Annotated in this window: 53 protein-coding genes and 1 pseudogene (1 of these 54 running past the window's edge); 30 read left to right on the top strand and 24 right to left on the bottom strand. The window is 57.3% G+C overall.

The features are described from left to right. Window positions 1–124 precede the first annotated feature (124 nt). Together QWE_RS00800 and QWE_RS00795 are read right to left on the bottom strand one after the other, a co-directional pair. Window positions 125–886, bottom strand: a complete 762-nt coding sequence (locus tag QWE_RS00800) for an SDR family oxidoreductase (protein ID WP_006724150.1) — start codon at window positions 884–886, stop codon at window positions 125–127. Between the two features lie 83 nt (window positions 887–969). Then, on the bottom strand, window positions 970–1,905 hold the full coding sequence (locus QWE_RS00795) for an alpha/beta hydrolase family protein (protein ID WP_006724149.1): 936 nt from the start codon (window positions 1,903–1,905) through the stop codon (window positions 970–972). 197 nt (window positions 1,906–2,102) lie between these two features. Between QWE_RS00795 and QWE_RS00790 the strand changes: the two genes are divergently transcribed. Next, entirely contained in the window at window positions 2,103–2,624 is a 522-nt protein-coding gene (locus QWE_RS00790) for a TetR/AcrR family transcriptional regulator (protein WP_006724148.1), read from the top strand. Between the two features lie 319 nt (window positions 2,625–2,943). Here the strand turns inward: QWE_RS00790 and QWE_RS00785 are convergent, their stop codons facing one another. From QWE_RS00785 to QWE_RS00765, 5 genes and pseudogenes are all read right to left on the bottom strand, one after another. Next, window positions 2,944–3,690 carry an amino acid ABC transporter ATP-binding protein gene (locus QWE_RS00785; protein ID WP_006724147.1) on the bottom strand — a complete coding sequence of 249 codons (747 nt, stop codon included), beginning with the start codon at window positions 3,688–3,690 and terminating at the stop codon, window positions 2,944–2,946. Then, the gene (locus QWE_RS00780) at window positions 3,687–4,787 is read right to left on the bottom strand and encodes an amino acid ABC transporter permease (protein WP_006724146.1); all 1,101 of its coding nucleotides are present in this window, start codon (window positions 4,785–4,787) and stop codon (window positions 3,687–3,689) included. The genes QWE_RS00785 and QWE_RS00780 overlap by 4 nt, the downstream gene beginning before the upstream one ends. After that, on the bottom strand, window positions 4,784–5,935 hold the full coding sequence (locus QWE_RS00775) for an amino acid ABC transporter permease (RefSeq protein ID WP_006724145.1): 1,152 nt from the start codon (window positions 5,933–5,935) through the stop codon (window positions 4,784–4,786). The genes QWE_RS00780 and QWE_RS00775 overlap by 4 nt, the downstream gene beginning before the upstream one ends. 16 nt (window positions 5,936–5,951) lie before the next feature. Beyond that, a pseudogene (locus QWE_RS00770) lies at window positions 5,952–6,968 on the bottom strand (amino acid ABC transporter substrate-binding protein). 40 nt (window positions 6,969–7,008) lie between these two features. Further along, window positions 7,009–8,190: a PLP-dependent transferase gene (locus QWE_RS00765; RefSeq protein WP_006724143.1), complete on the bottom strand. Its 1,182-nt coding sequence runs from the start codon at window positions 8,188–8,190 to the stop codon at window positions 7,009–7,011. 102 nt (window positions 8,191–8,292) lie between these two features. On the opposite strand from QWE_RS00765, the gene QWE_RS00760 reads away from it, so the two are divergent. The 5 genes from QWE_RS00760 (at window position 8,293) to QWE_RS00740 (ending at window position 13,598) form a co-directional block, all read left to right on the top strand. Continuing rightward, a complete protein-coding gene (locus tag QWE_RS00760; protein WP_006724142.1) occupies window positions 8,293–9,177 on the top strand; it encodes a LysR substrate-binding domain-containing protein in 885 nt (294 codons plus the stop codon). 459 nt (window positions 9,178–9,636) lie between these two features. Continuing rightward, window positions 9,637–10,464: a zinc ABC transporter ATP-binding protein AztA gene (gene aztA, locus QWE_RS00755; RefSeq protein ID WP_006724141.1), complete on the top strand. Its 828-nt coding sequence runs from the start codon at window positions 9,637–9,639 to the stop codon at window positions 10,462–10,464. Beyond that, window positions 10,461–11,336: a zinc ABC transporter permease AztB gene (aztB, locus tag QWE_RS00750; protein ID WP_006724140.1), complete on the top strand. Its 876-nt coding sequence runs from the start codon at window positions 10,461–10,463 to the stop codon at window positions 11,334–11,336. The genes aztA and aztB overlap by 4 nt, the downstream gene beginning before the upstream one ends. A 21-nt stretch (window positions 11,337–11,357) precedes the next feature. Next, window positions 11,358–12,296, top strand: a complete 939-nt coding sequence (aztC, locus tag QWE_RS00745) for a zinc ABC transporter substrate-binding protein AztC (protein WP_006724139.1) — start codon at window positions 11,358–11,360, stop codon at window positions 12,294–12,296. A 66-nt stretch (window positions 12,297–12,362) separates the two neighbouring features. Then, the gene (locus tag QWE_RS00740) at window positions 12,363–13,598 is read left to right on the top strand and encodes a metallochaperone AztD (RefSeq protein WP_006724138.1); all 1,236 of its coding nucleotides are present in this window, start codon (window positions 12,363–12,365) and stop codon (window positions 13,596–13,598) included. Between the two features lie 95 nt (window positions 13,599–13,693). Here the strand turns inward: QWE_RS00740 and QWE_RS00735 are convergent, their stop codons facing one another. Continuing rightward, a complete protein-coding gene (locus QWE_RS00735) occupies window positions 13,694–14,359 on the bottom strand; it encodes a TetR/AcrR family transcriptional regulator (protein ID WP_052018027.1) in 666 nt (221 codons plus the stop codon). Between the two features lie 82 nt (window positions 14,360–14,441). On the opposite strand from QWE_RS00735, the gene QWE_RS00730 reads away from it, so the two are divergent. Further along, on the top strand, window positions 14,442–15,407 hold the full coding sequence (locus QWE_RS00730) for an alpha/beta fold hydrolase (RefSeq protein ID WP_240532480.1): 966 nt from the start codon (window positions 14,442–14,444) through the stop codon (window positions 15,405–15,407). Between the two features lie 84 nt (window positions 15,408–15,491). Here QWE_RS00730 and QWE_RS00725 read toward each other — a convergent pair whose 3' ends face one another. Continuing rightward, the gene (locus QWE_RS00725) at window positions 15,492–16,400 is read right to left on the bottom strand and encodes a LysR family transcriptional regulator (RefSeq protein WP_006724135.1); all 909 of its coding nucleotides are present in this window, start codon (window positions 16,398–16,400) and stop codon (window positions 15,492–15,494) included. A 118-nt stretch (window positions 16,401–16,518) separates the two neighbouring features. On the opposite strand from QWE_RS00725, the gene QWE_RS00720 reads away from it, so the two are divergent. Both QWE_RS00720 and QWE_RS00715 read left to right on the top strand, forming a co-directional pair. Beyond that, window positions 16,519–17,130 (top strand): glutathione S-transferase family protein, encoded by a 612-nt coding sequence (locus QWE_RS00720; RefSeq protein ID WP_006724134.1) that lies wholly within the window; start codon window positions 16,519–16,521, stop codon window positions 17,128–17,130. Window positions 17,131–17,173: 43 nt separating this feature from the next. Then, entirely contained in the window at window positions 17,174–19,228 is a 2,055-nt protein-coding gene (locus tag QWE_RS00715; protein ID WP_040299169.1) for a 2Fe-2S iron-sulfur cluster-binding protein, read from the top strand. 120 nt (window positions 19,229–19,348) lie between these two features. On the opposite strand, the gene QWE_RS00710 is transcribed toward QWE_RS00715, so the two are convergent. From QWE_RS00710 to QWE_RS00700, 3 genes are all read right to left on the bottom strand, one after another. Continuing rightward, window positions 19,349–19,921, bottom strand: a complete 573-nt coding sequence (locus QWE_RS00710; RefSeq protein WP_240532479.1) for a DUF4269 domain-containing protein — start codon at window positions 19,919–19,921, stop codon at window positions 19,349–19,351. 245 nt (window positions 19,922–20,166) lie between these two features. Continuing rightward, a complete protein-coding gene (locus QWE_RS00705; protein ID WP_006724130.1) occupies window positions 20,167–21,030 on the bottom strand; it encodes an ergot alkaloid biosynthesis protein in 864 nt (287 codons plus the stop codon). A 12-nt stretch (window positions 21,031–21,042) separates the two neighbouring features. After that, window positions 21,043–21,483: a nuclear transport factor 2 family protein gene (locus QWE_RS00700; protein WP_006724129.1), complete on the bottom strand. Its 441-nt coding sequence runs from the start codon at window positions 21,481–21,483 to the stop codon at window positions 21,043–21,045. Window positions 21,484–21,541: 58 nt separating this feature from the next. On the opposite strand from QWE_RS00700, the gene QWE_RS00695 reads away from it, so the two are divergent. The 5 genes from QWE_RS00695 (at window position 21,542) to QWE_RS00675 (ending at window position 28,754) form a co-directional block, all read left to right on the top strand. Continuing rightward, window positions 21,542–22,153 carry a TetR-like C-terminal domain-containing protein gene (locus tag QWE_RS00695; RefSeq protein ID WP_006724128.1) on the top strand — a complete coding sequence of 204 codons (612 nt, stop codon included), beginning with the start codon at window positions 21,542–21,544 and terminating at the stop codon, window positions 22,151–22,153. A gap of 544 nt (window positions 22,154–22,697) precedes the next feature. Then, window positions 22,698–23,261: a hypothetical protein gene (locus QWE_RS00690; protein ID WP_006724127.1), complete on the top strand. Its 564-nt coding sequence runs from the start codon at window positions 22,698–22,700 to the stop codon at window positions 23,259–23,261. A gap of 703 nt (window positions 23,262–23,964) precedes the next feature. Continuing rightward, on the top strand, window positions 23,965–26,019 hold the full coding sequence (locus QWE_RS00685) for a prolyl oligopeptidase family serine peptidase (protein WP_006724126.1): 2,055 nt from the start codon (window positions 23,965–23,967) through the stop codon (window positions 26,017–26,019). Window positions 26,020–26,255: 236 nt separating this feature from the next. Beyond that, window positions 26,256–27,398, top strand: a complete 1,143-nt coding sequence (ampC, locus tag QWE_RS00680; protein ID WP_006724125.1) for a class C beta-lactamase — start codon at window positions 26,256–26,258, stop codon at window positions 27,396–27,398. Between the two features lie 675 nt (window positions 27,399–28,073). Then, the gene (locus QWE_RS00675; protein ID WP_006724124.1) at window positions 28,074–28,754 is read left to right on the top strand and encodes a CPBP family intramembrane glutamic endopeptidase; all 681 of its coding nucleotides are present in this window, start codon (window positions 28,074–28,076) and stop codon (window positions 28,752–28,754) included. A gap of 62 nt (window positions 28,755–28,816) precedes the next feature. Here the strand turns inward: QWE_RS00675 and QWE_RS00670 are convergent, their stop codons facing one another. From QWE_RS00670 to QWE_RS24565, 4 genes are all read right to left on the bottom strand, one after another. Further along, entirely contained in the window at window positions 28,817–30,130 is a 1,314-nt protein-coding gene (locus tag QWE_RS00670) for a sensor histidine kinase (RefSeq protein WP_006724123.1), read from the bottom strand. Then, a complete protein-coding gene (locus QWE_RS00665) occupies window positions 30,130–30,804 on the bottom strand; it encodes a response regulator transcription factor (protein ID WP_006724122.1) in 675 nt (224 codons plus the stop codon). The genes QWE_RS00670 and QWE_RS00665 overlap by 1 nt, the downstream gene beginning before the upstream one ends. 155 nt (window positions 30,805–30,959) lie before the next feature. Further along, the gene (locus QWE_RS00660) at window positions 30,960–31,964 is read right to left on the bottom strand and encodes an alpha/beta hydrolase (RefSeq protein WP_040299218.1); all 1,005 of its coding nucleotides are present in this window, start codon (window positions 31,962–31,964) and stop codon (window positions 30,960–30,962) included. Window positions 31,965–32,267: 303 nt separating this feature from the next. Next, window positions 32,268–33,161, bottom strand: coding sequence for a LysR family transcriptional regulator (locus QWE_RS24565; protein WP_006724120.1), 894 nt, complete (start codon window positions 33,159–33,161; stop codon window positions 32,268–32,270). Between the two features lie 91 nt (window positions 33,162–33,252). Between QWE_RS24565 and QWE_RS00650 the strand changes: the two genes are divergently transcribed. From QWE_RS00650 to QWE_RS00640, 3 genes are all read left to right on the top strand, one after another. Continuing rightward, window positions 33,253–33,834 (top strand): NAD(P)H-dependent oxidoreductase, encoded by a 582-nt coding sequence (locus tag QWE_RS00650; protein ID WP_006724119.1) that lies wholly within the window; start codon window positions 33,253–33,255, stop codon window positions 33,832–33,834. Further along, window positions 33,831–34,277, top strand: a complete 447-nt coding sequence (locus tag QWE_RS00645) for a DUF6220 domain-containing protein (protein WP_006724118.1) — start codon at window positions 33,831–33,833, stop codon at window positions 34,275–34,277. The genes QWE_RS00650 and QWE_RS00645 overlap by 4 nt, the downstream gene beginning before the upstream one ends. 182 nt (window positions 34,278–34,459) lie before the next feature. Next, window positions 34,460–35,089 (top strand): SDR family NAD(P)-dependent oxidoreductase, encoded by a 630-nt coding sequence (locus QWE_RS00640; protein ID WP_083872795.1) that lies wholly within the window; start codon window positions 34,460–34,462, stop codon window positions 35,087–35,089. A gap of 503 nt (window positions 35,090–35,592) precedes the next feature. On the opposite strand, the gene QWE_RS00635 is transcribed toward QWE_RS00640, so the two are convergent. The 4 genes from QWE_RS00635 to QWE_RS00620 form a co-directional block, all read right to left on the bottom strand. Further along, entirely contained in the window at window positions 35,593–36,534 is a 942-nt protein-coding gene (locus QWE_RS00635; RefSeq protein ID WP_040299164.1) for an alpha/beta hydrolase, read from the bottom strand. Between the two features lie 306 nt (window positions 36,535–36,840). After that, complete coding sequence (locus QWE_RS00630; protein ID WP_006724115.1) at window positions 36,841–37,344, bottom strand: carboxymuconolactone decarboxylase family protein; 504 nt, start codon at window positions 37,342–37,344, stop codon at window positions 36,841–36,843. 108 nt (window positions 37,345–37,452) lie between these two features. Then, complete coding sequence (locus tag QWE_RS25045) at window positions 37,453–37,812, bottom strand: Atu4866 domain-containing protein (protein ID WP_100220820.1); 360 nt, start codon at window positions 37,810–37,812, stop codon at window positions 37,453–37,455. A 45-nt stretch (window positions 37,813–37,857) separates the two neighbouring features. Then, window positions 37,858–38,580, bottom strand: a complete 723-nt coding sequence (locus tag QWE_RS00620; protein WP_006724113.1) for an SDR family oxidoreductase — start codon at window positions 38,578–38,580, stop codon at window positions 37,858–37,860. A gap of 100 nt (window positions 38,581–38,680) precedes the next feature. Here QWE_RS00620 and QWE_RS00615 point away from each other — a divergent pair, with 100 nt between their 5' ends. Then, window positions 38,681–39,571: a LysR family transcriptional regulator gene (locus QWE_RS00615; protein WP_006724112.1), complete on the top strand. Its 891-nt coding sequence runs from the start codon at window positions 38,681–38,683 to the stop codon at window positions 39,569–39,571. A gap of 204 nt (window positions 39,572–39,775) precedes the next feature. Here the strand turns inward: QWE_RS00615 and QWE_RS25435 are convergent, their stop codons facing one another. The 3 genes from QWE_RS25435 to QWE_RS25175 all read right to left on the bottom strand — a co-directional run bounded on the left by QWE_RS25435 (window position 39,776) and on the right by QWE_RS25175 (window position 42,562). Beyond that, window positions 39,776–40,279 (bottom strand): hypothetical protein, encoded by a 504-nt coding sequence (locus QWE_RS25435; protein ID WP_006724111.1) that lies wholly within the window; start codon window positions 40,277–40,279, stop codon window positions 39,776–39,778. A 290-nt stretch (window positions 40,280–40,569) separates the two neighbouring features. After that, window positions 40,570–41,505 carry a CPBP family intramembrane glutamic endopeptidase gene (locus tag QWE_RS00600; protein ID WP_006724110.1) on the bottom strand — a complete coding sequence of 312 codons (936 nt, stop codon included), beginning with the start codon at window positions 41,503–41,505 and terminating at the stop codon, window positions 40,570–40,572. An 883-nt stretch (window positions 41,506–42,388) separates the two neighbouring features. Next, on the bottom strand, window positions 42,389–42,562 hold the full coding sequence (locus tag QWE_RS25175; RefSeq protein WP_157790664.1) for a hypothetical protein: 174 nt from the start codon (window positions 42,560–42,562) through the stop codon (window positions 42,389–42,391). 427 nt (window positions 42,563–42,989) lie between these two features. Between QWE_RS25175 and QWE_RS00595 the strand changes: the two genes are divergently transcribed. The 4 genes from QWE_RS00595 (at window position 42,990) to QWE_RS00580 (ending at window position 46,726) form a co-directional block, all read left to right on the top strand. After that, complete coding sequence (locus QWE_RS00595; protein WP_006724109.1) at window positions 42,990–43,367, top strand: VOC family protein; 378 nt, start codon at window positions 42,990–42,992, stop codon at window positions 43,365–43,367. Between the two features lie 414 nt (window positions 43,368–43,781). Next, entirely contained in the window at window positions 43,782–44,195 is a 414-nt protein-coding gene (locus tag QWE_RS25170) for a hypothetical protein (protein WP_006724108.1), read from the top strand. A gap of 367 nt (window positions 44,196–44,562) precedes the next feature. After that, window positions 44,563–45,969, top strand: coding sequence for an ATP-binding protein (locus QWE_RS00585; RefSeq protein ID WP_006724107.1), 1,407 nt, complete (start codon window positions 44,563–44,565; stop codon window positions 45,967–45,969). Window positions 45,970–46,456: 487 nt separating this feature from the next. After that, complete coding sequence (locus QWE_RS00580; protein WP_040299156.1) at window positions 46,457–46,726, top strand: hypothetical protein; 270 nt, start codon at window positions 46,457–46,459, stop codon at window positions 46,724–46,726. Window positions 46,727–47,113: 387 nt separating this feature from the next. Here the strand turns inward: QWE_RS00580 and otnI are convergent, their stop codons facing one another. Next, entirely contained in the window at window positions 47,114–47,920 is an 807-nt protein-coding gene (gene otnI / locus QWE_RS00575; protein WP_006724105.1) for a 2-oxo-tetronate isomerase, read from the bottom strand. Between the two features lie 169 nt (window positions 47,921–48,089). Here otnI and QWE_RS24315 point away from each other — a divergent pair, with 169 nt between their 5' ends. From QWE_RS24315 to QWE_RS00535, 8 genes are all read left to right on the top strand, one after another. Next, window positions 48,090–49,061, top strand: coding sequence for an AraC family transcriptional regulator (locus tag QWE_RS24315; RefSeq protein ID WP_006724104.1), 972 nt, complete (start codon window positions 48,090–48,092; stop codon window positions 49,059–49,061). A gap of 228 nt (window positions 49,062–49,289) precedes the next feature. Next, complete coding sequence (locus QWE_RS00565) at window positions 49,290–50,390, top strand: HD-GYP domain-containing protein (RefSeq protein ID WP_006724103.1); 1,101 nt, start codon at window positions 49,290–49,292, stop codon at window positions 50,388–50,390. Beyond that, window positions 50,387–50,713 (top strand): hypothetical protein, encoded by a 327-nt coding sequence (locus QWE_RS00560; protein ID WP_006724102.1) that lies wholly within the window; start codon window positions 50,387–50,389, stop codon window positions 50,711–50,713. Before QWE_RS00565 ends, QWE_RS00560 begins: the two co-directional genes overlap by 4 nt. Then, on the top strand, window positions 50,710–51,078 hold the full coding sequence (locus tag QWE_RS00555) for a response regulator (protein ID WP_006724101.1): 369 nt from the start codon (window positions 50,710–50,712) through the stop codon (window positions 51,076–51,078). The genes QWE_RS00560 and QWE_RS00555 overlap by 4 nt, the downstream gene beginning before the upstream one ends. Continuing rightward, entirely contained in the window at window positions 51,075–53,078 is a 2,004-nt protein-coding gene (locus QWE_RS00550; RefSeq protein WP_006724100.1) for a chemotaxis protein CheA, read from the top strand. The genes QWE_RS00555 and QWE_RS00550 overlap by 4 nt, the downstream gene beginning before the upstream one ends. Then, a complete protein-coding gene (locus QWE_RS00545; RefSeq protein ID WP_006724099.1) occupies window positions 53,075–53,587 on the top strand; it encodes a chemotaxis protein CheW in 513 nt (170 codons plus the stop codon). The genes QWE_RS00550 and QWE_RS00545 overlap by 4 nt, the downstream gene beginning before the upstream one ends. A gap of 18 nt (window positions 53,588–53,605) precedes the next feature. Further along, complete coding sequence (locus tag QWE_RS00540) at window positions 53,606–55,285, top strand: methyl-accepting chemotaxis protein (protein WP_006724098.1); 1,680 nt, start codon at window positions 53,606–53,608, stop codon at window positions 55,283–55,285. A 233-nt stretch (window positions 55,286–55,518) separates the two neighbouring features. Continuing rightward, a protein-coding gene (locus tag QWE_RS00535; protein WP_006724097.1) for a methyl-accepting chemotaxis protein crosses the window boundary here: on the top strand, window positions 55,519–56,755 show its 5' portion. 566 nt of this gene lie beyond the right edge of the window; 1,237 of the gene's 1,803 nt are visible here — the first part of the coding sequence; its start codon is at window positions 55,519–55,521; its stop codon lies off the right edge, out of view.

The raw sequence follows: 56,755 nt of genomic DNA, 5'->3' as shown, positions 1-56,755 counted from the left end.
TGTGCTTCAGGATCCGAACAGGCGATTTGCGCTGATTTTTTGTGATTTGCATCCACGATGATCGGCCCGATCATCGGCCTTTGGAGCAATGGGCACAAAAAGCCTTTCGCATGCGAATGCAGCGTCAGCCTGTGTTCAACGCTTCTTTCGCGAAGAGCGATACAGCGTCCGAACCCGCAGCTATGCGCACAGGCGAAGACCCATCGGTCACTGCTCGCCAAACGGCCTCAGCCACGTCACTTGCGCTGGTGACTTCACCCGGCTCCTGCGACGCTTTGGAAAACACTTGCTTCGCAAAGTCGGCATAGGCCTCCGGTATACCGTTTTGCGAGCGCGCACGGGCGGTCGCACTGAAGGAGGTCTGCGGGGCTCGTCCTGGGATGACAATTCGCACCCGTACACCGAAGGGCTCCACCTCAAGCGCAAGATTCTCGCTGAATGCTTCAATGGCCGCTTTGCTGGCGGTGTAGGCAGACAGCATGGGAAACGGTTTGAGCGTCACGGCCGATGAAACATTGACGACCACACCCGAGTTTCGTCGGCGAAAGCCCGGCAATACGGCTTGTGTCATTGCCATGGTCCCGAATGTATTGAGCTCGAATATCTGGCGCGTATCGTCAAGCGACACGCCTTCAAGGGCGCCCATCAGACCAGCGCCCGCATTGTTGACCAAAGCATCGATAGGTCCAGCGTCCCGGACAGCGCGGGCTATGCTTTGGGCGTCAGTCACATCGAGAGCGATGATATGGAGCCGTTCGGATTTTGGCAGCAGGTCGGCACGCGGAGTGCGCATTGTGGCGATAACATTCCAGTTGCGATCGAGAAAATAGCGAGCAGTCTCTAACCCGAAGCCGGAGGAACTGCCGGTGATGAGGATCGTATTCATGTCAGACTCCTGGTGTGCTGATATGGGGCGTGCGCCGTGGCCTGACGCGTCATGTGCAAGTGCAAGGGGGTGTCTCAGTCGGCCTACTTTGTTTCTAATTGTCCTTCCGGCGCCGTTTCTGCCGCCAGCTTGGCAGCCGCTTGGGCGAATGCGGGATTGCCGGGATAGAGCGCAGTCCGCAAAAACGCGGTTGAAAGGCGCTGGATTTCGGCGACACGCTCAGGACGCTCGTCCGTCGTCTCTCGTGCCTCGTAGCCCGGTATGCCACCCAGCGAATGCTCGCCGCCAAAAGCGGTGAAGAGCGCCTTCGGCGAGGGGCTGAGATCGTAAGCGTCACGCCACCAGTCTGGTCCACGAACGCTCAGCCGGCCTTGGTCATGATCGCCCATGACGATGAGGGTAGGGGCCGTCATGCCTGAATAGTCGGGATACAGGAACGGAAATGTGCGCGCTGCATGCTGGGTTAGGTCTCGGCCGCTGCCCGGCACTGCCAGCAAGACGCCTGCCTTCACTCTGTCATCCTTGCGGTTGACGATTGAGCCGTTGCCAGGGTCAGGATGGCGCGCGCCGAGAAATGCACTGGCAGTCTGCCCACCCCAAGAATGTCCGGCGATTGCGATCCGCGAGCGATCCAGCCGGCCGCGGATGATGGGTGTTTCTCGTTCGATACGGTCGAGTCCATCCAGAATATCTGCGATGTCTTGCTCCCGAAAGCGCCAGAGATTTGGACGACGGGAATCGTCAGCAGAAAGGCCAAGCACGCGCGAGTCCAGATGCGTCGGCTGGATCACGACGAAACCGTGAGCGGCCCAGTAATCGATGAGGGGCCCATAGGCATGAAGCGACTGACCGTTGCCATGGGAGAAAAGAATGGTGGGTAGGCTCTCGCCGATGACTGGTGCAGAAACCTTCAGATGCAGATCACTACCCCGGTTCGGCGAAGGCAGTATGATCGGTGCGATCGAGATAACGGGGGATAGCTGGGCATCTCCGTCGACTTCATGGAGCGGGCTGGTCATGGTACACTTCCTTCAGGACAAAACGGATCAATGATCCGATTTCGTCTATACGGAACAATGATCCGAATAGCAAGTGGGTGTGGCTGACTGTGTCTCAATCTGACGAAGTGATCGATCCGGTCTCCGCCGGGAGCGGTAAATCCGTCTCCCCGGCACCGCGAATGCGCGCCGACGCTCGTAAAAATGAGGAGGCAGTCTTGGAGGCGGCCAAGATCGTTTTCGCCCGTTCGGGTGTTGATGCACCCATCCGAGAGATTGCCACCCAAGCAGGCGTCGGACTTGGGACACTATATCGCCGTTTTCCAACCCGAGCCGATCTGGTCGCTGCGGTCTTTCGCCGCGAAGTCGATGCGTGCGCCGATGCGGCGACAACACTTGCCTCGGAGCATTCGCCTGCTGATGCATTGGGTGCCTGGCTGATGCTCTATACGCGCTTCCTCGCGACCAAGCAGGGGTTGGCCGCCGCCCTCCATTCCGGTGATGCAGCTTTTGCCAGCTTGCCTGACTATTTCCGAAGTCGTTTTGAGCCGGCACTATCCATGTTGCTGGATTCTGCGGCCGAGGCGGGTGAAGTTCGCGCCGACGTCGCGCCTTATGACCTCCTGCGCGGGATTGGCAATCTCGCTGTAGCATCGGGGGAGGATGGAGCCGCGCATATTGAACGCATGCTCATGCTGCTGCTTGATGGTCTGAAGTCAGTGAAGACCTCGAGGACATGACAAGGCCTGTGCTATGACGGTGTTTCAGAGTTCGTCTCTCAGTTCCGGGGCAATTCTTGATCACACCGAGATATCCTGCACGGCAGCTGACGCGGACGCTCGTCTCAGGGCGCCCGCGATCTGCGCGGCCCCCGATTATAGCCCGGACAAAATGCGGACCAATCAGGGATGTGCCTTGCCAATCGATCAACGGGTATCAGCGCCTGCCAATGTTCATGTTTAGCGGCGGCTGGCTCCGAGCGGCCGGATCCAGGTCAATGGCTTGGTAGCCAGCACTCGACGATGGTGACGAGCCCTGCTTCCTCCCAGACTTGAGGCTTTAGTGCATGATGTTTGCCAAAAAGCGTCGGGTACTTGGCTGCTCCGGGGCGTCAAAGAAGATGGAAGGCTCATTGATTTCGACCACCTGACCTGCTTCCATAAAGACGACCCTGTCAGCGACCCTGCGAGCAAATCCCATTTCATGGGTCACAACGATCATGGTCATTCCCTCTTCAGCGAGCTCTACCATCGTATCGAGAACCTCCTTGACCATCTCCGGGTCCAGCGCTGAAGTGGGTTCGTCGAACAGCATGATCTTCGGTGTCATGCAAAGGGCCCGGGCGATAGCGACCCGCTGTTGCTGCCCACCTGATAACTGCCCTGGATATTTGTCAGCCTGCTCTGGAATGCGTACTTTCTCCAGGAAATGCATGGCCATATCCTCCGCATCCTTTCGCTTTTTCCCGCGTGAGAGGATCTGAGGCAGGGCGCAATTCTCCTTGACCGTCAAATGGGGGAACAGGTTGAAATGCTGAAACACCATCCCAACTTCGCGTCGAATGGCATCCAGATTCTTGACGCTATCGTCCAGCGGAATGCCGTTTACGCGAATTCTGCCGCGCTGGTGTTCTTCAAGCCGGTTGATGCAGCGGATGAGCGTCGACTTACCGGATCCCGAGGGGCCGCATACGACGATGCGTTCTCCCGGCGCCACCGCCAAGTTGATGTTCTTCAACACGTGGAAGCTGCCATACCATTTATCCAAGGCTGCAACTTGGATGGCGTTAAGGTCATCTGCTTTCATCGGTAGCTCCGGGTTTGTACGCGGGTCTCAAGCCAGCGGCTGTAGTTGGATATGCCAAAGCAGATCAGGAAGTAGATCAAAGCGACAAAGATGTAGCTTTCGACATAGGGCGCCGGCCAAACGGGGTCGGTGGCGGCAACGCGGGCGGCGCTCAACATGTCGAATACGCCGACGATCAACACGAGACTGGTATTCTTGACCATCACGATCGCCGTGTTGGTCAATGGCGGGATGACTTTCTGGAGCGCTTGAGGCAGCACGATATGCCAAACGGCCTTCCAGCCCGGTATGCCAAGGGCCCTTGCGGCCTCTAGCTGGCCGCTTGGAACGCCCTGAAGCCCGCCACGAATGACTTCCGCGAGATAGGCGGCGGCAAAGACCGTGAGCGCTGCGAGCGTTCGGCCGAGCTTGTCGATTGACCACCCCGCTGGCAGAAGGAGCGGCAACAGGATGGAGGCGACAAAGAGAAGCCCGACCAGCGGCAGGCCGCGAACCAGTTCGATTGTCAACAGCGACATCAATCGCGGTATCGGCAGGGACGAACGCCTTCCAAGGGCGAGGAGTACTGCAAAGGGGAAACCCAGGCCCAGTGATAGCAAGGCAAGCAGGAGTGTCACCGGCAACCCGCCCCAGCTCGAAGTCGGTACCGGCGTCAAGCCGAATACGCCACCCCACATCAATCCCAGCATGATCGCAACGGATGTGATCCAGACTGCAATCAGCCTCCGGCCCCAGAGCCTGGGTGAGAGGGAGGCGAGGATCATGACCAGGAGCAAGCTCATGACCAAGATGGGTCGCCACTGCTCGTCTGGTGGGTAGACGCCGAAGATGATGAAGCGGAATTTCGCGCCAATGAACGCCCAGCACGCACCGCCTTCGCGGCAGTTGGCGGGATCGTCTGTCGACCACACAGCGTCGAAGGTGGCCCAGTTCAATGCCGGCATCATCAGGATCAGCAGGAAGCCGGTCGTGACAGTCAGAACTGTTGCGACAAGATCGCCAAAGAAGAGATGCAGGATCGGCTTGCGCTTTGGTCTCGGCGGCGTCGACGGTTCCAAAGGCCCCACCCGAGTAGAGCTGACATCGATTGCTGTCATCTTGCCTCCACCAATGCGACGCGCGCATTGTACCAATTCATGAAAAGCGAAACGGCGATGCTGATGGTCAGGAAGATGCCGAGCAGGAGAGCGATGCTCTCGATCGCCTGTCCTGTCTGGTTGATCACCGTCCCCACGACGAGCCCCAGTTCCGGGTAGCCGACGGCGAGCGCAAGCGTGGTGTTCTTGACCGTTGACAGATACTGCGACGTCAGCGGCGGAATGATGATCCGCAGCGCCTGCGGGATGATGATCCTGGTCAATGTGTGTCGTTCGGACAACCCGATCGCCCGTCCAGCCTCCCACTGTCCAGATGAGACAGCGTCAATGCCGCCGCGAATGATCTCGCCGATAAAGGCAGAGGTGTAGATCACCAGGCCCAGCATAAGGGCAGCAAATTCCGGTGATAGCCTGAACCCGCCGGTGAAGTTGAAACCACTCATCTCGGGGAAGCTGACCGTTGCGCTAGGTTGGAGAACAATTCCGGCCCCGAGCGCCGCAAATGCCATCACCCCGATGAGTGCCAGGAGGGGTCTGCTGTCATGCCACCAGCCGAGCCTGATCATGCGGCCACGCATGTGCCACGCACCAAGGGTTGCAACAATGAGGACGAAGGCGAATGTCAGGGAAGTCCCGCTGAACTCTACCGAGGGAACGTAAAAGCCTCTCAGCGACAGGAAAACCCCGGGCAGGGGATTGTAAGCCTCACGCGGCGCTGGCAACGCGGTCGTTGCAAGCGCGTACCAGAACAGGAGGTGGACGATCAGCGGCATATTCCGCATCGTTGTCACGAAAACCCCGGCGACGCCGGATGTCAGGGGATGCTTTGAACGTCGCGCCAATCCAACGAGCAAGCCAAGCGCAGTCGACAGAAGGATGGCGAGGATCGAAATTGCAACGGTATTGCCCAGGCCCGTGACATAGGCCCAGAGGAATGTGTCCGAGGGGTCGTAGGGCAGGACGCTTTCGGAAATCGGGAAGTTGGCGGGCCGCGAAAGGAAGCCAAAGCCAACCTTGATACCCCGGGCGTCGAGATTTGCGACGGTGTTGCTCACAAGCCAGAAGAGGAGGGCGGCAAAGCCGCCCAGCAAAAGGATTTGCCCAGTCCAGTTTCTGACCCGTCTGTTATCGTAAACAGCGGAAATCATGGTTGGCATCCTTGCCTTACTGGAAAGCCATCGGGAACATTAGTCCGCCGTCCGAAAAGAGCCTGTTGGGACCTCGCTCGATCTTGAGCGCACTGCCGGCACCCAGGTTGCGCTCGAACATCTCTCCATAATTGCCCAGCTGCTTGACGATATTTTAGGCAAACTTGTCATCGAGACCGAGCGCCTTGCCGTTGCCAGGCTCCATCCCCAGGAATCGTTTCACTCGCGGGTCGTCAGACCCCATCATCTCGTCAACATTGGCCTGGGTAATGCCGTAGAGTTCCGCGTTGAGCAGTGCCTGGATCGACCAGTTGACAATATCCAGCCAATTGTCGTCTCCATGGCGCACGGCAGGGGTCAGCGCATCCATGTATTTGGTGGCGGGGAAGATAACGTAGTCGTCTGGGTTGTCGGACTGTGTTGCGCGAACGGAAGCAAGGGCGGCCGCATCAGTGATCAGCGCATCACATCGACCAGAGAAGAATGCCTGACGCGTGGCTGCAACATTGTCGAACACGACCGGGTTCAGCTTCAGGTTCTGCTTGGTCGACACATCGTTGACGACGACTTCCGTAGTCGAACCTGTCTGAACGCAAACGGATGCTCCCGTCATCTCTTCCACTTTGGTGACACCGGAGGACTTGGCAACCATGAATCCCGTAAACTCGTAGTAAGTCGGGGTTGTGAAGTTGATGCCGTTCGCGTCGCGCTGAAGGGTCCATGTCAGGGTGCGCGGTAAAATGTCGATCTCGCCGGTCTGCAGTGCGGGGATACGCTGTTGCCCGCTCAAAGGGACGAATTCGACTTTCTCCTTGTCGCCGAAAATGGCGACGGCCACGGCGCGGCATGTTTCGACGTCAAGGCCGGTCCAATAGCCTTTGTCGTCTGGTGAGCCAAATCCGACCGTCCCTTGGCTTGCACCGCAGACGATGCGGCCTCGCTCCTTCACTTTATCCAACGTAGGACCTGCATGAGCAGTCGTCGCCGATAGGGTTGCGGCAAGGGCCGCGATGCCGATATTCCAGTTTTTCATGTTATCGTTCCCTTTGTTTTTATGGATCTGGCTATGTCGTTTAAGCCGATTTCGCCGCGGCAGGCGCTTTTGCGACCGCGTCAACAATCGGTTCAAGGTCCGCCCAAAGATCGCTTTCGTCTTCAAGGCCGACATTGATTCTGAGGATCGTGCCCGTATGGGCCGCCAGGTCTGTTGCGCGCGTGATTGTCATTGGTGCAAGCAGGCTGTGCGTGCCGCCCCAGGAGGCACCAATTGAGAAGGTTTGTGCTGCCGTTAAAAGGGCAGGCAAGGCAGCCTCGGCATGAGGCGGGATGACAAGGCTGAACACTCCGCTGGCACCGGCGAAGTCCCGTTCAAACTCCGCGTGACCCGCAGCCCCAGGAAGGGCGGGGTGCAGCACCAGTTCGGCAGGCACGCGCTCCGCCATTCGCTTCGCAAAATTCAAAGCAACGCGACCGGAATGGGCGAGGCGGACACCCATCGTTTCCATGCCGCGAAGTGCCAGCGCGCAGTCGTCGGGTGACACCCCCATGCCGATCATGCGCATGGTGTCCTTCAGTTTCTTGTGCAGGGCGATGTCTTTGACAGCGATGGATCCCATCAAGAGGTCTGAATGGCCACCGACATACTTTGTCAGCGCCATCGAAGAGAAGTCCATGTCGTGAGCGAGAGGCTTGAAATAAAGGGGCGTCGCCCAGGTGTTGTCGCAACCGGTGAGGATCCCGCGTGCCTTCGCCGCCGCGACGATCGCAGGAATGTCCTGGACCTCCATCGTTGTGGAACCGGGCGATTCCGTCCAGATAAGCTTGACGGTATCGTCGATCAGGTCCGCGATGCCGGCACCGATCATCGGGTCGTAAACGCTAAAGGCGATGCCTCGCGGCTTAAGGTAGTTCTCGCAAAATCCGGCGACCGGCGGATAGGCGCTGTCCGGGATGAGAACTGTGTCGCCAGGCATCAGGACAGAAAGAAACACGACCGTGATGGCGGCCTGTCCCGAAGGAACCAGAACTGTCCGAAGGCCTTGCTCAAGCGCCGTGATCGACGCTTCCAACGTCCGCGACGTCGGAGTGCCGTGCAGGCCGTAGGTATAGCCGTCAGGGCCACGCTTTGACCGGTTTGCGTAAGCCTCGGCGCTTTCGAAGACAATTGTGGAGGCACGGTAGGTGGGCGTCGCGAGGCTGGCAAAGCCGTCGTGCGAAACTTCGGGTCGTTTAACGCAGAGCGTCAGGTCGTGCATGGTGTGTCCTCATTCGATTTCGGAAGAAAAGGTGCCACGCCTGTGGTAGAAGGACAATTGACGATGGCGTCTAGGTCTATGCTCAAAGCTTATAGGTAAGGGATGAACTTCAGGCAGGTTGAGGCATTTCGCGCCGTCATCATCAGTGGCACGGTCTCAAGAGCGGCAGAGCTGATGGGCGTGACGCAGCCGAATGTCAGCCGTCTGGTCGCCGAACTCGAAGAGAGTGTTGGCTTTGCATTGTTCGATCGCGTCAAGGGGAGGCTGATCCCGACACCTGAAGGTCAAGCATTCTACCGCGACGTCGACCAAAGCTTCAGGGGGCTCGATCTTTTGCGTTCCTCTGCGGCTCGCATCCGGGACTTCGGCTCGGGGCAGATCCGCGTGGCCAGCCTGGCAGCGGCTGGATCAACGATTGTGCCGCGCGCTGTGAAGCGGTTCAGAGAAACCTATCCGGCCGCCGTTGTGACGCTGAATATCATGTCGTCTGCCGCTGTGCGCAATCACGTGGTTGATGGAGATTTCGACCTTGGTCTTGCAGCCGACGAAGTTGATTTGTCAGGGGTTGAACATCAGGTGTTCGGGAGCTTCCCAGCTCTCTGCGCGATCCCACCCGCACATCCATTGGCAAAACGAGATGTCATAAGGCCTGAGGATTTTGAAGGCGTTGATTACATAGCGCTGTCTGCGGAGGATCGCGCCCGTCTCCAGTTCGAGCACCACTGCGCCGCAGCAGGCTCCAGACCCAATCTGGTAATCGAGACTCCTTTCGCAATTACGGCCTGTGCACTGGCTCTCGAAGGTGTTGGTCTGGCTATCGTCAATCCACTTGCTATCGATGGATTTGCCCAACGCGGCCTGGTTTTTCGACCATTCGAGCCCTCAGTATATTTCAAGAGCTACCTCTTGTTTCGGCCCGATATGCAAAAGGCGAGCCTTGTTCGTGCTTTCGTCACGGCGCTGATGGAGGTTCGCAACGCGAGGTAATTTAGCGTCTCATTCACAAGATGCTCTCTCCGAGGGTTTCTGCTTCAGACGCGAGCGAAAGCGGCAGTCGCGATCTTCGGGCAGCCGGACATAAGAGTTTCGATCAAAACAGGACCAGTGCCTTGAAGTCGAATAGGACGAGATTGCCGCACTCGAAACCGCGCGACATGAGCTAACTCCAGCCGTCAGCGCCTATCCTATCCCGACGCAACAGATTCCCGGTGATGTCGTCATGCCCATCGCTTCCTGCAGTACTGTGGGAGCTCGGATCGTCTTGCAAAGCAGGTGTCGCCGGGCGGGCCTGATTGCGTCCAAGAGCGCTGACGTCTGGTCTGAGCGCCGAGAACAGGCATGCAATATCGCGCCATAAACTTTTCTGGTTGACGTATGTAATAACATTACATTAAGGCTCGCATCGAAACCTGACGCACCTCGGTGGCGTCTTTCGTGAGAAACAAGATGCATGATGCCTGCCTCAAATTCAGCGATTTTACGCTTGGTTACGACAGGCATCCCGCGGTGCATCACCTCAACGGCGTTGTGCGCCAAGGGAGCCTTACCGCCGTTGTTGGTGGCAATGGATCAGGCAAGTCGACCTTGATGAAGGGCATCGTGGGACTGCTACGACCCATGAGCGGCTCCTGCTCCATGGCTTCGGGCACCCGCCTTGCCTATCTTCCGCAACAATCGGAGCTGGATCGCTCCTTTCCCGCCCGCGTCATTGATCTGGTGTCGCTGGGCCTGTGGCCGCGTCGTGGCCTCCTGGGGCGACATGGCACCAAGGATCGCCAGGACGTTGCCGATGCGCTGATGGCAGTCGGGTTGGAAGGTTTTGAGAGGCGTCCGATTGACACCTTGTCGGGTGGTCAGATGCAACGGGCACTGTTTGCACGGGTGCTTGTGCAGGACGCCGATCTCATTCTTCTCGACGAGCCGTTCAATGCCGTTGATGCGCGTACGATCGTCGATCTCGTCGCGCTGATCAAGGGCTGGCATGGCGAGAACCGCACTGTGATGGTGGTCGTGCACGATCTTGATCTGGTGCGTGAGCATTTTCCCGAAGCCTTGTTGCTGGCGCGGCAGCCTGTCGCCTGGGGCGACGTGCACCGGACCCTGTCTCCTGAAAATTTGCTGCGAGCACGGCACTTTCATGAAGCCTGGGACGCGCGCGCCCCATGGTGCGGTCCGGCGGGGCATGTTCACGATCAACACCATCACCACGAAGATGAGTATCCCGCGGTTTCCTCGATCGCCGTCCAGCGCGTGGCGGGCAGGGCCAAATCATGACCATGCTCTACGACGCCCTGATCCTTCCCTTCACCGAATTCGCCTTCATGCAACGAGCGCTTGGTGGTGCGCTCATGTTGTCACTCAGCGCTTGCCCTGTCGGCGTATTTCTTATGCTGCGGCGAATGAGCCTCACTGGTGATGCGATGGCTCATGCCATACTGCCTGGGGCCGCCGCCGGCTTTCTTATGTATGGGCTGGAAATCGTGCCGATGACAATCGGTGGGCTGATTGCCGGAATTGTCGTGGCTCTGGGAGCCGGGGCGGTCGCACGTCTGACGGTCCAGAAAGAGGACGCCTCTTTGGCCGCGTTCTACCTGATCTCTTTGTCGCTCGGCGTGCTGATGGTGTCGTTACGCGGCTCGAGTATCGATCTGATGCATGTCCTGTTCGGGACCGTCCTGGCATTGAACAACGACGCGCTCAGCTTGATTGCACTTGTGTGTGCCGTCACCCTCGTCCTGCTTGTGTTGTTCTGGCGTGCACTGGTGGCGGAGTGCATGGACCCGTTGTTTTTGCGCTCGGTGTCTCGCCTCGGTTCGCCGGTTCATTTCATTTTTCTGGGCCTTGTTGTCATCAACCTTGTCGCTGGATTCCAGGCGCTAGGAACCTTGCTGTCGGTTGGCCTCATGGTTTTGCCGGCAGCCTCCGCGCGGTTCTGGTCGCAGCATGTTTCGATGATATGTCTGCTGGCGATCGCGATCGGCTTTGCGTCGTCTATCGCTGGCCTGCTTCTATCCTATCACGCCTCGCTACCCTCTGGGCCAGCGATCATCCTGTCTGCAGGGGCGGTCTATTTCGTGTCCGTGATCGCAAGTCCGCGCGGCTTGCTTTTCTCGCGGCTACCGCGGTCCGCTCATCGGACCGCCTAGTTACAGTTACTGGAGACACCCATGAAGAAACGGACGCTCCTTCTCTCCGGCCTCGCAACGGCCTTGCTCAGTGGCTTCGCTGCGCCAGCCTCTGCACAGGATGGAAAACTGTCGGTCGTGGCGAGCTTCTCCATCATCGGAGATCTGGCAAAACAGGTCGGTGGAGATCGTATCGAGCTTAGAACGCTTGTCGGTCCGGATAGCGACGCGCATGTTTATGAGCCCCGTCCCGCTGATGCCATGGCTCTGGCGCGCGCTGACGTCATCCTCGTCAACGGACTGCTGCTCGAAGGGTTCATGGCGCGCCTGATCGAGGCAAGCCAGGCTGACGCTCCGATCACCACCGTCAGTGACGGCGCCGACATCCTCAACGATCCGACCGGTGGTCACTATCACTTCGTGGGTGGCAAGGCGATATTCCATGCCACACCGAATGATCCGCATGCATGGCAGTCAGTCGGCAACGTCAAAACCTATGTTCAAAACATCGAGAAGGCTTTTTGCGCAGCCGATGCCAACGGATGTGAGGCCTACAAGGTCAATGCAAGTGCCTACATTGAAGAACTCACAGTGCTCGATGCCGAGATCAAGGCGCAGATTGGTGCGATCCCTAGAGATCACCGCGTGGCTGTGGTCGCACACAACGCCTTCCGCTACTTCGAGCGGGATTACGGCATGTCCTTTTTGTCGCCGCAGGGTGTTTCGACGGAATCCGAGGCTTCTGCAGCAGATGTCGCCTCCCTGATCCGTGAGATCCGCGAGAAACGCGCGGGCGCCGTTTTCTCCGAGAACATTTCCGATAGCCGCCTCGTCGAGCAGATTGCTTCCGAGGCCGGTTTGAAGCTTGGCGGCACCCTCTATTCAGACGCCTTGTCCCCGCCCGGTGGTCCCGCGCCGACGTATATCGAGATGATGCGCTACAACGTCAAAATGCTCACGTCAGGTATCAACAAGAGCTGACCTGTCCCGTAAACGCGGCAAAAACCGCGCTGCAATTGTTATGTAATATCATAAAGGAGAAAGATCATGAAACGACTGATTTGGGGCGTCTCCGTCCTTGCACTGTCCGCGGGGCTTGTTGGCCCGATGGCATTCGCCGACGAGGATGTCGAAGACATTACGCTTTATCGCGTGTTCGTCGGTGATCACGAAGCGGGGAAGGTGACCGCGTTTGATCTCGACAAGCCGGAGAACCTGTGGACGTTTGAGACAACGGGGCAAAACAAGCTCTATAGCGTGAACAACGGTTCGGCCATCGTGGCCGTGCAATCCGATGACGATGCCGTCAACTTCATCCAGAGCGGTATTTCGCTTCACTCGCACGGTGACCATTCAGACATTGAGATTAAAGACCCGCACGCTGTCCAGCAGACTCTGACCGGACCTCGGCCTTTCCATGTCATCGATCACGATGGCAAGGTGGTCATCAACTTCGACAAGGGCGGTTACGCTGAGATCGTCGAAGCGCATGAGCTGTTGCATGGTGAAATCGAGTCCAGTCGTCTGAATCAGACACGGGCGCATCACGGCTTTGTCGCGCCTGTTGGCAATGCCTGGGTCACGACCGTCGCATCCGACGCTCCCGTTGAAGGCGATGCCGCGCCCACGCGCGTTGGCTTGCGTGCCGTCAAGGAAGACGGCACTCCGGCGGGGGATGTTGCAACCTGCACCGGAATCCATGGTGAAGCCTTCTCAGGCGCATTTTTGGCGGCGGGCTGCAAGGAAGGCATTTTGACGGTGACGGCGGGCGAGGGTGGCCCTGTCACGAACATGCTGACCTATCCTGCGGATTTGCCGAGCGGCGAGGCAACCGGCACATTGCTCGGTGCCAAGAGCATGCAGGTCTTCGTCGGTAACTACGGCGCCAAGGGGCTGGTCGTGGTCGACCCCGCCGATGAGCCTCACTTCCGCTACATCGAACTGCCGTTCCGTCGGGTCGATTTCGCACTGGACCCGGCCAATGCCCGCTTCGGCTATGTTCTGACCGAAGACGGCTCGTTGCATCAGATTGACGTCCTGGATGGCAAACTGTCCAAGAGCGCCAAGGTGACCGAGCCCTATTCCATGGACGGCCACTGGAACGACCCGCGCCCGCGTATTGCCATGGCAGGTGACGAGATTGTCATGAGCGATCCGAACGCTGGTTTGATCCGTCGTATCGCCAAGGATGATCTCAAGGAAGTCGGCACGATTGCGGTCGAGGGCAAGCCCTACAACATCGCGGTGGCCGGCGGCAGCGGCAAGGTTCACGAAGGCGAATAATGTGACATATCACCCATCACGTTCCTATTGGAGAAAGCCCGCTGCTTAGTAAAGGATAGCGAAGGCCAAGAGGACGATGCAGGGGCTGGCGATTTTCATGTGGTAGCTTTTGGCGTCACTGCGAAATCGCCAGACTTGACATACCACGCTGGAGCGATGCCGCATCCCCCTGGCTCCCTTGCTTTGAAGACCAGCAGTGCTTCGTTTGCAATGTCCTGCAGCTCTTCAGGGCTTGCACCGTCGCGGGCTTGGATGGACAGCCCCAGCAGGAGTGTCATCAGATAGCGAGCAGACGATGCAGCGCTTTCGGGGGTCAGCCACGCTTGAAGCGTGAGCGCTATCTTGTCACGCAAGAGTTTTCGGCGTTCTGCCAGTTCAAGGGCGAGCTCTACGTGATCCTCGCCACACTGAAGCATCCCACTTGATATCATGCAACCGCCCTCCCCAGCAGGGTCAGTGATGGCGTTTACCGCATGCTTGAGAAAGTTCTCGATTGCCTCGGAGAGACTGGTCGTCGGATCCAGATCTCCGAACGCATTTGGCATCCGGGCATATCGATCGAGCGCTTCACGGTAGAGACCCGCTTTGCTGCCAAATGCAGCATACAGACTGGGAGGAGCAATACCGATTGCTGACGTCAGGTCCGTGAGAGAGACGCCTTCGAAACCATGCCGCCAAAACAGGTGCATGGCGACATCCACCGCATGATCCCGGTCAAATGTGCGAGGCCCGCTCCGGCGCTTGTTTTTTTGCTTATCCATAGTGATCACTAAAAACATGTTGACGGCGAATGGCAAGTGTCTAGTTTGTAGTGATCACTACAAGCAAAGAGGATCTGGTGAAATGTCGTTCAGGAATACAGCGTCCGAGGCGTGCCAAAATGAGCGTGAAAGACGTGAGGGTAGGCGCCGTCGCTTTGCGACCTTGATGTCCGGATGTCTGGTCGTCGTCTCGGTGATGTTTGCCTCGGTGGCTGCCAAGGCTGCTGAAAACAATTACAGCCTGGTATCTCCGGATGGCGTTGAAATCGCCGTACAGGAATTCGGAAATCCGGCCGGTCCGCCTATCATCTTCATTCACGGGCTGCTCGGCAGTCATGGAAACTGGGAAAGCCAAGTCAAAAGCGCTGAGCTCTCGCGCTTCAGGCTGATCACCTTCGATCTCCGCGGCCACGGTTTATCGGGCAAGCCGGACGAGGGTGCTGCCTATGGAAACGCACGCCGCTGGGCTGATGATCTGCATACGGTCGTGAAAGCGACACAGGTGAAAAGCCCCGTTCTCGTTGGATGGTCGCTAGGCGGCGCAGTCATGACCAATTATGTTGCGACCTATGGCGACGATCACCTTGGTGGTCTGCTTTATGTCGCAGGGGTCGTTGAACTGTCGCCACAGTTGATGACAGCGCATCCTGACGTATACGGCGGCCTGGCTTCTGAAGACGCGGTGGTTCGCCTTGAAGCGACACGCAAATTTCTGGCGCTGTGCTTTGCCAGGCAACCGGATGAGGCGACTTTCGATCGACTTCTTTCGAATGCCGCACTGTCTTCGTCGACAATGGTTCGGCACACGCCATCGATGCCGGTCCTGGCAGCCGGTGCGTTACCCAGGGTAAAGGTCCCGGTGGTCATGCTCTATGGTGAAAAGGACGCACTGGTGATGGCCAATGCGAGCATCGAACGTGCCACTACTCTCAATCCAGCGATAGACACGATGATTTACACCGACTCGGGGCACGCGCCGTTCCTGGAAGAAGCAGAACGTTTCAACCTCGATCTGGTTGAGTTCCGCGACAGTATTCCGGTGCGCTAAGCCCTCGTCTCAACAAGAGACCTTGGCAATGCCATGCATGACAGACGAATGCTTGCAAGCCAGCCAGGAACTGGCGGTGACGGTCTACTCGCTTCGATTTGATTGCAGTGCCGAGCGCAGCCGTGGCGTGGCGAAATCGAGGAAGGCACGAAGCTTGAGTGGCATTATCGCGCTTGGTAGATAAATCAGATGTACTGGCGATGCCGGAAGCTCGTATTGTTCGAGGACCGGCTTGAGCAGTCCCTGCTCAACCAGATTGCTGGCCTGATATGACATCACCCGCGTCAAGCCGAGACCAGAAGCCGCCGCATCGACGGCGGCTTCTGCGGTGTTGACAGACAGTCGAGGCCGAATATCGACGGAGAATGTCTGTTGGCCATCGCTGAACTGCCAAGACCGAGAGGATTGGACGCCCTCAAAAGCGATGCATTGCTGGTCACTCAGATCATGGGGTGTCAGTGGCTCGTTATGTTGCTGCAGATACTTCGGGCTCCCGTAGACACGGCTCCTGATCGCTCCGAACCGCAGCGCCATTAAGCTCGAATCCGCCAGATCACCGATGCGCAACGCGAGGTCGATCTGGTCCTCCACCAGATTGTTGTTCCGATCGCTGAGCGTCAGTCTCATATTGATCTCGGGAAACGCCCTGAGAAAATCTGTCACCACAGGCAGGACGTGCAGGCGGCCGAACACGATCGGTGCAGTCATCGTGAGATCGCCTTTCGGGGTCAGGTATTCTCCTGACACTCGCCGCTCAGCCTCATCTATACGTTCCAGAATGTCTTTTGCAGCGCTTAAATACAGCCGACCTGCATCGGTAAGTGCGACATTGCGGTTTGTTCTGATGATCAATTTCGCGCCGAGGAGCCTTTCCATCTCCGCTATCTTTCGACTGACAGTCGGCAAGGGTGAGTGAAGCGCTCTGGCCGCGGCCGAAAGGCTGCCGGTCTCGACCACTTTGAGAAAGAGGCGCATCGCGTCAACTCGATCCATTTTTTCCTTCCAGAAAATGAGAGGGTGATTATCGATTGTTATAGCTACTGCAGATAATTGGAAGGAGGTAGGTTGGTATCAATGTTGTAGCTGACTATTGAAACCTCGGAGTGTTGCTATGAAACTCTACCATCTTCCGCTTTCGGGACATGCTCATCGCGCAGTTCTCTTCCTCTCTTTGATTGATCAGAAGGCTGAACTCATCGAAGTGGACCTCGCCAACGGCGAGCACCGCACCGCAGAATATCTGAAGCTGAACGCGTTCGGTCAGGTGCCCGTGCTGGATGATGGCGGGTTTGTGGTAAACGATTCCAACGCCATCCTTGTGTATCTCGCGACGAAACTTGGCCGGAAAGACTGGTTGCCGGACGACCTGCAAACAATGGCCAGGATCCAGAAATGGCTTTCGGTCGCCGCCGGAGAGATTGCCTATGGACCTTGCGCGGCACGGTTGATCACCGTGTTCGGTGCCGATTTCCGGGCCGAAGAGGTCATTGCGCGCGCGCATCGAATTCTCAGTCTGATCGAGCTGGAGCTTGAACACCATTTGTTCATCGTTGGCGACAAGCCGACGATCGCTGACGTGGCACTCTACAGCTATATCGCGGGAGCGCCCGAAGGGAACGTGGACCTGATGCCCTATGCGAATGTTCGTCAGTGGTTGGCTCAGATCGAGGCGCTTCCCGGCTTTGTTGAATTTCCCGAGACCATCGCAGGCCTCAGAACCTGAGCTTTGCGTTCTGGGCAAGGCCGCCATCATCATGGAGGTGACAATGTCAAAAGGTGCAGGATTCGTTGCTTCGCCTTGGCATGAAGGCGAACTCGAATTGCAGCGGAGCATCGGTGTGGTCGATCAGATGGACGTCGTCGGTCGCAACGTCCTTCGGCCCTTCCTGCTGGAACAGCATCGGCAGTTCTTTCCCCTTTTGCCTTTCATCGCGATAGGGGCGGTGGATCCGGATGGGCTGCCTTGGGCAACTATTCGCGCCGGGAAGCCAGGATTCCTGCATTCTCCTGATCCTTTGTTGCTTGCAATCGAGGCCCGTCGCGACTGGACTGATCCGGCCGAAAGGGGGATGGAGAACGGCGACCCTATTGGTCTGGTCGGTGTCGATCTCGTCACCCGACGCCGGAACCGCTTGAACGGAACGGTTCAACGTCAGAGCGATGGACGCTTCGAGGTCGCAGTCGCCCAAAGTTTCGGCAACTGTCCGCGCTATATCCAGAGCCGTCATTTCGAGTTTGTTGGAGATCCGGAAGTAAGCACGTCTAGGCAGGCAATCATCTCAGATGCGCTGAATGACGAGGCCCGTCGACTGATCGCAACCGCGGACACATTCTTCGTTGCATCCTACGCAGATCAGGGTGAGCAAGGACGCCATGTTGATGTTTCGCATCGAGGTGGTCGGCCCGGTTTTGTGCGCATTGATGCAGATGGAGCGCTGACCGTACCTGACTTCAACGGCAACCTGTTTTTCAACACACTGGGCAACTTTGTCGTCAACCCACGTGCTGGGCTCTTGTTCGTTGATCACCACACAGGTGCCATGCTGCAAGTCAGCGGCAAGGTCGAGATCATCCTCGAATCCCCTGAAATTGCGGCGTTTGAAGGTGCTGAGCGGCTGTGGCGCGTATTCCCCGAAAAGGTCGTTTTGCGGCCCGGCGCGCTGGCCTTGCGCTGGACATTTGCAGAAAACGGATTCTCCGCTGACAGCCTGTCTACGGGCACCTGGACGGAAGCGGAGCAGCGCATGGAAGCTGGAGCTAGGGCCAGAGCTTGGCGACGTCTGCACGTCGACAAGGTCGTGGTCGAAAGTGAGACGATCAGGTCGATCCATCTGAGCCCTGCTGACGGTAACGCACTGGTCCCGCACAAGGCCGGCCAGCATCTTCCAATCCGGATTGCAGACCAGGATAACCTGGTCCAGCGCAGCTACACGATATCAAGTGCACCCTCTGAAGAATTCTATCGGCTGAGCGTCAAACGGGATGGCAGGGGCTCGCAGCTCTTGCATGACCTGCAGCCCGGAGAGGAGATTGAGGCACTGGTGCCCGGAGGTGGGTTCTTCATCGATCCGATGGAGCGCCATCGTCCGGCTGTCCTCCTTGCCGCTGGCATCGGTATTACCCCGATGCTGTCAATGTTGCACCATGTCGTGAATGTGGCTGCCCGCACGGGCTACCACAGACCGATATGGCTTTTCCGGTCTTCTCGCACGGCCTCCGAGCGCGCCTTCGACCAAGAGATCGCCGACTTGGTTGATCGCAGTGAAGGCAGTGTTCGGCAAGTCCGCGTCTTGAGCGCGCCGGATGTGCAAGATGAGGGGACGTATGATGCTGTCGGACGGATCGATATCGATCTGCTCAAGGCTCATCTGCCGTTCGGCGACTACGATTTCTTCCTCTGTGGTCCGCCAGCGTTCATGCAGTCCTTGCATGCCGGGCTACGTGCATTGAACATCAGCGACGAGCGCATCCATGCGGAAGCATTCGGACCATCGGCACTGAGGCGCGATCAGGCAAACAGCGAACCCGCAACGCTTTCGGGTCGGGCTCCCGCGACTAAGGTCACAAAGGTCGTCTTTACGCACTCCGAGAAGGAAGCGTCTTGGACGCCGGAAAGTGGAACTCTGCTGGAACTGGCAGAACAAAGCGGCCTTTCGCCATCTTACAGTTGCCGCGCCGGCAACTGCGGCGAGTGTAGAGCCAAAGTCGTTCGTGGTGAGGTGAGCTATCTGTTCGAGCCGAGCTATCCGGTAGAGGAGGGTGACGCCTTGATCTGCTGCTCAGTACCTTCAGGAGGGTGGAACCTGCAAATCGATGTCTAGGTTCGGTGACGCTTGTTCTGGAATCCCATTTGACGCGGTTTCGACCTAGAAGGCCGGTCGCTGTCATTGGCCAGCGCCCCGAACGGTATCGGAATTTTTGAAGACTAGATAGCTGCTATGTTATCCAGAAAATTCTTGATCAAAGCCAGCAGAGGCAAGCCGGGCGCGAAGCTCATCGTCTGTTGCTTGCTCCAGGGAAAGTAGACCAAGATACGCGTCACCCTCAAGCTTTAGTGCTGACCAAAAGGCTGGTTCCGTCTTCAATCCATCCTGACGTCGGGTTAGGACGGCCTTTTTGAAGCCACGACCTCCTAGCGAAAGCAACCGGTGTTCAATAGTGAAATGACGCCATCCAAACTGTTCTGCGACGGGCAGTGAGCTAGCGAACAGTTCGAAATCCCAGCCATACGCGCGAAATGTCGCAACTATGGGCCGGTCTTTCGACGTCCATTGCCAAATGCGAAATCCGCTCATATGGGCGTAGAGCCGCCACACGTCGGCGACGAAGGTATCAGGGTCCTGCGTGCTGAAGAGAATGTCTATGTCACTGGCCTCGGTATGGATGCCGAGAGGCGGTGTTCCCGCTATGTGCGGGTCATAAGCCGCCAGTGCATCCATGATGCCAAGTTGCTGCACAGCGATTTCATAGTCAGTTCGTGTGATTTCCTGGCTCCCGGAAGATTCTGTTCTCATGATTATCGCCACTCGCCCCGCCGATCTAGGCTCGTCACTATCTGCTTTCTCCAAATTCGAAACCCTGAACCGGGAGTGCCTTCACTCTTTCTTCAAGGCAGTCCCGTGTCACGCGGGGCCAGATCAGGTCGCGGCTCGTTACAATGCCGAAGCCTGTTCAGAATGCGAAGTTCTCACCCACCAGGTGTCTGCCTGCCTGACTCTCCAGGCAGGTTTCGTCTCTTGGCGGGTCACTGGAAAAAGACCTATGGCTGAAGCTGCGGATCGTGGGCTGGGTGAGCCCAGGCATCCTTATGTGCCTTCGCGAAATCAGCTGCGGCGGTAGGTGACCGGCCGGTCAGAGCGAACACGCCGTCACTCAGTCGGTCCTCACTGCCTTCGCTAATTCTCTCGTCCATCTTTGCCAGGATACTGGCATATGCTTCGTCCAATCCGGCCCTTGCGTAGCGCTCAGCCAGTTCGGCCGTGGTCAGATTGACGTGTTTGATGGTTCGGCCAATCACGTCACTGATCTTTTTGGCAAAATCCGCGTAAGAAAGTGCTTCTGGTCCTGTCAATATGAAGTCGCGGTTCCACGATGTTTCCGCCAGCAAGGCGCTTGCAGCCGCCTTGGCAATATCAGCCGCGTCGATGAAACCAACGCGACCTCCACCTGTTGCTGAGTAGATGGCGTTCTCGTTCCGAATGGTCTCGAGATGTTGCTGTTCGGAGAAATTCTGCATGAACCACGTGGGTCGCAAGACTGTCCATTCCGGAGCTTCTTTTTGCAGATAGGAGTGGATCTGTCCCATCATCGGCCCGCCCGCTTCAAGGGATGACGCACTGAGCAGTACAAAACGCCGGACGCCACGCTTTCGCGCAACCTCGAGCACGGGAGGAACGATCGTCCCATGATCGCTGTTGTTGGTCGGTGCAACGATATAGACAGCATCGACGCCGTCGAATGCTGCGTCAGCTGTACGAGGGTCTTGCCAGTCAAAGGCGACATCATCATCCCTCGAGGGTGACCGAGTCGTGATTTTTGCTTTTACGCCTCTGCTTGCAAGCTCTCGAGTGACAAGTCTTCCTGTTTTTCCCTTGCCGCCGATGACCAGGATCTGAGTTGACATGGTGGACCCCTTTCAGTGCTTGACTGCAGATGGCGCGCTCTCAAGCGCAGAGAGAACAACAAGTGGGTTCCAGTAGTCGCGGTAGCGACTAATTCGACCGTTCTTGAGCTCTATGATCGATATATAGTCCTGATCGTAACGGGCACCGGTGTCTGGCGAATGACCCTTGCAACTGAACTCGATGGCCGCAGTGTCGCCTTCTCCAGAAATGAATGCGTGTTTGAGCGTCATAGACTCGATCGAAATGAGCTTCGACACCGTGGGAAGATAGGTCTCAAGTGCTGCCCGCCCTTCCAGTCGCTCAGTGAAACCGGGTGGGTGATACGGGAATTCGAACACCACGTCCTCGGCGCACATCTCAAGAAGAGTGTCTGCATCCGGCGCCAGTGCTTCTCCCAGAGCTTGCCGCAACAAAGTCGACAGGCTGGGAAACTGATCGGTCGATTTGGACATTTCGCTTTACTCCCTTTCGTTGGAACGTTACCGTTCCGACCAATATGGAGCATCTTGAATGGAACGCAACCGTCTCGACGAAAAAAGTAAGCGGCGTCCGAGCGGAGCGGCGGTAATGCGTGACGAGGTCACCAATTCTCTGCTGCGCGCATTTCTGGAGGAGTGGGCTGTTCACGGCTATGCCGCACTCAGCTTGGAGCGGGTAGCCGCACGTGCGGGTGCAGGCAAAGCTGCCATATATCGGCGCTGGCCTTCAAAGCTGGCCCTCGCAGCCGACGCGGTTCAAAAGTTTGGCATGGTTCTCACGGATGTTGCCGACAAAGGGAGCCTGAGGGACGATCTGAGAGCGTATCTGCTGATGCTAAGGCGCGCGCTTCGTCATCGCCTCGTGCGCAAGATACTGCCTGACCTATATGCTGAAGCGTCTCGTGGCTCCGAGCTTCTGTCCGTGTTGCAGGATTTATCCGCATCGCGTCGGCGCGGCGGAGCAAGCTTGATCGAGCGGGCGATTGGCCGCGGTGAACTGCCGGTCGGGATCGACCGAGAACTCGCAATGGATATGATACCCGCCTCCCTATATTGGGGGATGATCGTTACCAGACGTCGCATCACCCGAGTACAGCTCGAACGGCAGGTCGAAGCGCTGGTTGCCGGCCTTCGAGCGATCTAGACCTCTCTGCTTTGGCCTTCGTGCTTTTGCCTCAGCACGTTGAGTGTTGGAGCAGACATGTAAGCTGAACCAAGCCGCTGTTCGGACAGGGGATCCAGCTTTGGTAGTATTCGAAAAGCTGTCTCATGAACGTTGCGGCTCTTAAACGTCAGCGGTGATAGGCGTCGGATGTGAAGCAGTTATCGGACGATAGGCGCGACGAAGCAGGCGCCTTGTGACCTAGGGTCGGGTTTAACGATCCCGAGGCGCCGACCGATAATCTCTCAGTCAACTGGCCTGGGATCGCGAGTTGCCTGACCGTTGTCGATGTCGACAAGCCGATCTGTCTGCTGTGAATTTGCAAGGCCAACGCACCAAGATCGCATTAGGGGTGCGGCGAAGTGTGCAAGCCAGAAGCGCGAATGGAGATGCGCTCTCCCCGGAAGTTCCATCCAATGGCATTGTCCAGTGCCGCTTAACAGCGCGCGCAGGAATAGGTGTCTAGTGCCCATCAATGCCTCGACGTAACGTCTTCCCGGCAATCGAGGCATGAAAGGATACCTCAATGAAAAACAGATTTGCGATGCTCGCGATCATCATCGCTCAAACCCTTGCGACCCATGTGTCTGCTCAAGATTCCACCGGCTGCCCTCAGGAGGGACCAGCTTCGCCGTTGGCGCTTCATGAAGAGTGGATCATGAAGGGGTGGGAACGTCGTGAAGGCGATCCGCAGTTCAACTTCGTGGAGAAAATGGGCAAGTATTATGACCTGGAAGAGCCGGGTGGCGTCTTTTGGGACAATTTTGCGCCTGGAGACAAGCAACTCTTCAGCGACGCGAGCGTCTACGGGCCCAACTGGGAAGATCTTCAAAACGCGGCGAGGTCTGTCCTTCATGGTATGACCGACGGCCATCATGCGGTTGTGGGAGAAAAGGTCGCGAGCTCGGCCGTCGGTTTTGTCGGGCGGCTCGAACGCCTCGACGGAACTGTGATCGCGTTCGATGCGCGCTCTCAGCTCGGTTGGGCTTGCGTCAATGGGATCTGGAAGATCAAGCAGGAACTGAACTATGCTTGGGTGGTCGAGCCGGACGAGATTGAAAACACGTTGGGCAAGATGATCGGCCATTGAGGCATCGGCTTTTGGCCCAGGTTTTGGTCTCACGCAGCATTCGGCAAAGACTGCCGGATGCTGCGCATCGGGCGACGAGAATGCCTTCCCTTTCAAAACGGCGTATGCGCCCAAACCGTCTGTTTTCAATGGAGCGGCGGCGAGGAATAGACAGTGGGGTCATGCGATCTGGACACGCCATTGGCGGTGAAATGCCGCTGATTTTCCTTCGTAAGGTCTGCAGTCAGTTGTCTTCGGGCCCGGTTCAAGGTCCGATCGCGATGGTGCAAACCCGACGGATTGGATCAAAACGTAGGCTGATGCTCGAAGAACTCCATGTTCCCGCAATCTTCGGCCCTAGTCTGCAAAGCATGAACAATCGGCTCTGTCGCTTCAAGCTGTATCTGCGGCGAACATCGCGTGGATGTCTCGCGCCCGGTTAAGGATTGCTCTTCAGTGCGTCAGCGGCTCAATCAACCCGCGGGTCTAATTGGCAGGATATCGTATGGCATATCAGCATGGGCCGGCGACGGTGCGGGCCTCAGCTCAACGATTGATACAAAAGAGCTTTGAGCGAGGGGCGCCTCTAGGCTTCAGCAGGGTTAGAAATCCAGGCGCTCTTCATGAAGGTCTCTACCTGCGTTGTGCGGCAATGTGCTTAGCCGCGGCGATTGTTTATCTCCTGCTCGGGGCTGGGCATGTCCGTTCGAATGAGGAGACGCCGATGACCTATCCGGAAACCAGAAAAGACGAAGTCATCGATGACTACTTCGGTACCGCTATTGCGGATCCCTATCGTTGGTTGGAAAGTGATCTCAAAGCGGATCCAGCCGTCGCCCAGTGGGTTGACGCACAGAACAGCGTAACAAGCCGTTATCTGGCAAACCTTCCTGGTCGGGACGCATTCCGCGACCGTCTGACGGCGTTGTTTAAAAATGAGCAATCGACCACACCGCTCAAACGGGGAGGAGACTACTTCTTCACCCGGAATACGGGACTCGATATGCAACCTGTCCTGGTCGTTCGAGACGGAGAGACCGGTGCGGAGCGGACGATCCTGGATCCCAACCAGTGGTCCGAAGATGGGACAAAAGCTCTGGCTGTCTGGGCTCCCTCCGAAGACGGAAAGCTTGTGGCCTATGCAATTCAGGAGAATGGTTCGGATTGGCGAAGCATTCGTGTCCTTGATGTGCAAAGCGGCACGGTTCTCGCTGATCAGATTGCCTGGGCCCGCTTTACCCTGATTGCCTGGGCGGCGGATGGTTCCGGCTTCTTTTACTCTGGCAGCCGGCAGCCAGATGAGAGTGGTCGATCTGACGCGCAAGTTGACAATCACGCCGTCTATTTCCATCGGCTTGGCACACAGCAATCCGAAGATCGCCTCGTCTATTCTGCTGCCGCCGAGCATCCGCTTCTACATACTGTCGATGTCACTGCGGATGGACGATATCTGGCCATCTATTCGACCGCCCTCATGGGAGGAAGTGCTCTCTCGCTGGTAGACCTCACTCTTCCCGAGTGGCAGGTGCGGCCCGTGATTGAGCGCTTCGACCATTTGTCCGCACTTGTTGGCAATGTCGGTACGAAACTTTTTATTCTGACGACTGATGGAGCCGAACGAGGAAAGATTGTCACCCTAGATTTAGCCGCGCCGAACTTGGTCTTCACCGATCTCATTGAGGAGAAACCTGGTGCGTATCTGCGCCTTGCCTCTCTGATCGGCGACAAACTTCTCTTGTCATACATGGTCGACGCAAGAATTGAGGTCGAGCGTTATGAGCTGGATGGAAAGGCGGCCGGCGCTGTACGCTTGCCAGGAGCCGGCAGTGCGGGAACGTTTAGCGGCCGTCCGGGTGACAACGAAGCGTTCTTTACGTTTACCAATTACGCCACTCCCAAGACCGTTTACCGATATGATGTGAACGCCAACGAAGCCACCTTGTGGGCCGGGTCGGATGGTTTGACGGATGCCGACCGGTCGCCGGGCGAGATCGAAGTAGAGCAACGCTTCTTCAGTGCCAGGGATGGAACTCTCATCCCGATCTCCATTATTCGACGCGCCGGAGCCGAAGCTGCCGCACCAACGATGCTGACCGCCTATGGAGGCTTTGGTATTCCGCTGCTGCCGGCTTACTCGCCACAGGCAGTCGCTTGGGTTCAAGAAGGCGGTGTCTATGCGGTGGCTAACATTCGTGGTGGGGGCGAATACGGAAAGGCCTGGCACGAAGCAGGCAAAGGTCAGGCGAAGAAGACTGTTTTCGATGATTTCATCGCAGCTGCCGAATTCTTGAAGCGCGAGGGCATAAGCCGCGAGGGCGGGCTTGCCATTCACGGCGAGTCGCACGGGGGCATGCTTGTCGGCGCAGTCGTCAACCAGCGTCCAGACTTGTTCGATGTCGCGCTCCCTGGCGTCGGCGTTTTGGATATGGTGCGCTTTGATCGCTTCACTGCAGGCAACCTGTGGGTCTCTGAATTCGGGAGCCCCTCGGCAGAGGACAGCTTCAACGACCTCCGGTCTTACTCTCCGCTTCACAACATCAAGAGGGGAGAGAATTATCCGGCCATACTCGTCACCACGGCAGACACCGACGACCGAGTGGTTCCTGCCCATTCGTTGAAATACGTGGCGGCTATTCAAGCTGCAGAGGTCGGACCGCGACCACAGCTGCTGAGGGTGGAACGAAACGCGGGCCATGGTGATGGCACGCCAACTCAGAAGATCATCGATGAATATGCCGATAGGTGGTCCTTTGCCGCGCATTGGACCGGCCTCCGGTGAACGTGGATGAAGAAGTGTCACTCTTCTGAGGTTCTTTCGTTCTCAACCCTCCTGGACCAATCCAGGGGGGCTTGCGCAACTGACATAGTTGCGGCTCTGCGTGAGCCCACGCAAATCCATCGGCGAAAGGCTGCTCTTCGATCCGAAAACTGGATCCGCAGCCGTTACCGCCTAAAACGCTGCGGATCTTGATCCGTTGCGAAATTTTAGCATTTCACAACTAGAAGGACTGTTTCATGAGACGAGCTTCGTGCCTGGTTTCATTCGCTTTTGCTGTCTGCTCTCAGGCAACCAGCGCTCTTGCTGACGATATCAGCAGGATCGCCGAGTCTTCGTTTGGCCCGATCATCAGAGAATATGCCATCCCGGGACTTGTGGTGGGGGTGACCCGCAACGGCGAGCACAGTTTTTACACGTTTGGGCTCGCCTCCCAGGCCGATGGTGTCGAAGTCACCCCGGACACGCTGTTCGAGCTTGGTTCACTCAGCAAGATCTTCAACGTCACCTTGGCTGCGCTCGCTGAAGAACGTGGTAGTCTCAGCCTAGACGATACAGTGGCGCAACACCTTTGCACGTCGCCTTGCTCGATTGCCGGCGACTTGACGCTTATGGATCTGGCAACCCATCGTACCGGCGGCATGCCTCTGCAAATCCCGGATAGCGTCTCGAGTGAAGATGAGCTTGTCGATTGGCTCGAGAACTGGCGTCCGTCACAGCCAGAGGCACGTAGCTACTCAAACATCAGTATTGGGCTTCTGGGATATATCACCGGTCAAGCGTTCGAAGGAGGATACAAGAGGGCGGTTCAAGACGTTCTCTTCCCCACAATCGGCCTAACGAACACCTGGATCGATGTGCCAAGGGTCAAGATGTCGCAATATGCTTTCGGCTACGATCGCAAAACGAACGCTGCCATCAGGGTCAATCCGGGCCTGCTCGATGCGGAAGCGTACGGGGTGAAGTCCAGTGCCCGAGACATGCTGAAGGTGCTCGACGCAGAACTGGGTGTCGGAAACATCGCGGACGAACTCAAGAATGCCATCGCCCGTACTCAGCAACCCGAATATCGAACGGCGTACTTCGAGCAAGCAATGATTTGGGAAAGGTATTCATGGCCGGTTGACCTTAAGACGATGCTTGCTGGGAATGGAGTTGATTTCATCTTGAGCTCTCAAGCTACCGAGAATCTCAAACCTGGTCCGATTATCGAGGAAAAGGTCATCCTCAGCAAAACCGGCTCGACAAACGGATTTGGCGGGTACATCGCAGTGGTGCCGAGCGAGAAGGTCGGGGTTGTCGTACTCGCTAACAGGAACTACCCCAATGAAGCCCGCGTGAAGGCGACCGTGGCTGTCATCGAGACCATGTTGGCCGAGTGACGTTAATCGTTCGAAGGCTGGCAGATCCGAATGTCAGCCTGGCCTGACCTTTTCAGAACAGAGCCATCAATCATCTAAGCTAGCGACCTTCATACAGTGAAGACGATCTCAGCGGTACGCATGGCGCATCCCGTTGAAATCCTGATCACTCCATGTTGTCGCAATGTTCAACCGTATTTTTCGGCTTTGGCGTCCGGCATTCAAGTCCGAGAGCGTGAGACGTCGAACAATTGAGGTAATGAAATGGTCTCTCAACCACTGAAACGAGGCGCATCCGCACTGAGGAGCGCCGCACTCGTAACGTTGCTGGCTATGGCAACGGCAGGATGCGTATCCGATAGCGGATCGATGGAAAACGCCTATCGCGCCAATCTTGCTAGCGAAACAGCACTCAACGCCCAAATCATAAGCGACCGCGCTCGCGATCAGCGCTGCCAGCGTGACCCGAGCCGGCGTGAGTGCGGTCCTCGATATCCCCGCTACTAGCCTAAGCAGAGATCACCGGCGGATACTGCAGTGTCATCCAATCGGTGATCTCGTTCATTCTGCTTCTGTTTATTACTCGGTCGGTCGCTAAGGCACATTGAAATATGGCGTCATGGCGTCCCGGCGAGGGCGCTTCCGATCCAGCAATAAGCGCCTTTGCTGCCTTGCAACGCTTCAAAGGAATCTGTCATGCATGACTGGACATCTGCGAAACGGCCGAATCTGGGGGAAGTGGGCCTCGGGATAATATCCTTTCAGATCCTACTTGTTCTGGTGGCTCTTGCAGTCGGCGGCCTGGCGCCTGGCGAACCAGTATGGCAAGGGGTCATCGGCTCGTACGGGGGAGGTGTCGCCGGCCTCGGTGCGTTTGCCATAGCATATCTTATCCGTCGACGAGGCTTCGCAGCCTATGGGTTCACGCAAGTTGACTTCCGCTGGCTCGTGATTGCTGCAGCTTTAGCAGTCTTTGGATACGCCTGCAGTATTGTCATTCTACAAGGGCTTTCTGAGTGGGGCAGGGGCTCAGCCGACGATCCTCAAGCGATACTCCATGCCGCCGCGCGGGGAGGTGCAGTACCTTTTCTCCTGTCGTTGATTGGTGGGGCTCTGCTGACTCCATTGGGCGAAGAATTGCTGTTCAGAGGTGTCGTCGCGAATGCACTCAATCGGTATGGAATGTGGGCAGGTGTTGGCTTGAGCTCCGTCATTTTCGGAGTGGCTCATGGTGTAGGAGTTATTCTACCGATCGCGATCATGATGGGGCTGTTCTCTGGCATTTTGTTCCGCATGACAGATTCGATCTGGCCGTCGGTCGCTCTCCACTCCCTGTATAATGGGCTTCACAGCTTCGGATCAGCGCTTCAAGGCTAGCGTGTGAAGCTCGCCGATCAGACATGTACTGCCAAGAGACCTGACGAATGGGTTGATCGCGCTTAAGATTCGACAAGCGCGATGCGGATAAGGGCTCCCCCGAGCGCACCGTCAAGAATACTAACTTGGCCTTCATGTCGGGTGATGACCTCTTTCACCAGGTTCAGCCCAAGACCCGTTCCGCTCTGACGCGGATGCAATCGATGGAACGGTTCGAAGACACGCTCGCGTTCATCCGGAGGAATGCCTGGACCATCATCTTCCACTTCAAGAACAGCTCCGTTGATCCTCACCAACACTGACTTACCTCCGTGATGAACGGCATTCTGAATCAGGTTGGAAACAACACGTTCAAGCGCGGCAGAATCTCCCCGGCAGACTCCACGTCTGACGACCTTAACCTCCATCTTGCAACCCTGAGCAATTACGATCGGCGCCAGGTCCGCAACAACTTGTCGGACAAGAGATGCAAGGTCGATCGTCTCAAAGTTCGTGTCGATATCAAGTCGCTCAAGGTCAAGCAGCTGCTCTGTCAGGGTGGCAAGTCGGTGAACGTCCTGGTTCAGCTCCTGCACCGCAGGCGTCTTTGAGCTTTCGATCTTGCTTCGTAGAATTGCGAGTGGTGTGCGCAGTTCGTGGGACGCCGAAGCAATAAAACGTCGCTGGCGCTCATATCCGTCATCGAGCCTTGAAAGCGCGTTGTTGAAAGCGCGGATCAGTGGCAAGATCTCGCTTGGCACGTTTTGGGCATCAAGTCTGTGCCCGCGGCTATTGATATCAATTTGCTCAGCTTCCTGCGCCACCCGAACCACGCCGCCCAAAGAGCGTTTCACTATCCAGGGAGTCACGATCAGCGACGTCAGGAGCAGCATTAAGAAGATTGGGATGGCGAAGGTATTTGAGGCCATCAACACCATGAAGCTCAATTCCGAGAGTGCACCATGTCCCATGATGGTAAGCTCGCCGATGTTGCTTCGTTCCCTGCGGATTACCGCCGCCAGTTCATAGGGAGCTTCACGATCGCGCATTTGAGCATAGGACAGCTCGCTCAGCTGGCCGACAAACGATTGATAAAGCGGCGGCACACTGCCAAGCGACACGGTTTGTCGGTCGCTGTCTTCCGCAACGAACCAGAGTGTTGGCGAATTCGCGCGCAGTTGCTGTAACTCCGGCGTCATCACGATAGAAAGACGCCCGGCATCGTCGCGTTTGATAGCTTGAGCGATCACTGCCGTAATCTGCTGGTCAGCGTAAGGTCCACCACTGTCCACTCGGATCGCGACATAAACCAGGATCGCGACGCCTATATACAGGGCGACAAAGTGAAATGTGAGCGGGTAGATGATCAATGCCCGCTTGAGCGACCTTGGCTTCATCAGGCTGCTTCCCGCAGCAGGTAACCGACCCCTCTAATTGCGTGTATCTCTATACCAGCGCCGGAGTTTTTAAGCCGTCGACGGAGGCGGGAAATGTGCGAATCCAGTGTGTTAGACTGTATCTCGTCATCGAAAGCGAAAACGGCCTGTTCGAGAGATTCCCGCAGTACCGTTCTGCCACGGCGTTTCATGAGTGCTGCTAGGACCCTTAGTTCGCGCCGAGGAAGGTCGATGCGTGCACCATTCACCTCGACTTCCTCATTGGACAGGTCATAGATGATGGCTCCGGCTCTGATCTGCTCGCCCTGTAACTGGGCAGGGCGGCGTCGAACTGCCCTGATGCGTGCCAGGAGTTCGTCGATCGAAAAAGGTTTGACCAAGTAGTCATCGGCACCTTCGTCAAGTCCCAATACACGGTCTTGGACGGCACTGCGTGCACTGAGAATGATAATGTGGACTCCGGGATTACGAGCGCGCAGATCTGGCACCAGGCTCAAGCCTTCACCATCGGGCAATGTTCGATCCAGAAGAACTAGATCGAACTCTCCAATTGCAACGGCTTCTGTTGCTGTCTCCAAATTGTCTGCTTGATCAACGATAAACCGCTCGCGACGCATGACCGAAGCCAGTGTATCCGCGAGCCGAACCTCGTCTTCAACGAGAAGTACTCTCATTCAAACCTCCATGGACCGTTGGCAGTATTTTGCCCGGGACGCCGTTCGTCACTCAACAAGCCGTTCTTAGAGAGCTTTCCTGGCCGTGGAGTGTCAGGCGCATCAAGTCGCCTTGATGCGCCAAGGCGTGCGGCCGGCTTTATTTTAAAGTCAACTCATTGAGAAAGGGCCCCATTTACGAAACGGGCTACCTCACGGGCAAGCTCTTCATCTTCCGGTGTGCCCCCGAAACCGCCATGAGGCATGGCCTCGAATACATGCAGTTCGGTCACGGCTCCCACCCGACGCAAAGCCCTATGTAGGCGAACAGCATTCGAAAGCAGCAAGTCGCGAGTGCCACTCTGAATGAATGTCGGTGGGAATTCCTTGAAGAACTGTCCGAAGAGTGGCGAGATGTAGCGATGGCAAAGATCGGCGCCGTTGGCATAGAGCAGGTTCGCCGACATCAAAGAGTTTGGAAGGTTGACATCGATCGTCTTGTTGGTCTGGAAGCTGTCGCCGGATTCCGTCAGGTCGATTTCAGGCGAAAGCAACACAATCGCGCTTGGCAATTTCAGCCCTTCATCCTTTGCGCGCAGCACGGTCGCCAATGCCAGATTGCCACCGGCAGATCGCCCCCCGATGACAATGCGGTCGGCGCCATAGGTGTCCACAGCATGCCTGTAGACGCACATGCAGTCGTCGAGCGCAGCGGGATAGGGAAACTCAGGCGGCATCCGATAGTCGATGCCGTAGCATTCAATGCCACAGCGAGATGCAGCTATCCGGGCCCCCTCGCGGCTGGCTTCACCGCCACCGAAGACAAGTGCTCCTCCGTGCAGATCGATGTACACACAATCCGCGCGATCGGGCTTTGCGGGCCTCGCAAAATGAACCTCGGCTGAGCCAATTCGCTTCGTGGTTACCTTGACGTCTTGTGCTTGGTCCAGCGCTGATACCGGGGCAGCATAATTTGAATCTACGGCTGCTTTTAGCTTCTGCCATGATTCACGATCGTCCGCCGCAGGCATTGGGTACAGTGCGTTGAGGGGCATCCCGTCGTCTCGAACGGCGGTATGAAGCCGTTGTTGCGCCTCTGTGCTGATCGAATTGGGCACCGGCACGCAACGTTGATCTACGCTCACTGCATTGAATTTGAGTTCATTGCGCCTGGTCGTCACTATCCTCTCCAGTTGGCTCGAGTCGTGTCCTGGGTCCTGCCAGGAAGGCTTGGCGGAACTTGGGCCGTCCGAACCGTTGGGGATCATCATCAGATTGCCACCGCCCGCCCCCATACCTTGAACCTCGTTGTGTGGGCCACAGGCCACGTTGCCTTCGCCGCAGAAAATTACTGCTAAGACACAGACTTCCTCACAATCACTCGACAAGCCTTTATGTGGCAGTAGCTTGCTGAGCAATCCAAACGTAAGAGCGAAAATCTGAATGGCTCGTTGAACGCAAGCGCGACGCCGTCAGCGATGTGCTCATCTTTCGCGAAGCAGAGATGCGACAATTCCCGCAACGTGTTGCAGCGCTTTGTCCGAGGCTTGACGACTATGCCAAGCGAGATGGAGGGCAAAGCCACCAACGGGGATAGGTGGCGGAAAAGTCACCAATCCGTCTTCAGCGGCCACTATGCGCGAAGGCAACATCGCAATCATGTCGGAGCCGCGAAGGAGCGAAGGTACGACCTGGAAATTGGGCACGACAAGACCGACGCGCCGGGAGAGATGGCGACCTGCGAGATCGTCGTCAAACGCTGTCCGCGTATCACCCCGACCAGAGACAAGTATGTGCGGATAATTCAGCCAAGTCTCGAGGTTCCAGTTGGCCGCGACAGGATGGTTCTCGCGCATGGCGACCACATAGTGCTCGACAAGCAGTTCTTCACGATGAAGTTCGTCCTGCGCCGGTGGAAACACAGAGATGGCGAGATCTGCCGATCCTTGCACCAGTTGAACTCGGGCGGCATCCGCGCCATGCCATGGTTGAATCACGACATCTATGCCGGGTGCAGACTTCTGAAGCGTTTGCTGCAAGGGCGCGGTAACAAGAAGTGCCGGATAATCCGACATCGTTATCCGAAGTGTCCGGCGTATCTCGTTGAGCGGCACATCTGGTGGATCAATCAGTTCAACCACACTCGCTAACAGTGATTTCAGAGGCGCGCGCAGAGCCTCGGCCTTCGCTGTCAGGCGCATCGTTCCGCGACCTCTTTCCAGAAGTTCATCGCGAAAGAGATGGCGACAACGTTGTAGCGCTGCCGACGTGGCGGGCTGTGAAAGGCCCACTCGGTCCGCTGCACGGGAGACGTGAGCTTCGTCTAAAAGTGCGTCAAGTATGACAAGTAGGTTAAGATCAAGCGATCGTAAATTCATGTGGCAGATAATAGCCTATATCGATTATCGATTGGAATAATTTCTCTGCGGATCGCATGGTTTCTTCATCACCAACCTCGTGGAGAAGATCATGTCCAAAACCATCATCCTTCTATTTCATCCCGATCTTTCGCGGTCCAACGCCAACAGTGCGTTGGCCCGAGCTGCGGCAAAGCTGCCAGACGTCGAAGTCGTGGATATGCAATCTATGTATCCCAACGGCATCGACTTGCATCGAGACGGTGAAGGCGAGGCGGCACGCCTGCTTGCAGCCGACCGCATCGTGTTTCAGTTTCCGCTGCAGTGGTATTCAACTCCACCTTTGCTGAAAGCCTGGCAGGACGCCGTTCTTACACGCATGTTCTACATGCACTATGAAGCGGAGGGTCGAGTGTTCGAGGGGACTGAACTCCTGTTGGCGGTTACACTGGGCAACTCGGCCGACGCCTACCGCGCGGACGGAAGCAATATGTTCGAAATCGATACATTGTTCGCGCCACTTCGTGCGACCGCAAATCGCTGTGGTCTCCCGTGGTCATCGCCGTTCGTCCTCTATGAAGCACATAGTCTCTCGCCCGAAGCGCTTGAGGCAGCTGCGTCAGCCTATGTCGATCGGCTAACTGCTTGGATATCGTCAACTCCCACTCGAAGTGCAAAGGTGGCCTGCGCATGACAAAGATGCACGACACTTTTGTTGAACTCGGACGCGGCACCCCTGGTTGGTTTACGTGGTCAGCAAGGCTCTTGCCGGTCGGCCTTCTCGCCCAGTTCCTGAGCGCCGGCACAGCGCTCTTTCAGGATGGCGAGCTTTGGGGAATTCATGCAGCGGTCGGTGGCATCCTTGCGATCCCGGCTCTTGCGATTGTTGGCGGCAGCCTGTCACTGTCTCGGCTCCGGGGCTTCGGTTGGTGGAGCGGCCTCGTATTTATCCTCTATGTGGGCCAAGTGCTACTCGCGGCGGGATCGCAGCCATTGCCGCTCTCATTTCATCCGTTCAACGGTGCCCTTTTGTTAGTAGCGAGCCTTGTACTTCTGGCTAAGGTCGAGAGAAGGCGGGCTCAGCCTGTGATGATGGACGCCAATGGCGCTCGGCTCAGCCGCGGCGATGGCGACTGACCGCAACATGGGGTTGAGAGCAGCCGTCATATCCTAGCCAGACTTGCCTAGGACCGTGTCTCAACCACGACGAATGCCAGCACTTAACGCTTCTGATCGGGCTGGCTCGTCGTCGGCTGCTCAAGCCGCATGCGGCGTGTAGCTTACCCGCAACTTGCGCTGTTCGCAGCCCGAAACTGATCATGCTGTCGTCTGCGCGAAGCTGCTGCGCTGACCGGGGGACGGGAATACCTTTATCGCAAAAGCTACCGGCCACGGCTGATCGATGCGTCGCTTGCGCCTCGTACGTCGTGGCTTGGAAAGTAAGGAACTTGACTATGACTAACAGGGTCGCACTGATAATCGGTGCATGCAACGGAGCCGGTTACTCAACCGCACTCTGCCTCGCAAAATCCGGTTTCCACGTCATTGGAACATATGAGTCCCTCAAGGAAAGGCCGGCAGATGTATCACGAGAGATAGAATGGCTTGGGGTGAGTGCCGTCATGCTGAAGCTTGATCTCAGCTTGATGGACTTGCGTCCCTTTGCACAAGAAGTGAGTGAGGCACTTCGACAAACCTTCAAAGCTGACAGATTGAGCCACATCATCATCAATACCGGGGCGGCGTGCGACACACCTGCTGCTGCGGTGGAAATAGACCATCGGTGTTTGTGTGACATGAACATTCGGCTACCCCACCTGCTCACCGAAGCGCTGAGCAACATATTGGCAGACGCTGGCGATGTCATCCTGATCTCCTCGTTCGCAAATCGAGGCCTGTCTCACGGATCCGCATCTTTGCTTTCGACCACATATCGCAAAGCGTCATAACAGGAGATCAAACTGTAAGTGCCTCGCGCTAGCTCTGGGCAGGTATCGGCGAAGATGAGGTCGCGGTGGAGTGCGGCCAATCGACAAATCAGAGCGTGGGAGCCATGAGGTTCTCGGCCTTTGGCCCGGGCGGATTGCCGCTATTGGCTCCAGACTGAAGGCAGCTCTTTGTCGGGCGCATATCAATGTTGCGGACTTCGAGATCACCGGGTTCTTCGAATGCCAAGGCAACCGAACCTTCGATCGCGTTCGGGGATGATGCCATTTTCTCCTTGCGCTTCAGAATTGCCGCGCGAATGGATCGCGCATCTCCAGCTTGCAGAAGAGACCAAGATCGCTTCCGCAGTCTCCCTTGCTTGAAGGAATACAGCACTTGGCTGCGGCGCGGTGGTGGGGGCGCCAAAGCTGATCAGTTCCGACATCCGACCGCAGCGGCACCAAGGCTCTCCCCATCCCAGCCCAACCAAGAAAAGAGGATGATCGAGAGCTACCTCGTTCTGATCTCAGTGACGCTTTACAAAACGGGAGATCGCATCCACCACTCCCGGCGCCAAGGGAAGATTGTCGGCAAAATAAGTCGCGATGTTTTCGTTTCGGTCATGTGATGCGACTGTCTTCAGAACATGGTTGGTGTCCGGCAGTATAGCCGGTGTGGCGTGCGGGGCAGCCTCATGCAGGCGTTTCGCATCGGCCACGGACACCTGCAGGTCGCGCTCGCCTTGCATGATGAGAACGGGTTTGGAGGTGTTTTTCGCCAAATCTGCAGGATCGAGTGCGAAAGTGCTGATCAGAAATTCCTGCACTGCCTGACCGAAAAGCGGGGCAAGCTCGGGCGGTATCTTCGAGGCGTCGACCTGCCGTCCAACGGATAGTTCGTCTATGGCATGATTTGCTGCATCCATCAGAGGCGCAATTTGGGGATTAGCGAGCAATTGTTCTCTAAGGACTTCTCCGAGTGGGCGCCCTGCCGTTGCCACAAGGATGACGCCGCAGACATTTTCTAGTCTCTCGGCGGCAGCCAGTGCTACCAATCCGCCCTCGCTATGCCCTAGGAGCCAGACACACCCGGCCCCAGTCCGGCTACGGATTACGTCGATCCATACGCCCGCATCTTGAACATAATCATCTACGGTTACCGCGTTGGGATCTTCTACAGCGGCGTGGCTACCGAACATGCCGCGTTTGTCTATCCGAACGCTGCCAATTCCCTGTTCACCCAAACCTTCGGCCAGAAGTCGATATGGTGCCGCCTTGACGCCTTGCGGATTGTTGCCGTCCCGGTCCGTGGGGCCGGACCCCGGTATGATCAGTATCATAGGCGCACTTTGCGCGGGAAGGATCATCGTCCCTCGCAGTGCACCTTGAAGACCTGGCGCCTCAATCTCGCCGATTACCGGTATCGAGGTCCCAAGGGCAAGCATTGCAGTGATCGTTGCGGATCGCATCTAATGTCTCCGTAAAAATGGTTCTTCGAAGTTTTATCGATCGACAACATGACATTTCCGAGATCCTGTAGGACGCAGGAAGCTAGGCCGCTCTGGACGACGAGCTGCTGCTAACAGGTGCCGCTGGTTTGGGCGTTAGCCGACCTATGTGTAATCAAGCTGGTGTCCCCAAGAGCACCGCTGCCACACCCGTGCAACGCTAAGCGTTAAAAGCCATACCGTGCCTGGCGTTTTCACATGTCGCAGGATTGGACCCTCACCAACCGAGCCACGGGCAAGAAGACACCTGTTCGTAGCACTTGAGGATTAAGGTGTCGGCGCGGCTCCGTTGTCGCAGCTCGCAACGCTACAGCTGGCCTGCGCTCGTTCGGCAAAGAGCCTTGATAATGCCTGCGACGCGACAATCGCTCTCGGAAAGCCGGCGGGCACAGTGATCATGTAGACAATTTCCTTCAACTCATCCTCCGTCACGCCGATGTTCAGGGCATAACGAGCATGTACTGTCATGAGGTCAGTCATGCCCATGGCGGCGAAGGTAGCAACCGCTGCGAGTTGCCTTGTACGGTCATCAAGGCCCGGTCTCGACCAAACGTCACCGAGCGCGTAGGCCTCGGTCGCTTCCGCCAGAAATGGAAACTCGTCGCGCATGGTCTCGAGATTGTTTTGCGGTACGCCATTGTTGAGCTTGCTGACGACGGCCGCCCCTTTGGCGCGACGTTCCTCGACAGTATCTGCGAGGGCTGTATGCGCCAGAACAATGACTGCAATGGTGCCAATTGCGGCAACAGGATAACGGAAAAAGCGAGCCATTTGATTACTCCATTTTTTCAGGTTGACGCTGGGTCGAAGACATTGAGTGGTCCGGCCTCGGCCCTGCGGAGCGCAGGCCAAAGCGGGCCTATCTTGGGCAAGTCGACTTCACTTGCGTCGCAAGATCATCCCAGCGTGGTGAAGCGTGTTCTCGTCAACGAAGACGCCATCTGCGGTGAAACCGGTGTCGTCCCAGTAATCAATTTTGTTGCCGGTGATGACATAACGGCCCTGGTAAGCGCTTTCGCGATTGCCGCGAGCTTCGTCGTAGCGACCATTGGGCAACAGTTGGTGGCGGATGCGACCGTCATCCGTCACCCACATTCCGACGTATGGGTGGTTTTGTTGGGAGTGATTTGCAGACGGCGCAGGCATGTTATTCTCGGCTCTTGCGTTTTGGGTCAATGCGCCGAAAGCCGTAGCTGTGGCGACGATTATCAGGACTACAAGCGGAAGAAAATTCTTCATGACTTAAGCTTTCCTGGTGAGGTCTTGTCTTGATGGAGCAGCCCGTCAGAGCATCGTCCGTGTCGGGCGGACCACCAGTTCGTTCACATCGACATCTTCGGGTTGCTCAATCGCGAAACGGACTGCGCGCCCGATGGCGTCGGGGGTCAGCGCGATCGATCGATAGGTCTTCATCGCTTCCGCCGCCACCGGGTCGGTGATGGTGTTAGCCAGTTCGCTTTCCACGACTCCTGGGTGTATGCAGGTGACGCGCAGTTTGTCATTTTCCTGGCGCAGCCCATCGGAGATTGCTCGGACGGCGAATTTGGTCGCGCAGTAAACAGCAGCGGTTGGTGAGGCTGACAGGGCGCCGATCGAAGCTATGTTCACGATGTGGCCTGAACCGCGATGGTTCATTTCCTGCAGGACAGCTGCAATGCCGTAAAGCACGCCCTTGATGTTCACATCCACCATCGTGTCCCACTCGTCGACCTTGAGCGAAGACATCAGCGATAGCGGCATTACGCCGGCATTGTTGACAAGGACATCAACGCGGCCATGTTCCCGCCGCGCTTCCTCTGCGAAAGCTGCGAATTCCGCACGATTGGTCACATCGACCTTGAAGGTGCTGACCTTGCCGCCGTACGACTTGATCTCCTGAGCAACATTCTCGAGGTGGTCTGTGCGCCGAGCGCCTAGCACAACCGTGGCGCCCGCCTTTGCAAGTTCGTGCGCAATCCCGACTCCAATGCCACTGGATGCGCCAGTTATGAGAACAACTTTGTCCATAGCTTTCCTCTTTCGTTTTGATGTTGAATTGAGGGTAGCCTTAGGACATTGTTGCGATAAGCCGCCTTTCGCTTAACTCAGAGAGAAGAAAAACTAACCAATGTGGTCGGACCTGAATGCGCTCGCCGTCTTTGCTCTCGTCGCAGAAGAGCGCAGCTTTCGAGCAGCTGCAGATCGCATGGGAGTGACACGTTCAGCTGTCAGTCAAACGATCCGCAAGCTGGAAGAAGCACTCGGTATCGCGCTCGTGAACCGCACAACCCGTAGCGTCGCGCTGACTGAAGCGGGCGAGAGACTATACGCGGAGGCTGCGCCGGCGTTGCTCGAGATGCAGGGCGCTCTGGATGCCGCCGCGAATTTGACCGGATCCCCGCGGGGGCGGCTAAACCTCGCAGTGTCATCCATTGCCGAAAGTTTTCTTTCTGGTCCTCTTCTCACGTCCTTTTTGGATCAAAACCCGGACGTGAAACTTCATGTGACCGTTACCGACGAGGAATTCGATATCGTTTCGCAAGGATATGATGCCGGTGTGAGGCTGGGAGAGGTGATTGCCCAAGATATGATTGCGGTGCCGGTAACAGGCGAGCAACGTCAACTGGCTGTGGCATCGCCCGCCTATCTTGAGCGGCAGGGCATGCCAAGGCATCCAAGTGAGCTTGCAAACCGCCGCTGCATCGGGTGGCGTCGATCTGCGAATGTCGCACCCTATCGGTGGGAATTCTCCGAACATGGGCGGGAGTTTTCCGTAGCAGTGGCGGATACAATCACGACCACGGACATGGCGTTGATGGTCAAGCTTGCGGTTGCAGGTGCTGGCATCACCTTTGGCATGGAAGACAGCTTCCGTCCGGCGATTGCGCGCGGTGAGCTGGTGCCGGTTCTAGAGGATTTCTGCCCATACTTTCCCGGTTTCTATCTCTACTACCCAAGCCGACGTAACATGGCACCCAAACTGAGAGCACTGGTGGACCATCTGCGCAGTTATCGGTGAGTGTGGCCCGCCACGAACGCCCTAGTCTTTGGAGATGAAAAGGGAATCGGTCTGACTGTTATCGAGAACGAGCCTGTGCAAGTGCGGCTATCATTCGTTAGCTGAACTTGGGCCCGGCCGAACTTTCGGAAAACTCGTTTCGCAGAGATCCGAGACAACCACCACAACCGGACGCGAGGCCCATTTTTAGGCTCCTCGGGATTCTCATTGGTCCTCAGCATACAACTGAGCAATATCTTCGTGATATCTGTTGCATGGCCCGTCAGCGAACAGGACAATTGCTTTCGTTCTCCCAATGACAACGGTACAGCCATTCGCGAAATGAAAACGCCTGTCGCCCCGTTTGGTCTTGATCATTGTAGGCACCTCATCCTGCGGCCTGATGTTCTGGACGCTATGCTGCGGCGGAGCCGACCACATCTCAGCATCGCTCACGAAAGCGCGGCCCGCTCGTTTGTCGTATATGCAGAGCTCAGATCTCGAAGATCCCCGCGTCTTATCTGAGATCAACATGGCGACTACACCCGCTCGGTCGTCGAAGCCAACAATTGTCGAGGCCAGAGAATTGCGCAGGCCGCTGGCAACCAGGCAGGCCTTTGTGACTTTGGCCTCGAAGGCCGCCCATGCGTCAGCGCTGGACGCGTTTGCGGGGCTGCTGAATGCGAGGAATGCAGCGCTTATCGCGCTGACCACAATACGGTTCATCATTTTGGTTCTCTTGTTATTTCTGGTGATTGTCAGGGTGGTCCTGAGCGATGCTCTTCTCGAGTTTGCCCCAATGAGTGCGCAGCCCTAAGTCGTTCTGCAGCCCTCATCTGTGACGCGGAATCTGCCGAAATTTGCCCTTTATGAGGTGGCAGGATTGTTTGGCTGATGCGCTTCACTTCAGAGCTGGTCACGCCCCCAATCATCGCCTGAGATTGTCATGGTCGCCACGCAATCGAGCGGCGCCTGCAACGTATCCCGTCACAACGTGGATCGTTGTTAAGAGCATCGCATTATCGTTGCCGATCTGTTCGAAGAGGACCGTCTTTCCACGTCGCGGCGACGAACAATATGGCAATGGCGCCGACTACCAGTCCCGGCAGAAGATTCGCCGGAACTCCTACGATTTCGCTACGGCCGGCCAGTGCCCCTCCGATGTCGACATGAAGCGCCGTTGCGAGCACCAAGCCAGACACGTTGTAGACGCCATGAATGACAACTGCGACTTCCAGGCCTCCTGTCCTCCAAGTGATCACCGCCAGCGAGGAGAAGAGCACGAGATAGGAGGTCAAGAGGTAGGGATCGGAACTGCCGTGAAACAGCGAGAACAGGCCCGCTGTAAGAATAATGCCAAGGATCGCACCGCTGAGGGGGCCGAGCGTCCAGCTGCCTACTATCCGGAACATCAAACCGCGGAAGCCATATTCTTCACCGGCGGCGGCGAGCGGTGTCAGGATCATGCCAGTTATGAAGAAGGCCACGATATCCATGTGGCTCCAAGTTATGGTGTCGCCCGGCATGAAAAGCGATGTCAGCGACATCGGGATCAGCACCAAAGGGCCAATGACCAGTAAGGAACGGCCAAACATGTCGAACCGAAAGCAGCCGGTGACCGAGTGCAATGAACCGGTAGGAAGCCCGTAGAAAACACGCTGCAGCAGCATGCTGTACGGTATGAGTAGCGCCAACGCCAACGACGTGGCTGCGTGCGCGAGCGGTGTGAAGCCGCTGCGCCCAAGTATACTGGCATCAATGAAAGAGGCGCCGGCGAGGCCAAGATTGGCAAAGCCGATCAATCCCCCAAACAACAGCAGAATTACCGTTAGGCCGCGCAGAATGCGTCTTTCAGGTCCCGCAAAAGCACGGTGATACTCCACCTCAGTGGGCAGATATCCATGTGGAGCCGCGGCTTTGGATTGGGAAAAACCGTGCTCGGCGTCGTGCGTCATATCATTTCCTGTTGCTGAAGCTCCGGTCTAGGGCATGGGAGACGAAGCCAAATCTCGTTTCTGGTAAGCTGTGTCTGAATTGGCATCAGGGGCGCGGCCAGGATGCCGGCTAGCGCTGATGTCATTGGTCACCTGAGTGAATTTTGACGATCCGACCAGATCTGGTTTTCGGCCCGTTTTTCCTCGTTCTGGTCATGCGTTGCGTCATCTAGCTTCGCTTGGTCGATCCATGGGCGGCCTGTCGCGGGTAGAATGCTGATTGAGCCCGCAATCGGCATGGATGCTGAATTGAAGGGCGCGCTGAAGTTCTCTGATCTCCAAAACCTGCGTGGCTGCGAGCCTTTAGCCGCTACACTACGGTTTTGCAGAACTGCGGAGAGGGGCTCGGACAAGAGCGAGGAGGGTCGCAGAAATCCTAAATATAATAAGAAAACACTATGCATTGTCTCTCTCTGAGCGGTAGGCGTTGGCACGCCTGCTGAGAAGGGTTCCGCAGGGTAGCGCTTTGACGGCTCGCCATGGCCGAGCGCCGTCAAAAACCAGGAAGACATTGCAGCAACATTGCGTGAATTAAAAAAAGGACCGCAGCCGGCTTGGCGACGGCCGTTCACTGAGAACTTATCGGCAACATCTCCTTTCAGGCCATGCCGGCCGGCCGCGGGGGGCTCAATGTGGCGGGGAGCCATGTCTGCTGTCGACCATCATGTCCGCTTGCAAATCGGTCGCAGGCAAGATCGGTATGGTTCACCAGGATTACTTTAGAGCTCTCGCTAAATCGCAGAACGATGGCCGGAGCCTTTTATAACCCGCGCTTGAAGTCCAGCTTCGCGATTTTTTGCCGGAGTGGTTCTGCGACCTTGATCAGCCGTCTCCGCTTTTGCGGCTAGGTTCCGGTATGCGACGGCTTCTGACGGGCAAGAGCATAGACTGACTGGCGCGTGCCCATCGCCCCGAAGGTCTTTCGCCTTTCCGCTTCGACCTTTTCCCGCCAGGCGCGCATCTTGGCCACTTCGGCAAGAGCCTTGGCAACGACGTCATTCGAGCCTGTCTCGCACATGATCCACCTCATGCGTTCACTTTATGTTCTTACTTCTCCATATGGGTGTCAACTGGCATTTCTGCAATGAGACGGCTGACGATACTCACGCGACCAAGGTTTGTTTGTCGGCCCGAAAAACTACATAGGCCTGCTCTGGAAATCCTGGAACTTTTGTAGGTGAAGCACGTTCATGTGGCTCGACGCCTCGTCTCGACAGGGGCCGCAGTCCTTGACCGCGTTCTCTTTCGGATAAGTGACATGACTGATCTATGAAATCCCTTGGCCGGCTCTCATTCATGCCAACCTGTTACCGTTTACACGACATGCCGTCGGGTCAGCGCCCTTGCTATTGAGTGTCCCGCGCCAGGATGGTCGCGAAACGCCAACGCCTGATCGTAGCCGTTTCGTGATTCTGTCTCCTACGGCACGCAGAGGAACTTTCAGCATGAACGTTCAGCAAACTGTTGCAAAGATGGTTGTCAATGCAGTGCCAATCCTCCCCTCCCTGAACTTTTCCGAAACACGCAATTTCTATGTCGGCGCGCTTGGCTTCGAGGAGGTCGGCTTTGACGGTCTCGATTATCTTGTGGTCCGCCGCGGTGGCATGGAACTGCATTTCTGGCTAAGCGACGATCCGCTTCTGTGCCAGAATAGCTCCGTGTTCTTCCGTGCCGAGGCCCCCTCGGAACTGTACCGGGAATTCTGCGATCGCGGCATCGAGGCGATCCGTCCTTCGGAGAATTTGGAGACATGCGCCGACACGGTTCGATTTCACATCCGCGACCCGCACGGCAATCTGCTCTTGTTTGGTGCTGTCATCTGACACCAGGCCTAAGTGAGGTGTACGAAGCTGGTGGATCTTGAGCGTCGATCACAGCCGCGCCTTGCGCCGGTGATGACGCATGGCCCTCTGTGGGGCTCTTGGGTTCGTGCCATCTCCGTCAACCCAAGAGGCGCCTTCGGGCTGGCGGCAACACCGTGAAAGCGACGACTGGTCGACACTCAGTGCCATCCCGCATCGCGCGAAAAACGCCTTCGTGGCGAACAACGACAGGGCGGTCTTGGAGCCCTACTCGCTACAGTGAGGGCGTTGGTAGCACCGCTTGCAAAGTCGCGCCGCCTGCATCCACCGGCGGGGCCTGTTTCAAGTATGTCCCGTGTTCAAGGATGACAGACCCAAGATCTGTCGTCCGACGGCCGTCTTACTTTGCAGCACCAGCTTGAAGGAGGATACGCCGTGTCGCGGTCGAAGTTTCTGTCAGTTCTTGTTTGTCTTCTTATCGCCGTCCCATCACAGTCCTTGGCCATCGACTGGCTCGGGAACAGGATCGAATCCAATCTGGAAAACAATCTTCGGGCTCACCAGCAGCAGGGAACCCGGCAGGATAATGCTCGCTCCAACAAGCAGCGTAACGCCCGACCGCCAGCAACGCGGCAGCAGGGCCGTCAGATGTCCAAGAAGGCAGAGAGACAAGCGCGGGCCGAGGGGCAGCGGATTATGGAAAGCCATCGCCTTCGGTTGGAGCGAGAGCATCGTCGTCGTGTGGCCCGTGACGGCATAGCATCGGCAGATCGATGGCTGAAGCAGGAAGCCTTCGCCATTGGCGCAGAGGTGGGACGACAGATGACGAGAAAATACGCTGGCAAGTGAGACACGAGAATCTGCCGGTCGCTCTTAGGGGTGTCAGCGCCATGCATGAAACCATGCACAGTCAAGTGCTGTGAGGACGAGCCAACTGGCGGGCTGGCTTCCGCAGACGTCTTACGATTTAGCCGTCACCTCTACTGGGCTTGGTTTCGGTTCGCGCGGGTTTTGACGGGCAAGGACGTAGACGGAGTGGCGCATGACCATCGCCCTGAAGGTCTTTCAGGCTTCCTCTCCCGCCTAAGGAAAAATCGACGATTAGGAGATGATTTAAGGCCAACCTCACAGAACTTGACAGAGGGACGGCTATTAAGGTAATCACGATTAAGGTAATCATGATTACGGTAATTATAATTACCTTAGGGGGGTGCGGATGCAGTTTCTCGGGCGCGAACGTGAACTCAAGCTGGTACAGACCGAATTGGATGTGCAGCGGCCTTCCCTCATTATCGTGTTTGGCAGACGGCGGATCGGCAAATCGCGGTTTCTCAGGGAGGCCGCCAAGAACCGACCAGAAATATACTTTCAGGCGACCCGTGTCTCATCACGTTTGAACCTGGAGCAGTTCAAATCCGAGGTAGGCAAGGCGATTGGATCAAGGCCACAGCTCGAGGCCCTCTCAAGCTGGGAGGGCGTACTGCACTATGTTGCCGAGCGAGCCGGCGAGCATTCAAAATTGATCGTCACGATCGACGAATTTCCTTATCTGCTCGATAACGAGCCAGCACTGCCATCGATCCTGCAGAAATTCTGGGATTCCGGCGCGCTTACAGATGGGGCGATGAAACTGATCCTTTGCGGCTCTGCTATTTCTCAGATGGAAGACCTTTTGGCAGAACGGAACCCCTTATACGGTCGCAAAACCTTGTCGCTCGACATGAAGGCCTTACCCCTTGTCGATGTCGCCAAATTCTTCCCGAATTACACGGCCGACGATATAATCAGGACCCATGCGATATTCGGCGGCATTCCCTACTATCTTCAGCTTTGCGACGCTCAGGAACCGCTCCGCGACAACGTCATCAAACTCTTGCTCACAGAGACAGGCACGCTGATCGATGAACCGAACACGCTGCTGCAGACCGAACTCAGAGAGCCGTCCTTTTACTCAAGCGTCGTTGCGGCCATATCTGACGGTTCCAACACAAAGTCCGAGATTGCCAACCGGCTGGGTGTCAAAGCAGACAGCATTGGACCTTACTTTTCAAAACTGCTCGCGCTCGACTTGATCGATAATTCGAAATCGCTGGACGCCGACGAAAAAGGCCGAAACCGCCGCTATCGCGTTGCAGACAGCCTGATGTCATTCTGGCATCGTTTCGTGCGACCCAACCTGAGCGCGATCAGCAGCGGGTTTGGCCAGGAGGTTTACGACCGCGTCGTGAAGCCTCGGTTCTCCGAATATATGGGGGCTGCGTTCGAACCGATCGCCCTTCAATTTGCAAGGCTACATCTGCAGGAGGTCCTTGCGGTACCGGCGCAAGAGGTCGGCCAGATTTGGGGCCACGCCGATTTCGACATCGATCTCGCAGGGCGATTGCTGGATGGTGCATTCTTCTATGGCGAATGCAAATGGCGATCGCGCGTAATCGACCTTGGCCACGTGCGATTGTTACGTGAGCGATCAGAGAAAACGACTTACGGGGCAGGAGCGACGGGCAAGCACTACCTGTTTTTCAGCAGAAGTGGTTTTTCAAACGATGTCGAGAGTTTGGCGAAAGAAGACGAGCGGCTGCATCTGATAACCCCAGAAACACTGGTGAATCCGCAGCGTCGGTAGAAGGCGACAAGGTGGGCGCATTGGCTGTACTTACACGCTGCCGGAGGCAAGCGGCACAAGGCCGATCATTCTTGCTTCTATCCCCACGTGCATGCGCAGCAGTGATGTCCAAGCGTGGCTTGTGGTCACCTCGTCGATGCGCTTTTGAAGCGGGCCACGTCATTCTCCAGAGCCCGGCGTGGCAAGGCGTTGGTGGTGGGTGCTTGAGTGCAAGGGCGGGGGCCAGTGTGTCGGGACGCTTACGCCCGTCGTCTAAGCTCTCTCCCGGACCGAGATCAGTCTCAGCTCTCACGATCTGCCGGCCGGAAGGTCCGTTCGGGTCGTTTTCGTGCCATCGTACTGGGGCGAAGTCGATTGCGCTTCTAAAATCACAATCTTCGAGGCTTGTGCGAGGCTGGCCGAAATCACGAATGTGAGCCGCTGCCTGGGACCATTCCGCCTCTCAAGGGTTAGAGCCTGCAATCAGTATTCAGCCGGAGTGACGATCATGTCTGAGCGTTTGCATGTGAAGGAAATGGTGATGCAGATGCACGAGAGGAACCTTGTGCTCATGAATATTCTTCGCGATATCGCCGAAAACGAGACGCATCGCCCGGCTGCAACTGGCGCAACTGACGAAGAGTCCGCTCGTCGCGTTGCAGACAAGGAGGCTCGCCGAGCAGAGATCCTCGGCGAGATCTTCCACATGCTGCGTCAGCAAGATCTGGCGCGAGGGAAAACAGCAAGCGGACCCGTAAAGCTTCAGGTGCTGCGATAGACCCCCTATGCCCGGTCACCAAAGCTGGGCAAAGCCTGCTCGCGGGGGTAAAGATGGCGGGCTGAAGCTCGCGGCACTGCGCGTCGCTCATCCCACCGGACAGCGACAAGCTTGTCGGCATTGTTGGCGCCGGTAAGGCCTAATTCAGGCCTCGCTGAAATGGTGAGGGCCGTAGGTCTGCATGGGCGCAGTCGGTTCTTGTCACCCCACGGCAATCTGCCGGTCGTCCTCGTTGCCGTCCTGGTCTGTGTTGCAGGAAATCTGGCGGGATTGGTCATGCCGTGGCGCGCCGGTCGGGTTCAGATCGCCGCAATCTCAGGCTGAGGGTTAGGACTGGATTTGCGCCCAAGGTGGCGGTTATCTATGTTGGCCCATATGGCCTCAGACCTATCCTTGTCTCGCGTGATCAGGCATTCTCGGACTGTTTTCGAGCCTTTTCATCCAGCTCAAGCCCTCCCGTGTGCCATGCGCTGGACGATACTCGCAACCGACATAACCCTTGTAACTGATCGCATCGATCTCGGCGAAGATCCTTTGGTCATCGAGTTCGCCGGTGAGGGGCTCGTGCCGGTCGGGTACAGAGGCAATCTGGATGTGGCCGATCAGAGGTGCGCAGTCTCTAAGACCCATGATCACGTCACCATGCAGGATCTGGCGGTGGTAGACATCGAATTGCAGCTTCAGATGCGCCGCATCCATCTTAGCAATGAAGTCGAGCGCTTGGGCGAAGTCGTTGAGGAAGTAACCTGGCATGTCTCGACCATTGATCGGCTCGATCACGAGACCGATCCCGGCCTCACCAGTCCGGTCGATGGCGCGCTTCAGATTGTCGCGATAGGTCGCGATCGCCTTTGCATCTGTTGCCGGGGCCAGACCCGCCATCATGTGCAGGCGTGGTGTGCCGATGGTTCTGGCGTATGAAATCGCTGTGTCGAGGCTTTTCACAAAGTCTGCCTCGCGACCTGGCAATGCTGCCATGCCACGCTCGCCAGCGTTCCAATCGCCAGGCGGCATGTTGAACAGCGCCTGGGAAAGGCCGGCAGTCTGCAGCCGTTCTGCGACCAGCTCGGCTGGGTGATCGTAGGGAAAGAGATATTCAACCGCCGAAAAGCCGCAATCGGCAGCCGCCGCAAAGCGATCGAGGAAAGGCACCTCGGTGAACATCATCGACAGATTGGCCGCAAACTCGGGCATGAAACGTCTCCTCCTCGACACCGGCTACTCAAAGCCTGGCTTATCCACTGCTTGCGTGAGCGCAATCCAATAATGATCACGGCGCTCTATGGTGCTTGCTCAGATTGCAAGCTAACCTCACTGCTCAACAAGAAGTTTCGTTATTGCTGTTATTCTCAATATCCATTCCATGGCCCAATATAAGTTGCACAAATTCAGCTCTGAGGACGAGCTCGAGACTCAGACGATAAGCGAGGCGGTTTTCCGTCCCGCAGAGATCAATCGGCTCGACAAGTCCGGCCCGTTCGACATCCGGGCTGACATCGCTTCGATCCAGTCCACGACGCTTTGGAAAAGCTCCTCGCGTTCGGGATACAGGGCGCGTTACGGATGTCCGAAGCATCGGCAGCTCGAGCTACATTTCATCGAGAAGGGCAAGTTCGAATTTCAGGCTGCAGATGAGCAGATCGAAGCCTTGCCCCGAAGCGCGGTGTTGCTGAAAGACACGCGCAAGGTCGCCCTTCTTGCCAGTCCCGGTTCCAGCAAATTGTCGATGGTCATCCAGGTTGATCAGGTTGCACCGCACTTCAATAGCAGCCGTGACAATGTGGGGCCTGGCCTGGCCTCCTTCCTGTCCCATATTCAAGTCGACGCCCTCGGCGTCGGCATGATCCACCAGCTCGCGACACATCTGCTGCATTCGGCTGACGCTGAGGCTTTGCCCGAAGATGCCATCCGGACGCCAGCGCTGATCCATGATGCGCTGATGATGATGTTCGTCGGTTTCTGGCCGAAAGCCAATAGTGTTGCCGAAGCGCCGGCGGCTTTGCCCCGTCATCTCGAGCGCGCCATTGATTGGCTGCAGCATCACGCCGAGGAGGACGTGTCGATCGAGCAGCTCGCCCGCTTGTCCGGCGCCAGTATCCGCTCGCTGCAGAACTCCTTCCGCCACTACCTTTCGACGACGCCCAACACCTATATCCTGCAACTGCGCCTTGCCCGCGTGCATGATGAGCTGCTGCATGGAGCGGGCAATGACAGTATCGAAAAGATCGCCTCGCGCTGGGGATTTGGGCATATGGGCTACTTTGCTGCCCGTTACCGGGAGCTGTATGGACGCTCGCCGTCAGCCACCCGCAGGGACAAGCCTCAGCCCAAGTAGCGACTAAAGTCGCAATCACGCAAAAAAATCACGAACACGTATATTGTAGCCGATCATCTGTAATCGGATTCCGGCTTAAGTCTGCGTTAACGCGTGAAATGCAGTTTTGTTCAATACAAAGACCTCGAATTATCAGGTCGTACTTCGCCGCATGATGCGGATTTCCAGCAATAACCGAATTAGATCTGAGCTGTATCGCAGTTAATGCTTTTCGGCTGAGGAAGAGCTATGCGTATATTCGCAATCGACGGTAGTCCATCCATTCTTTCCTTCATGTGCCAGGCCGTTTCGGCAGTCGACACATGCGAGATACTACCTTTTCTGGATCCGTCAGAAGCGCTGATGACCATGCAGACGCTCCAGGCAGACCTGATTATCGTCGATTACAACATGCCCGGCATGAATGGCGTCGAACTGATCTTGCGCGTCCGCCAGTTGTCGAATGGCCGGGACGTTCCCGTGATCATGCTGACCTCTGAAACAGACCCCGCGATCAAGATTGACGCGATTGAAGCCGGCGCGACGGAGTTCCTGACCAAGCCGATCGACCGGACAGAGCTCACCATCCGCGTTCGCAACCTTCTCGCCTTGCGCATCGCTCAGAAGACTTTGGCAAGCCATGCCCAGTCGCTGGAAAGAGATGTGGCGTCGGCCCGGGCGCGAATTGCGGCTCAGGAGAGGGAAATCATCTGGCGTCTGTCGAAAGCCATCGCCTGTCGCGATGGAGAGACCGCCCAGCATCTCGAACGTGTTGCGATTGTTGCTGGAATGATCGCTGAAGAACTTGGCCTGGACAGTGCCACCTGCGAGCTCATCTCGCTCGCAAGCCCGCTGCATGATGTCGGCAAGATCGGTGTGTCGGATGCCATTCTTCTGAAGGCCGGCCCACTTGATGCTGGCGAAATGGAACAGATGCGTGCGCATGCTGCCTTCGGTGCCGAGATCCTCGGTGACAGCGCATCACAGGTTATCCAGGTTGCGGCCAGAATTGCCGGGAGCCATCACGAGAAATGGGATGGCACGGGTTACCCGATGCAATTGAACGGCACCAATATCCCGATCGAGGGCCGCATTGTTGCCGTCGCAGACGTCTTCGATGCCCTGTGTTCTGAGCGTCCCTACAAGAAAGCATGGCAGGTTGATGCGGCCTATGGAGAGATCCTCAAGGGGGCAGGGCATCATTTCGATCCCGGTTGTATTGCCGCCTTTGACCGCAAATGGCCGTTGATCCGCCAACTCTACACCAGAGCGGACAAAGCGGTGGCTGCCGAGGCCGACCTTCTCCAGATCATCACCCAGACAAACAAGACACTGGAATCAGCCGTATGAGCGATGAATTGAAGACGGTGCACTTCAAGGGCGCCTTGACCATCAAGACGGCAACAGAAACGCATGACCGCCTGCTTGCTGCCTACAGGCAAGCAAAGGCTGCCGGCACTGCGCTTCAGATCGAGATCGCTGACGATTGCGACTGCGACCTTACCCTCCCGCAACTTCTTCTGTCGGCCCAGAAGACAGCCGTCAGGGAGGGCGTTGAACTGCATATCCGTGCCTCTGACAAGGGCGCACTCTTCGCCACGCTTCAACGTGCGGGCATATCCGCTGCAACAGGCAGCGCTGACCGACTGATCATCAATGGAGACCCGAGATGACTGCAAATATTCTCACTGTAGACGATTCCGCCAGCATTCGGATGACCACCCGGATCGCACTCACCAATGCCGGCTACAAGGTGACCGAAGCGGTCGACGGTGCGGATGGACTGCAGAAGATGAAGTCCGGCAGCTTCGACCTGATCGTTACCGACTTGAACATGCCGAACATGGACGGGCTCACAATGATCCGCAGTCTCAGGCAGATGCCGGCCTATATGGGGACACCGGTGATCTTTCTCACCACCGAATCCGATGGCGATATCAAGCAGCAGGCCAAGGCCGCAGGGGCGACCGGATGGCTGACCAAGCCTTTTGACGCCGAAAACCTCACCAAGATCGCGCGCAAGGTTCTCGGCCGATGAACAACCTCGATCCGATAGCGGTCTTTCGCACGGAAGCGGCCGAACAGCTGGAGGTGATAGAGGCAGGTCTCTTAGATCTGACCCGCAACCTCGACGACAAGGCGCAGATCGATGCCGTGTTCCGCGGCCTGCACACGCTTAAAGGGTCGGGCTCGATGTTCGGTTTCGACCAGCTTGCCGCCTTTACCCATCATTGCGAGACGGCGTTTGACCGCGTGCGCAAGGGTGAGGCCCCAGCAACGAGCGAACTGATCGCAGCCGTCCTCGATACGCAGGGTCACATGCAGGCTCTGCTCGACCATCCCAATGGTGACCACGACGCCGTGAGCATGAAACTGCTCGAGCAGCTGCACAAGGCCGTCGGCCGCGAGGTCTCGGCAGACCGCAAGACTGCCTCTCCGACGCTTGCAGCGGCAATGCAGCAAACGGGGCTGCGGACCTGGCAGCTTGATTTCCAGCTTCCTGCCGGCGCGATGATCAATGGCACCAATCCGCTGGGCCTAATCGATGAGCTGCGGGAACTCGGCGAATGCACGATCGGCGTCAGCACCGGAAGTTTGCCTGAGCTCGACGCGCTTGATCCGCGACAGCTTTATCTGGGCTGGAGTGCAACCATCGTCACCGACAGACCGCGCTCCGACATCGAGGACGTGTTCATCTTCGTCATGGACGACATGGTGATGGGGCTGAAGGATGTGACGCCGCAGACACAAGCTGCAGACCCTTCACCGGCCGAAGTTCCAGCGCCGCAGATCAAGCCTGGCGAGACGGTTGCAGCCCGCGAAGAACAGCGCCTGCCCGCCAATGATCCCAAATCCCAGAGACAGTCGGACAACGTCCGCGTTCCGGCCCTTCGGCTCGACGAAATGATGGATCGTGTCGGCGAACTTGTCATCGCCCAATCTCGACTAAGCCGAATGGCAGGCTCGGCCATCGATCTCGGGCTACGCTCGGTTTCCGAAGAAATCGAACGGCTTGCAGGCGAGTTGCGCGACACGATGATGGTCCTGCGCATGATGCCAGTTGCCAGTCTGTTCAGCCGGTTCCGCCGGCTCGTGCACGATCTGGCACGCGAAACCGGCAAGGAAATCGAACTTGTCACTTCAGGCGAAAGCACGGAGGTCGACAAGACAGTGATTGACCGCTTGGCGGATCCGCTCGTCCATCTGGTGCGCAACTCCATCGACCATGGCCTGGAACTGCCGCAGGACCGCGTCGCCGCTGGCAAGCCGGCCGTCGGCCAGGTGACGCTATCGGCACACCAGACCGGCAGCGAGGTGGTGATCACGATCAAGGATGACGGCCGCGGCATCGACCGTGCGCGAGTTCGTGCAAAGGCAGAGGCCAATGGCCTGATCCAGCCGGGGCAGCCCCTGTCGGACCAGGAGCTGCTGCAACAGATCTTCCAGCCGGGCTTCTCCACGGCAGAGAAGGTGACGAACCTGTCCGGCCGCGGTGTCGGTATGGACGTGGTCAAGAAGACCATCGAGGCCTTGCGCGGCTCCATCGACGTGAAGAGCGATGAAGGCTCCGGTTCGGAAATTGCGCTTCGTATTCCCCTCACACTCGCCATCATCGACGGTCTTCTCGTGCGTGTGGGCAACGGAAGCTATGTCATTCCCCTGTCGGCGGTGGAAGAGTGCCTGCAGCTCTCGATCGAAGAGGATCTTCGTTCAAGGGGGCGCAGTTTCATCTCCCTTCGGGATGATCTCGTGCCTTTCCTTCGCCTGCGCGAACTTTTCCGGACGGGTACCCAACCGGATCCCCATCAGAAGGTTGTCGTCATTTCGACGGGCCGCGAGCGCGTCGGCCTGGTCGTCGACCAGATCATCGGTGACCACCAGACGGTGATCAAGTCCATGTCGAAATTGCACGACCAGGTCTCGTCCTTCTCGGGTGCGACGATCCTCGGTGATGGCAATGTCGCACTGATCCTCGATGTCGCGCACCTGATCGCGGCAGGACAGCAACAGGAGGCGCAAATGCGGGCAGCAGGATGAGCGACCAATATTCAAAGTCGGATCACCGCGCGATCTTCATGGATGCGGATGAGCTTTCTGTCCTGACCTTCACGCTGAACGGCGAGACCTTTGCCATCGAGGCGACGATCGTCCAGGAAATCCTCGATCTCCTTCCCGAGACCAGTGTTCCCGGCAGTCTGCCCTTCGTCGGCAGCGTCATCAACTTTCGCGGCAAGGTCATCCCCCTGGCCGATATCCGCGTCGCCTTCGGCATGGAAGCCGGAGAGGTGACGATCGACAGCCGGATCGTGGTTACGGAATTCGACCTTGACGGCGAGCTTTCCCTGATCGGCATCCGCACCGACAAGGTCCATGAAGTCACCCGCCTTCCCGCCTCGGCCAGCGAACCGCCGCCGATTATCGGCATGCGGTGGCGTCCCGACTACATCCACGCCCTCGTCAAGAGGGACGGCGAATTCATCATTCTTCCCAATCTGCAGGCGATTTTTGCGTCGCAGCGCGGGTCCACCATCTCAGCGACAGCTTGACAAAAAAGCGAGGGCGCCATGCGCTTCACGATCAAACTCAAACTTCTTCTGGCCTTTGGCTTCATCATCACAATGCTGGTCGGTACGGCATTTTTCAGCGTAACGAGCATCGCGGACGTCAACACGCAATGGACGGATACCCTAAACGGCCCGGCCGCTCGTCTGAGTGCTGCCCAGGATCTCAACATCGCGCAGTTGCAGCAGGTCCGTCAGCAAAAGAACATGCTGGTATCCACCTCCACCGCTGAGATGGAAAGCTACATCGAAAACAGTGACAAGGCCCGTGCCGAATATGACGAAACCTTCGCTGTCATTCTAGGCAAGGCCACGGAACAGGGTATGGTCCTGTGGAACAAGCTGAAGGGCCATGCCGCCGACTTCCGCAAGCAGGATGACCAGATCCGCAACTTCATTCTGGCGGGGAATCTGGACGCCGCATCCCGTATCTCGACGACCACAGCGCGCGAGACCACGTCGCAGATCGACGAACTGCTGACGGAAGTCTTCCAACTCGAGCGCGAACGTCTGGCAACCGCAAGCAAGAACGCCGCGGATGAATATGTCAGCATCCGCTCGATCGTGATCGGCCTTGCCGCCATCGCTTCGGTTGCCGCGCTCGCTGCTGCTCTCTGGATCATCATCTCCATCAGCCGGGGCATCACGACGGCGGTGAGCACAGTCCAGCGCGTGTCCGAAGGCGACCTGACCAGGTTTGCCGAGATCCGCACCAGTGATGAAATCGGCATGCTGCTCGGACACGTCAACGCCATGGTCGAGCGCCTGCGGGGTGTGGTCGGTGATGCGCTTGCAGCATCGGAAAACGTCTCGTCCGGCAGCCAGCAGCTGTCTTCGGGTTCGGAACAGCTGTCGCAAGGCGCAACCGAACAGGCATCCTCTGCCGAAGAGGCTTCCGCTTCGATGGAAGAGATGGCCGCCAATATCAAGCAGAATGCCGACAATGCTGCCCAGACGGAAAAGATCGCCCGCCAGTCGGCGACCGACGCTGAGGAAAGCGGCAAGGCCGTCGACAAGGCTGTGACTGCCATGCGCACGATCGCCGAGAAGATCTCGATCGTCCAGGAAATCGCCCGCCAGACCGATCTTCTCGCCCTCAATGCGGCGGTCGAGGCCGCGCGTGCCGGCGAACATGGTCGTGGATTTGCAGTCGTCGCTTCCGAAGTGCGCAAGCTTGCCGAGCGCAGCCAGGCGGCAGCCGCCGAAATTTCCGGCCTGTCGAGCGAGACCGTCTCGGTTGCGACCCAGGCCGGCGAAATGCTGACGCGCCTCGTGCCTGATATCCGCAAGACGGCCGAACTCGTGTCTGAAATCTCGGCTGCCTGCCGTGAGCAGGACATCGGCTCGAGCCAGATCAACGAAGCGATCCAGCAGCTCGACAAGGTGACCCAGCAGAATGCCGGTGCATCTGAAGAAATGTCGGCGACCTCTGAAGAACTGGCCGCCCAGGCCGAGGAGCTGCAGGCCTCCATCGCCTTCTTCAAGGTCAATACCGGATCCCGGCAGCCGAGCGGAAACCCGGCTGCGCAGTTGAAGGCGGTTGCCGCGAAGATGGCAAGTCCTGCACCGGCAAAGCGCCCTGCCGTCCGGCCTGCTTCCGGCCCGTCGAAGGGGCAGGGCTTCGCGCTCGACATGAGCATGGGTGGGCCCGACAGCGACGACCACGAGTTCAGGGTCGCTTGAACAAGCTTGCGCCCGGCATGCCGGGCGCAGTCCCCTGATCCATCCGGCCGGTGAACCCGGTGGGAAGTGAATGTGCTCACTTCTATCAAATGAACCCTGGCGAATGGCCTTCAATCCGCACGCAACCTCGTGCGACCTGGCCTTGCATCTATGACCGCTCTCTCTCGTCTGTTCGCGGACAGACCTGTTTGCACACTATTCGAACCACAACGCCAGGATATGGGACTATTACCATGCGTTTCACGATCAAGTTTAAGCTGGCCGCAGCTTTCGGCCTCATGCTCGTGCTGCTGGTCAGCACCATGGGTTACGGGATCTACAGCCTCGGCACCCTCAACCAGTCGATTTCCGACATGATTGCCGGCCCCGCAGCACGCCTCGAGAAGGCCCAGGAACTCGGCAACATCCAGCTCCGCCTGACGCGCGCCCAGACCAATATCGCGCTTGCGGAAACACAGTCCGACGTCGCGAAATTCATCGAAGCCAGTGACCGCAACCTGAAGCGGTTCGACGAAACGGTGGCCTGGCTGCAGCAGAATTCCTCATCCGAGGCCGGCAGAAAGGCGTGGCAGGCGGTCGAGGTCGATTTCGAGCAGATCAAGGCTCTGGACACCAGGCTGAGGGGGCTTGCGCGGTCCGGCGACAGGGCAGGAGCGCTGCGGATCACCACCGTTGATGCCCGCGCAATCACTGACAAGATCGAGGAAGACATCAACACTCGCATGGAAGCCAATCGGGAGCAGATGCAAGCGGCAGATGCCGAAACCGACGCTTTGTATGCCTCGACGCGCAACATTCTTCTTTGCGTCGCAGCACTGGCCGCCTTCGCGGCAATCGCGACGGCCACCTGGATTGCGATGAGCATCAGCAATGGCCTCAACAAGATCAAGCTAGTCGCCGAAGCTGTCGCGATCGGCGACCTCGATCAGGATGTCCAGATCAAGACGAATGACGAAATTCGAGACCTCGTCGATACCATCAACAAGATGACTGGCAATCTCCGTCAGATCGCGGGCATCGCGAGCCAGATCGCCAATGGCGATCTGACCGTCACGCCGAAGCCTTTGTCGGACAAGGATACGCTCGGGCTGTCGCTGGAGAGCATGGTCGAGCGTCTGCGGGGTGTGGTCGGCGATGCGCTTGCAGCATCGGAAAACGTCTCGTCCGGCAGCCAGCAGCTGTCTTCGGGTTCGGAACAGCTGTCGCAAGGCGCAACCGAACAGGCATCGTCTGCCGAAGAGGCTTCCGCTTCGATGGAAGAGATGGCCGCCAATATCAAGCAGAATGCCGACAATGCTGCCCAGACGGAAAAGATCGCCCGCCAGTCGGCAACCGACGCCGAGGAAAGCGGCAAGGCTGTCGACAAGGCTGTGACCGCCATGCGCACGATCGCCGAGAAGATCTCGATCGTCCAGGAAATCGCCCGCCAGACCGATCTTCTCGCCCTTAATGCGGCGGTCGAGGCCGCGC

Origin of the sequence: Agrobacterium albertimagni AOL15, assembly GCF_000300855.1 — a bacterium.
GTDB lineage: Bacteria > Pseudomonadota > Alphaproteobacteria > Rhizobiales > Rhizobiaceae > Allorhizobium > Allorhizobium albertimagni.
Note: the sequence above shows the minus strand (reverse complement) of the source record. Positions and strands in the feature narration are given on the sequence as shown.

Coding starts and splice junctions, on each gene's coding strand:
- QWE_RS00800 (WP_006724150.1), bottom strand. CDS start 886: ATGAATACGATCCTCATCACCGGCAGTTCCTCCGGCTTCGGGTTAGAG.
- QWE_RS00795 (WP_006724149.1), bottom strand. CDS start 1,905: ATGACCAGCCCGCTCCATGAAGTCGACGGAGATGCCCAGCTATCCCCC.
- QWE_RS00785 (WP_006724147.1), bottom strand. CDS start 3,690: ATGAAAGCAGATGACCTTAACGCCATCCAAGTTGCAGCCTTGGATAAA.
- QWE_RS00780 (WP_006724146.1), bottom strand. CDS start 4,787: ATGACAGCAATCGATGTCAGCTCTACTCGGGTGGGGCCTTTGGAACCG.
- QWE_RS00775 (WP_006724145.1), bottom strand. CDS start 5,935: ATGATTTCCGCTGTTTACGATAACAGACGGGTCAGAAACTGGACTGGG.
- QWE_RS00765 (WP_006724143.1), bottom strand. CDS start 8,190: ATGCACGACCTGACGCTCTGCGTTAAACGACCCGAAGTTTCGCACGAC.
- QWE_RS00760 (WP_006724142.1), top strand. CDS start 8,293: ATGAACTTCAGGCAGGTTGAGGCATTTCGCGCCGTCATCATCAGTGGC.
- aztA (WP_006724141.1), top strand. CDS start 9,637: ATGCATGATGCCTGCCTCAAATTCAGCGATTTTACGCTTGGTTACGAC.
- aztB (WP_006724140.1), top strand. CDS start 10,461: ATGACCATGCTCTACGACGCCCTGATCCTTCCCTTCACCGAATTCGCC.
- aztC (WP_006724139.1), top strand. CDS start 11,358: ATGAAGAAACGGACGCTCCTTCTCTCCGGCCTCGCAACGGCCTTGCTC.
- QWE_RS00740 (WP_006724138.1), top strand. CDS start 12,363: ATGAAACGACTGATTTGGGGCGTCTCCGTCCTTGCACTGTCCGCGGGG.
- QWE_RS00735 (WP_052018027.1), bottom strand. CDS start 14,359: ATGGATAAGCAAAAAAACAAGCGCCGGAGCGGGCCTCGCACATTTGAC.
- QWE_RS00730 (WP_240532480.1), top strand. CDS start 14,442: ATGTCGTTCAGGAATACAGCGTCCGAGGCGTGCCAAAATGAGCGTGAA.
- QWE_RS00725 (WP_006724135.1), bottom strand. CDS start 16,400: ATGGATCGAGTTGACGCGATGCGCCTCTTTCTCAAAGTGGTCGAGACC.
- QWE_RS00720 (WP_006724134.1), top strand. CDS start 16,519: ATGAAACTCTACCATCTTCCGCTTTCGGGACATGCTCATCGCGCAGTT.
- QWE_RS00715 (WP_040299169.1), top strand. CDS start 17,174: ATGTCAAAAGGTGCAGGATTCGTTGCTTCGCCTTGGCATGAAGGCGAA.
- QWE_RS00710 (WP_240532479.1), bottom strand. CDS start 19,921: ATGAGAACAGAATCTTCCGGGAGCCAGGAAATCACACGAACTGACTAT.
- QWE_RS00705 (WP_006724130.1), bottom strand. CDS start 21,030: ATGTCAACTCAGATCCTGGTCATCGGCGGCAAGGGAAAAACAGGAAGA.
- QWE_RS00700 (WP_006724129.1), bottom strand. CDS start 21,483: ATGTCCAAATCGACCGATCAGTTTCCCAGCCTGTCGACTTTGTTGCGG.
- QWE_RS00695 (WP_006724128.1), top strand. CDS start 21,542: ATGGAACGCAACCGTCTCGACGAAAAAAGTAAGCGGCGTCCGAGCGGA.
- QWE_RS00690 (WP_006724127.1), top strand. CDS start 22,698: ATGAAAAACAGATTTGCGATGCTCGCGATCATCATCGCTCAAACCCTT.
- QWE_RS00685 (WP_006724126.1), top strand. CDS start 23,965: ATGACCTATCCGGAAACCAGAAAAGACGAAGTCATCGATGACTACTTC.
- ampC (WP_006724125.1), top strand. CDS start 26,256: ATGAGACGAGCTTCGTGCCTGGTTTCATTCGCTTTTGCTGTCTGCTCT.
- QWE_RS00675 (WP_006724124.1), top strand. CDS start 28,074: ATGCATGACTGGACATCTGCGAAACGGCCGAATCTGGGGGAAGTGGGC.
- QWE_RS00670 (WP_006724123.1), bottom strand. CDS start 30,130: ATGAAGCCAAGGTCGCTCAAGCGGGCATTGATCATCTACCCGCTCACA.
- QWE_RS00665 (WP_006724122.1), bottom strand. CDS start 30,804: ATGAGAGTACTTCTCGTTGAAGACGAGGTTCGGCTCGCGGATACACTG.
- QWE_RS24565 (WP_006724120.1), bottom strand. CDS start 33,161: ATGAATTTACGATCGCTTGATCTTAACCTACTTGTCATACTTGACGCA.
- QWE_RS00650 (WP_006724119.1), top strand. CDS start 33,253: ATGTCCAAAACCATCATCCTTCTATTTCATCCCGATCTTTCGCGGTCC.
- QWE_RS00645 (WP_006724118.1), top strand. CDS start 33,831: ATGACAAAGATGCACGACACTTTTGTTGAACTCGGACGCGGCACCCCT.
- QWE_RS00640 (WP_083872795.1), top strand. CDS start 34,460: ATGCTGTCGTCTGCGCGAAGCTGCTGCGCTGACCGGGGGACGGGAATA.
- QWE_RS00635 (WP_040299164.1), bottom strand. CDS start 36,534: ATGCGATCCGCAACGATCACTGCAATGCTTGCCCTTGGGACCTCGATA.
- QWE_RS00630 (WP_006724115.1), bottom strand. CDS start 37,344: ATGGCTCGCTTTTTCCGTTATCCTGTTGCCGCAATTGGCACCATTGCA.
- QWE_RS25045 (WP_100220820.1), bottom strand. CDS start 37,812: ATGAAGAATTTTCTTCCGCTTGTAGTCCTGATAATCGTCGCCACAGCT.
- QWE_RS00620 (WP_006724113.1), bottom strand. CDS start 38,580: ATGGACAAAGTTGTTCTCATAACTGGCGCATCCAGTGGCATTGGAGTC.
- QWE_RS00615 (WP_006724112.1), top strand. CDS start 38,681: ATGTGGTCGGACCTGAATGCGCTCGCCGTCTTTGCTCTCGTCGCAGAA.
- QWE_RS25435 (WP_006724111.1), bottom strand. CDS start 40,279: ATGATGAACCGTATTGTGGTCAGCGCGATAAGCGCTGCATTCCTCGCA.
- QWE_RS00600 (WP_006724110.1), bottom strand. CDS start 41,505: ATGACGCACGACGCCGAGCACGGTTTTTCCCAATCCAAAGCCGCGGCT.
- QWE_RS25175 (WP_157790664.1), bottom strand. CDS start 42,562: ATGTGCGAGACAGGCTCGAATGACGTCGTTGCCAAGGCTCTTGCCGAA.
- QWE_RS00595 (WP_006724109.1), top strand. CDS start 42,990: ATGAACGTTCAGCAAACTGTTGCAAAGATGGTTGTCAATGCAGTGCCA.
- QWE_RS00585 (WP_006724107.1), top strand. CDS start 44,563: ATGCAGTTTCTCGGGCGCGAACGTGAACTCAAGCTGGTACAGACCGAA.
- QWE_RS00580 (WP_040299156.1), top strand. CDS start 46,457: ATGTCTGAGCGTTTGCATGTGAAGGAAATGGTGATGCAGATGCACGAG.
- otnI (WP_006724105.1), bottom strand. CDS start 47,920: ATGCCCGAGTTTGCGGCCAATCTGTCGATGATGTTCACCGAGGTGCCT.
- QWE_RS24315 (WP_006724104.1), top strand. CDS start 48,090: ATGGCCCAATATAAGTTGCACAAATTCAGCTCTGAGGACGAGCTCGAG.
- QWE_RS00565 (WP_006724103.1), top strand. CDS start 49,290: ATGCGTATATTCGCAATCGACGGTAGTCCATCCATTCTTTCCTTCATG.
- QWE_RS00560 (WP_006724102.1), top strand. CDS start 50,387: ATGAGCGATGAATTGAAGACGGTGCACTTCAAGGGCGCCTTGACCATC.
- QWE_RS00555 (WP_006724101.1), top strand. CDS start 50,710: ATGACTGCAAATATTCTCACTGTAGACGATTCCGCCAGCATTCGGATG.
- QWE_RS00550 (WP_006724100.1), top strand. CDS start 51,075: ATGAACAACCTCGATCCGATAGCGGTCTTTCGCACGGAAGCGGCCGAA.
- QWE_RS00545 (WP_006724099.1), top strand. CDS start 53,075: ATGAGCGACCAATATTCAAAGTCGGATCACCGCGCGATCTTCATGGAT.
- QWE_RS00540 (WP_006724098.1), top strand. CDS start 53,606: ATGCGCTTCACGATCAAACTCAAACTTCTTCTGGCCTTTGGCTTCATC.